Origin of the sequence: Flavobacterium polysaccharolyticum, assembly GCF_038739875.1 — a bacterium.
Taxonomy (GTDB): domain Bacteria; phylum Bacteroidota; class Bacteroidia; order Flavobacteriales; family Flavobacteriaceae; genus Flavobacterium; species Flavobacterium polysaccharolyticum.
The window spans coordinates 1-57,671 of sequence record NZ_JBCGDP010000011.1; the positions used below are offsets into that span (position 1 = coordinate 1).

A 57,671-nucleotide genomic window follows, 5' to 3' on the forward strand; every position below is an offset into this window, starting at 1 on the left:
AATATATTCTTCGCAAACCTTACGTTTGAATTCCTCCGAATAATTAGAATAACGTTTTGTAGTGTTTGTTCCTGCACGATTGATCATAAATTTACATTTTTATGTAAACTTATTTCAGGACAAGACAATGTCTTTAATTTTTTTTAATTCGTGCCAATTCGTGAAATTCGTGTTTAAAAAACTACACTATTTCCAAAGCATTTTCAACTACTTCATACACTTTTTGCAACTGTGCATCGGTAATTACGTAGGGCGGCAAAATGTAAACTATATTCCCAACTGGACGCAGAATTACTCCATTTTCAATAAAAAAATCGTAGAGCTTATTACGCAAAGAACCATAATAACTCGCTGCTCCATCGGTTTTGATTTCTAAAGCGAAAATTACCCCAAAAACTCTAGTAGTGGTTACTTTTGGATACATACCAATATGCTTTTGAAAGTCCAAATGGCGTTGATGAATGCGTTGAATGTTGGACTGCATCGTTTCGGTTTGCAACAATTCGATGCTGGCTAGAGCAGCAGCACAACCTGTTGGATTAGCCGTAAACGTATGGCCATGAAACAAGGCTTTATTGATATGATCATCATAAAAAGCATCGAAAATGTCCGTGGTAAAAGTCGTAATCGCCATAGGAATAGTTCCACCAGTCAAGGCTTTAGACAAACACATCATATCGGGCAACGTTTTCAAATAATCGCAAGCAAAGTTTTTTCCGGTTTTCCCAAAGCCAGTCATCACTTCATCGGCGATGGTCAATACTTGGTTTTCTTTGCAAATTTGAAGCAAGTTATCCAAGGCTTCGGGTGCATACATCACCATTCCAGCGGCACCTTGTATTAAAGGTTCAAAAATAAAAGCCGCACAATTTTTATCGGCAATTGCTTTTTGAAGAGCTGCCATACTTTCCGCTTCCTTTCCTTGCACTGGAACAGGAATCCGAACGACATCAATCATCATTCCTTGAAAAGCTTCAGTAAAAAACGAAATACCACTCGCCGCCATTGCCGCAAAAGTGTCGCCATGAAAAGCATCTTCAAAAGCAATAATTGTTGTTTTTGAAATCCCTTGGTTAAAGTTATACTGCAAAGCGACTTTTATCGCAATTTCGACAGCGGTAGAACCATTGTCCGAAAAAAAGAGTTTTTGCTGATTGCTAGGTAAAATTTCGACTAATTTCTCGGATAAAACAACAGCGGGTTCGTGCGTAAAACCTCCAAAAAGCACGTGCTCTAAAGTGGTGAGTTGTTTATAAATCGCATCCGCAATAAAGCGATTCGAGTGGCCATACGGATTGACCCACCACGATGCAATGGCATCAATATATTCTTTACCACTTTCGTCCCACAATAAGGCCGCTTCGCCACGGACAATTCCGACCGGTAAAGCCGCTGTTTTATGTTGAGTGTACGGATGCCAAAGATGTTTTTGGTCTCTTTCTGTAAGCTTCATTGTTTCAGAAGAAGGAATATTTGTTGTATTCATAATTACAAACTCAATAATTGCTCACGAAATAAATCGGCATATTCTGCGATGACATTCGTGTCAAAATAGGGTTCTTGTTCAATTCTCCCAATGTATTTTACTCCTGTTTTACTTAAAATAATAGATTCGGTTGCTTGATTTTCATCTCCAGAAAAAACGATTCCAGCGACAGCAATGTTTCGATTTTGTAATGCCTCAATAGTCAACAGTGTATGATTGATACTCCCCAAATAATGACGGGAAACCACAATCACTTTATAATCGGGTTGAATCAAATCGGCAATCGTATCCGTTGCATTTAAAGGAACTAAAATTCCACCTGCGCCTTCTATCACCAAATGGTTTTCGGTTACCGGTTCTTTAATCTGAGTGATATCAATGGTGATACCATCTATTTCGGCTGCATAATGAGGGCTTGCAGGCGTATGCAAAGCATAACTGTTGGGATGAAAAACAGTCTTTTGATTGGACACGTAGGCCTTTACTTTATGACTATCAGAATGATCCAAATCTCCAGCCTGAATAGGCTTCCAATAATCGGCTTCTAAAGCTTGAGTGATGATAGTGGCTGCAACGGTTTTACCCACATCGGTACCTATTCCTGTAATAAATAATTTCATATTCTAAATTGCCACGGATAAAACGGATGGAACGGATTATCGCTGATTTTTTAAATTAACTTTTCTATCGTTTGTATATATAATACGTTTAAATTCTGGTTCTTCGCCGAAGTTCAGCAACAATCCAACTTCTATTTCAGTTGCTTTTAAATAGTTCATTATTTGAGCCATATGAACATCCATCAACATTTCAGTTGCTTTTAATTCTACTATTACTTTATCTTCAACTAACAAATCTGAAAAATACTCTCCAACAAGTTGCTTTTTGAAATATACTTTAATTTGCTTTTGGGCTTCTACTTTAAAGCCTTTTTCTTTTAATTCAAAATACATAGCATTTTGATATACTTTTTCAAGGAATCCAGAGCCAAGTTCATTATAGACTTCATAATAAACTTTTAAAATTACTTCGGTAATACCTCTGTGTAATAATCACGCCATAAACTTAATTTACATCTGAAATTAATTGAATCGGTGACAAAAATAAACCACAAAACTTTATGTTTTTTATTTTTTTAAAATCATAATCCATTATCTCTTTCCATTAATGGTAAACTTACCTATACGCTATCAATGAATTCAGAAGTAATTTTCAGTAATAATCAGTAAAATCCGTTGAATCCGTGGCAAAAAAATTGTATTTAAAGTTCGCAAAGAATTTACAAAGCCTACTATGATTACAACACAAAAAAAGCAACCCGAAAGTTGCTTTACTATTTATTCTTCTTTTAACTCGTCTAAAACGGTTCGGATTTCTTTAGCGTATTTTCCATAATAATAGTGTACCCACCATTCTAAAGCTACCCCCATAAACAGCATACTAAACAAAACTGAAACAAACAGTACTATACTATTGGCACTATCGGTAAATAATGTTGCACCATTAGGCAATGTAAAATATAAAACCCCAACCAAAAACAAAATCATAAAGGGGGTTAAGGCAAAACCAAACGTCTTGTAAAGTTCCATATTCAAGCGAATATCAAAATAGGTTTCGTATAAATTGTCTTTGGTATTCAAAGCTGTTTTGTTTAATCGTTTATAAAAAAGAAACAACTTAATTAAATAATAAGCACTAACCGCCACAAACAAACTGAACAACAAATAAAAGGGTATGATGGCTTGCTCAGGAAATCTATTTAAATAAGGTGCAAATCCTATCAGAACAATTGATACTATTTGATAAATAAATTCATTTTTCAAATTTTTCTTAATCTTATCCAGCGGTGTATTGGCCTGTTGTACTTTCTCTAATTGAGTGGGAACAACCACATTGTTTGTGTTTTCGTTGTTCCATGCTGATTGTATATCGTTAAAATCCATATCCTTGATTTTTTATAATTTCTTTTAATTTTTCTTTTGCTCGATTCAATTTCACTCTGGCATTTCCCTCTGAAATCCCCAAGTTTTCTCCAATTTCCCGATGAGAGAAACCTTCTAATTGGTAAAAAATAATAGCTTTATCAATTTTATCCAATTTTTGAACAGCTCGATAAAAATGATCTAATTGACTTTCTTTTATATGAGAATCATCTTCATCTTCTTTTACATTTTCGGAAGCTATTTCGTACTTATCAACCTTTCTCTTTTCTTTCTTTAAAAATACTATTGCTGTATTAATAGCTACACGATACATCCAAGTAGAAAACTGACTCTCTCCTTTAAAACTATCATTAGCTTTCCATAACTGGCAAATGATTTCTTGAAACAAATCTTCTTGATCGTCTCGGTTATCCATATACATTTTGGAAACCTTATACAAGATACCTTTGTGCTTTTCAATCCGGGATAAAAATTCTTGCTCTTTATTTTTCAAAACTTTAATTTACAATTGGTTTTACAGTATAGCCTGCTTTTCTTAATAAATTAATAACACCTATTTCTCCACCTAAATGCGCTGCTCCTACGGCAAAGAAAACACTTTCTTTTTGCATCATAGCTGGCATATCTTTAACCCAATTACTATTGCGGTTGTCTAACATTATAGGTCTGCTTTTTTCATCCATAAATTTAGGATCATTAACCATTTCATAAATGGCCTTTAAATCTTCACTTTTATAGGTTTGAGTTAATAAATCGAAATGTTTTTTGTCATAATTTCCCAACTGCTCAACCATTTCATGAGGAGGATAAGCCGCCTCTAATGTAGCAATTTGAGCCGCAAATTTCTCTAAACCTACTACTTCCATCTTGCGTTTTTGAGCCATTTGAAAAAACTCTAATTCATATACTTTAGGAGGACAATTTAAAGATTTTATCATTAGTAAACTCATTAAAGAACTCAAACTAGTAGTCTCAAATTGACTAGCACCTACTCCCACTTTTTCTTTCAAAAGAACATCTAATTTTTTATAATCGTCAGGAGTCAAAAGAGTGCTCAAAGCTACTTTACTAACACTCATTTCTTGCATCGCTTTTAATTCTGATGGGTCGTCAAAATCTAACTCTAAGGCTAATTTAGTTGATTTATCAAATGCTTTTTTTACTTTTTCTTTGATGATAAAATCACTTTCACACATCATGTGTAAGGTTCCATATACATAAGAAGGACGTGCTAATCCGTTTCCTGAAATTTCCCATAATAAAGAATTTTCGTTTGCTTTTTTGGTTTGTGCTTGTGTTGAAAAACTAAAGCTTGCTACCGTTACTAAACCTAAAATAAGTGTTTTGATTGTTTTCATGATTGTTGATTTTTTTGATTGATTGATGATTGTGTTTTAGCCTTCTATTTATTCTTTGTTGAGGAATTACTGGCTAACAAACAGCATGCAGTGATTAGTAATAAACCGTTTTCTGGTTTATCAAATACAAACTCTTTTACTAGACTATAACCTAAGCTAATTCCAGCTAAAAAAAGTAATACATAAAAGATTTGGTTTTGGGATTGTGTTTTTACATTTTTCATGGGTTTTGATTTTTTTGGGTTAATGATTGATGATTAAAACAATATCTAATTATTTGATTACGACTCGTAAGTAATCAACAAATAAAAACGTTACAAACTTTTTTTATTTTTTTCAAAAAACCCAGAAAACACGAGACTTATGAAATGTAATTTTTTTAGAGAAGCAACGACAAACAATACAAAACTTCGGAAATTTGAGCTTCAGTATTGTAGCTGTGTAAACAAAAACGCAAGCGCTCTTGTCCGGCGGGAACCGTTGGGGAAAGTATCGGTTTTACATCAAATCCTTTGTCTTGAAGTTGTTTTGCAATGGCTTTTACATTAGCATTTCCTGGAATTATAGCCGACTGAATAGCCGATTTACTTCGAACGAAAAGCGGCTTCAAACTGAAGCGGCTTTTTTCTTGATTAAAAAAATTAATTCGCTCTTTCAATTCACCAATTGCTGCTGCTTTAGCATCCAACACCAGATAAGCATTAAGAATTGTTGCAACGGAATGTGGAGAAAGTCCTGTAGTGTATATAAAACTTCGGGCAAAATTGACCAAATAACTACTCAATGCCTCAGAACCTAGCACAACAGCACCATGACAACCTAAGCCTTTTCCAAAAGTAACAATCCGAGCAAAAAAATGCTCTTGTAAACCCAAAAACTGCACCAATCCTTCTCCTTTTTCACCAAAAACCCCCAACGCATGTGCTTCATCAATAACTAAATAACAATTATGTTTTGTGGTTACCTGAACCAGTTCTTCTAAATTTGGACAGTCTCCATCCATAGAAAAAACACTTTCCGTAACTACATAAATGGTATTGGAATGCTGATTTTCCAAAGACTGGAACTTCAAAATAAGTCGTTCCAAATCTTCAAAATCGTTATGCTTGAATTTATAGGCTTTGGCATTGGACAGCTGAATCCCATCCCTGATTGATGCATGACACAATTCATCATACAAAACAAAATCCCCTTTTTGAGGTACAGCACTAAAAAAACCAACATTGGCATCATAGCCTGAGTTAAAAAGTAAAGCAGATGGCACTTGATGAAAAGCAGCTACAAAAGTTTCTGTAGTAGAATACAAAGTATGATTCCCCGAAAGCAATCGCGAACCTGTTGCTCCGTTGATTATGCAATTATGATTAACTAAATAATGGTGTGTGGCTGTAAAAATAGCTTCCGATTTTGCAAAACCTAAATAATCATTTGATGCAAAATCGATTAATTGGTTGGCCAAAGGCAATTTTCTAAGCGCATTTTGCTCTTGTCTGGCGGCTAACTTTTGTTCAAGAGGCTGAGGAAGCTGTTTCATAGTCAACAAAAATAAGGACTTTTTTAAAAACACAATTCGCTTTGGTCATTTAATAAAAACAAGTGATTAGAAAAAAATTGGCGAAATATTCTTAATTTTTTAATAATAAAAATTTACTATCAATTTTTTTAATGTTAAAAAAAACTTAAAAAATACTAAGTAACACGAAATCAATCAATTTGTTTTTTACTTTCGGAGCATGACGAAACGCTTGGCATCGGTATTTCTAATTGCCTCCTTATTCTACAATGTAATAGGGTACTATCTTTTATTTCATCAAAAAGAAGAACACCAATGGGTCTCTAGTATGCAAGAAAAAGCAACTTCTGAATACCAAGTTCTTGAAGTAAACGCTTCCATTTATTCTTTTGTACAAGATACCGACTTTGAATACGTAAATCAAAACATAGAAATCAACAATACGTATTATCATGTTTTTAAAAAACGTATAAAAAACAACATCCTGTACTTATATTATTTGCCAAACACGCATCAGGACAAAATTAGCTCTGAACTCACAAACCTTGTAAATCAACAATTATTTGATGATTCTCCATCAAAAGAGTCGCCAGCAAAAAAGCTTCTAAAAACATTTATAACTGATTATTTGGTTACAAAACCTTTACTAATTAGCACACCTTCTACACCCCAAATAGCTAGAGCTTCTTTTCAAAAAACACAAATCGTTAAACCAGTTTGTGGCTATTTCAATTTACCCTATTCCCCTCCAGACTTAGTTTAATCGTTTTATTTTATTAGATTCAAAACAAACCAAGGCTCACAATAGTGGCCATATTCTCACTGGCAACAACTTATTCAGTGCTGTGTTTTGACATCAATAAATAAAAAAGAGCTCTTCAGTTCAAAACATTTCAAATTAAACTAATCCAATCTCTATTTTCAAAAAAGTAGAGCACAGAAAACGAGACTATTATGAAAATTGTTCTTTCAAGAATGATTGCATAAAAGTTATGTTTTGCTGTAAAATAAATCATTATGCCTATACTATTACGCAAATTATATATCTACTTACCCATAATCAGTTTATTGCTGATTTCTAAAGTCGCAGCACAAGGCTGTGTTGCAGTTAGACAAATGGGAGGACAAAATATGAATGCTACCAATACATACAACCTTGAAGAAGGAGAATTTCAAGTAGGCACGAACTACAGGTATTTTCATTCTTGGCGCCATTTTGTTGGAAAGGAAGAACAACTAGAGAGACAAACTACCGGTGGCGGACACGATGCAAACGGAAAAGAACTTGGAAACGCTGTAAACATATATTCGCACGCCATAGATTTGAATTTTTCTTACGGACTAACCAATAGAATACAATTAAACGCAACAATTCCTTACGTACACTACGAACGATCACAAGTTTTGAGACAAACCGCTCCAACCAAAGACACCCTAAGGTATAGTGTTTTTGCTGATGGTTTAGCCGATGTGCGTTTAAGTGCCAACTTTTGGGCATTCGACCCTACAAAAGTTACCAAAGGAAATGTAATGATTGGCGTAGGGATAAAACTTAACAATGGCAGTCACGATCGTAGAGACAATGCCCCTCAAACCAACGGAACTACTCAAAACGTAGTGATGGACCAAGCCATTCAACCAGGTGATGGTGGCGTAGGTTATACCTTTGAAATACAAGCATTCCGAAAATTATCAGGAAGACTTTATGGCTTTTTGAATGGCTATTACTTATTCAATCCTCAAGAATCAAACGGCTCGTTCAAATCTGCACCTAAAGCAGGACTCGAAGGCTATGAAATATACGCCTCACCCGATCAATATTTTGGTCGTTTAGGAGTAGTAGCGGCGGTAGATAAAAAAGAAAACCTATCCATTTCATTAGCAGGAAGGTTTGAAGGAATACCTGCCTATGATGTCTTTGGAGGTCAAGTAGCCTATAGAAGACCAGGTTATGTTATTGCCATAGAATACGGGATTTCCTATCGCATAGGAAAACATGGTTTTAGTCTATTTATCCCTTATAACATAGTTAAAAACCGCATTCAAAGCGCCGCAGACATCGCTAGTCAAAACTTACAAAATTCGGTAATCACGGATCCAAGTAAATATGTTCACGTGCAAGGAGATGCAGCATTTGCAGATTACTCCATTAACATTGGCTACTCGTACCGATTTAATTTGAACAAAAAATTTAGTGTTACACCCACTCCTCACTAATAATAAACAGTACTAACCATTTTGATTATTTAAATGAAAAAAATCATTTTAAGTTGTCTATTAATGACATTCTTACACACAAAAGCTCAAACCGAAATTGACGGGATAATGATGAGTAAAAATAACTTTTGCACAGGAGCAATATACCAATACAGCAGTTGGGATAACTACTGGGAAGGTAATTTCAAAAGAACCAATTTAAATCTTGGAACTGTAAGCACAAAATCATTAGCAGTTATGGGTAATTACGGAATTTCGGATAAATTGAATCTATTGTTTAGTTTGCCTTATGTAAAAACAAATGCTTCTGAAGGCACAATGAAAGGTCAAAAAGGAATACAAGACCTTTCCTTAACTTTAAAATACATGCCAATTGAAAAAACAATTGGAAAAAACACCTATTCCATTTATTTTATTGGGAGCTATTCTACTCCACTATCCAATTATGCTATCGATTACTTACCCCTTAGCTTGGGCCTTGGAAGCAATACAGGAACCTTACGAATTATGGGAGATTTTCAAAGAGGTAATTTTTTCAGTACGCTTTCTGGAGCTTATATAAAAAGAGCAAACGTTACAATTGAAAGAAATTCCTACTTAACCAACAACGAAATTCTATATACCAATAAAGTGAACATGCCTGATGCTATTTCGGTTAATTTTAGAATGGGCTATCGCTCTAATCGATTAATTGCTGAATTCATAATTGATAATTGGGTTACACAAAAAGGAGGTTTTGACATTACCAAAAATAATATGCCTTTCCCTAGCAATACTATGAACGCTATCAGATATGGATTGAATACAAAATACACACTCAAAAGCATCCCTGAATTATCAATAATTGGCGGGTATAATTATGTAGCTGAAGGTAAAAATGTTGGGCAATCCAAAACCGTTTATGGAGGCTTGTTTTATATTATCAATTTTGAAAAAAAATCTACCGAAAATGAAAACTAAACTATACCAATCACTTTTAAATAGCCTTATCATTGCACTGTCGTTATTTGTTTTTTCTTGTAGTGAAGAGGTTACAGAACGCAATGATAATTTTCAGGCTTTAAACCCAACCAATATCGATGCTAACGGCGGAACTTGGAAACCAATTTTACTAACAGCACCAGATGAATTTCCAATCGATGTTCCAGTAGCAACAAATACAGCAGCTTACACACGTGAAATTAACGAAATCAAAAGCTACCAAGCTGGCATAACAGAAGAACAAAAAAAAATCATTGCCTATTGGCGAGTAGGCGGCGTTCTTCGCTGGAACGAAATTATGCGAACCCTAGTCGCAAGACACAACCGTCCGCCTTATCAAAACGAAGACGGAACTTATCCTGCGCCTTCTGCCGCCAATCCATTTGGGTATCCGAAATTTCCCTTTTCAAATCCACCTTATGCAGCAAGAGCCTATGCGTATGTTAGCGCAGCACAATATGACGCATTAATTTCAGCTTGGCATTACAAAAAAATATACAATAGAGCCGCTCCCTACACTGTAGATGCAAACTTACAAGTATTAGTTCCTAAAAGTACTTTACCCGCCTATCCTTCTGAAGACGGTGTACTTTCTGGAGTAACCGTAGAATTACTAAAATTGCTTTTCCCTACAGAAATCGCTTACATTCAAGAAAAAGCGGATGAAGAAAAATTGTACCGAATCATTAGCGGAGCCAACGTTCGAAGTGATGTAGAAGCTGGAATTGCTCTAGGAAGAAAAATTGCTGCTAAATTCATAACAAGAGCCGCTGGCGATGGAGCAGGAGCCGCAATAGGAACACCAGCAATATGGGCTCAATTAGAATCCAATGCTATCGCAAAAGGAGAAACTCCGTGGATCTCACTTGATGCACCAAAACGCCCACCGATGCTACCATTGTTTGGAAATGTAAAATCATTTTTAATGACTCCTGCTGATGTTGTGGCAAGTCGACCTGTACCACCACCATCCACAAAATCTGAAGCTTTTGCAAAAGAACTGGCCGAGATAAAAAAATTTAGCACCAGTCTCACTAAAGAACAACAACGAATTGTAACTTTTTGGGCAGATGGTGTTGGCACTTATACACCTCCCGGACATTGGAATGCCATAGCAACTGAACATTTTGTACAACAGAATTACAGTGAAATCCGCTGGGCAAGAAATATGGCTTTACTTAACCTTGCTATGATGGATGCCGCCATTAGTTGTTGGGATGCCAAGTACTTCTATTTCAACCCAAGACCTTCACAAATGGACATATCAATAAAAACTACAACAGGAATACCTAATTTCCCTGCCTATGTTTCTGGCCATTCCAGCTTTAGCGCAGCTGCAGCAACAGTATTGTCACATCTCTTACCTGAATCAAAAGAAAAATTCAATGCCTTCGCCAAAGAGGCATCTAATTCAAGACTATATGGAGCCATTCACTATAGAAGCGATTGTGAAAAAGGATTACTACTAGGTGAAACAGTTGGTGAATTCGCAGTTTCAAGAGCCAAAACAGATGGCGCTGAATAAAGAACAAAAATAAAAAGTTGGTAATATAACAATTGGTTATTGCTTTTATTATCAATGTAACCTAACAGGATTGAGCCCCTGTTAGGTTTTAATTCAATTAAATACTATGGAAACACAACTCAAAACCTTTTATAGCCAATTCAGTAGAAAAATAGACGTTTACAGCGCAACACTACTGAGAGTATCATTAGCTATTGTTTACATATGGTTTGGCGCTTTAAAAGTCTTCGAAACAAGCCCTGCAGAAGAATTAGTTCAAGAAACCGTATATTGGCTTGAACCTTCCATTTTCATACCCTTACTAGGAGTAGCAGAAATGATGATTGGTTTTGGACTTTTGATAAAAAAATGGACGCCTATCGTGATACTGCTTTTGTTACTACATATGTTCGTAACCTTTTTCCCAATAGTTATCGTTCCTAGATTATGCTTTAACACAACGCTTTTTTATCCAACATTAATCGGGCAATACATTGTCAAGAATTTAGTGTTAATAGCGGCGGCCTTGACCATAATTGGGAAACATCACCAAAAACAATCAATGACATAAAACAAGAAAGCCCAACAATTGTTGGGCTTTCTTTTCTATTCTATATTCTCTTAGTCTGCTAAAAGAATCAATTTATTGTCTTTCATTTCAATTGTTCCAGACTCGATATCAAGTGTGTATAATTGATTAGAAACTTTTTTAAATTTAGTTTCTCCTTCGCTTATAAAATCAAAACTATTGGCTGCAATTTTTACAGTTCCTTGTTTTAGTAACGAAACAATTGGCGCGTGATTATTCAAGATTTGAAAACTTCCGTCTACACCTGGAAGGGTAATAGAAGTAATTTCACCATTAAATAATTTTGCTTCTGCTGATACAATTTCTAAAATCATATATTTTAAGTTAGAAGTTAGAAGTTAGAAGTTAGAAGTTTTACAACTACCAACTGAAAACTACCAACTGATTTTATGCTTCGGCTAACATTTTCTCTCCTGCTTCGATCGCTTGCTCGATAGTACCTTTAAGGTTGAAAGCAGATTCTGGCAAATGATCTAATTCTCCATCAATAATCATGTTAAATCCTTTGATGGTATCTTTAATATCAACCAAAACTCCAGGAATACCTGTAAATTGCTCTGCTACGTGGAATGGTTGAGACAAGAAACGTTGAACACGACGCGCTCTAGAAACCGCTAATTTATCATCTTCTGACAACTCTTCCATACCAAGGATAGCGATGATATCTTGTAATTGTTTGTATTTTTGAAGAATCTCTTTTACTCTTTGTGCACAGTCATAATGCTCATTTCCTAAGATATGAGGAGTCAAAATTCTTGAAGTAGAATCCAATGGATCTACCGCAGGATAAATACCTAACTCAGCAATTTTACGAGACAATACTGTTGTTGCATCTAAGTGAGCAAAAGTTGTTGCTGGCGCAGGGTCAGTTAAGTCATCCGCAGGAACGTAAACCGCTTGTACAGATGTAATAGATCCTTTGTTTGTAGAAGTAATACGCTCTTGCATCGCACCCATCTCAGTTGCCAATGTTGGTTGATAACCTACCGCAGATGGCATACGTCCTAAAAGTGCTGACACCTCAGAACCTGCTTGCGTAAAACGGAAGATGTTATCCACGAAGAACAATACATCTTTTCCTTGATCAGATCCAGCTCCATCACGGAAATACTCAGCGATAGACAATCCAGAAAGTGCCACACGTGCACGAGCTCCTGGAGGCTCATTCATTTGTCCGAAAACGAAAGTAGCTTTAGACTCTCTCATTCCTGGCATATCCACTTTAGATAAATCCCATCCTCCATTTTCCATAGAGTGCATGAAATCTTCACCATATTTAATAATTCCAGACTCTAACATCTCACGAAGCAAGTCATTTCCTTCACGCGTTCTTTCTCCTACTCCTGCGAATACAGAAAGACCACCGTGACCTTTTGCAATATTGTTAATCAACTCCTGAATCAATACGGTTTTACCAACACCAGCACCACCAAACAATCCAATTTTACCCCCTTTAGCGTAAGGCTCAATCAAATCGATTACTTTAATACCAGTAAATAAAACTTCAGAAGAAGTAGATAAATCTTCGAATTTCGGAGCTGGTCTGTGAATTGGCAATCCGTTTTCACCAGTTTTAGGCAATTCACCTAAACCATCAATAGCATCTCCAACCACATTAAACAAACGTCCGTAAACATCTGGACCAATTGGCATTTGAATTGGATTTCCTGTACCAACTACTTCATAACCTCTGCTTAAACCATCTGTAGAGTCCATCGAAATGGTACGAACGGTATTTTCACCAATGTGAGATTGCACTTCTAGTACTAATAAAGTACCATCTTTTCTAGTGACTTCTAATGAGTCATAAATTTTTGGAAGTTCAACATCCTTACCGTTGAAAACTACGTCCACTACTGGGCCAATGATTTGGGCAACTTTTCCTATTACTTTAGACATTACTTATGTATTTATTAAATAGCTATTTAGGTTTGTGAAATTCATCTTCAGAAATCAGGTCTTTCAGATGCTTTTTTCCGTGTGCAAAGATATATTTTTTAAAATACATAATCAATACCTTTTTTTTAAAAAAAATGATATTTTTTATCAAACTCACAAAAGCAGCCCTCTACTTTCATCAAATTCATTTTTCATTTCAATAAAAAACCACCTGCATTATACAGGTGGTTCATTTGGTTATTGTTTGTTTGGTCTTTCTATAGCGATGCTGGATATAATATACGATACAACCCTACGTTCACACTTTTAAAATTGGAACCATATTTAACATTAATTGCTTCTGTAAATAAATTAGCTATAATTGCATAACCTCTTGGGCTTGGATGCACACCATCTAATGAGAACATTCCACCAGTTACAAAGGTCGAAGTAGTATTATAACCGTTGTAAACAATTCCTCCACTCGCTAATTTATCGGTTACTCCTTTCAACTCTACAAAAGCCAAACCTTTAGCATCAGCAACCGACTTAATGGTTGCATTATAAGCATCTGTTGCAGTTTTCACTTCAAGTATTTCATCTTTTGTCAAAACATCTTTATCTTGTAAAGGATAAGTAATTCCAAACTTGTTTAAAGGAGCAGGAATTCCAGCTGGTGCCGTACCAATAACTGATTGCGTAGTCAAGACTACTAAATCATCTTTTGTTGCTTGTCTGGCTTGACCAAAGATTTGACCATAAAAAGCTGCTGTTGCAGCACCTAATGAAGGTGTAAATGCAGCTGTCAATTGAGCAGACAAATTAGCTAGCGACTCGTCTCTTATTAATAAAGGATTAGCAGTAGTAGTAGACATAAGATTAATTCTATCTCCTGCCCCAAAAGCCGTTAAAGCTTGTTTTAATGGGCCATACAATTGAGTATTTAAAGCATCTACTGTAGCTTGTCCAACAGCAACATTCCCTCCACCTAAAACAGCATTAGAAAGCGGATTAAATGGCACAGTAGTAAAATAAGGCAAAGCGGTTACATAAGGCAAATTGGCAACAACTCCTTTTGCTCCTTTTGCTGTCAAAGCATTAACTATTGTAGAATAGGCACTCGCAAAAACATTAGGATCTGTAATATCATTACTTGCATAAGTCGCTGGATTTAAATTACCCGTTTGATTTTTCCCCGAACCACCAGAAGTAGCATATCCTAAGATGTCATTTCCTCCAATCCACAACGAAAAGAAAGTAGGATCTTGAGCAACAGCATCAGCAACCACCGTTGTTGAAGCCGATGTTGCAAATCTTGCAAAGTAAGGATTAGCTAATCCTCCAGCAACACCCGCAACATTACCATAACCTGAGGCAACCAAATGATAACTTTTAGCCCCTGGCACCCCTAAATTATTAAATGGCCCTGTTAATTTAGTTGTAACTTCTGTAGAAGGTTTTCCCGTAACAGTTACAGGAGCCGATCCATTAAAATACAATCTTGGTCCAGCAATTACATTCCCACCCAATAATAATCCTCCAACATTATCTGCCATTAAAGGGGTTTTAAATTCCCCACCTCCTGCTAGAGCAAATTGTTTTGCAATTATATTCGCATAAGAACCTTCTTGTCCTAATGAAAAAAGTGCATTATCACTATACCCAGCAGCGTAAGAATCTCCTAAAGCAACATATTTAGTCACAACAGCTGAACCTACGGTTAATGGTTTTCCGTCTGATGAATTAGAATCTATTTTAACTTCATCCTCGTTATCACATGCTACAAAAGCCAAAGAAGCCAATAGTAACCATTTGAAATTTTTTATCATTTTTATGTTTTTTAAAATAATGAATAATTACGGATTAATTGTCCAAGAAGCGAAGTATTGTTGACCGATTAACCCTGCTCCTAATACTTGACCATACTCTTTTCCTCCAATGTTTGAAGCCCCTACTTTTAAAGTAGATTTTAAAGACGGAATATTATAGTTCAACTGAGCATCGATAACGGTAGCTGACTGAATAGTTCCATCGGCGAAAGTAGATTGCCACAGATACTCACTATTCCATCTTCCGCTAACATTAAATCCAAAATTAGGAAACAATTTCTCATTACCAATAGAAGCTTTCACACGGTGTTTTGGGGTATTAAAACCAGCTTCAAAACTTGGATCTTTAGATTGATCAAAATCAAACTGAGCATAGTTATAATTCACACCCACTTCAAAATCTTGATACACTTTTCTAGACAAGCCAACACCAAAACCAAGTGATTTAATTTTCAAATCAGTATTTGTATACAATTGGAACGCCCTGATATTTCCGTTTTGTAACGCATGTAGAGACTGTGTACCCAAATCAGTTGGACCTCCCGCTACATTAGGAGCATCTTGAGCCGTTCCATACAATGGAGCAACCACATTCAAATTACCAATGAAATTTTGGTACTCATTGTAATACCCATTAATATCTATTGAAGTATTATTAATAAAAGAACGATAACCTAATTCAAAAGCTTTTACCTCTTCTGGTTTTACAAAATCAACATTTGTTTTTCTCAACAATGCAGCATTACCAGTTGCACTAAAAGCTGCAATAGAAGAAGCAGTATATGAATTTTTATAAGCATTCAAACCATTAATTGTAACAGAAGTCCCACCTGCAAAAGCTTGTCCAACAGCAGTAGCAACTGGCAATGTTTCTGAGTAACGCGTTAAATTATCTGGAGCAGATCCTAACAGAATTGCACTGCCTACATTAAATCCAATATATTGATCTTGGGTTGATGGATTTCTAAAACCCGTTTGAAAGGAACCTCTAAAATTATGATTTTTATTTTGTCCTCCAGAATACACTAATGAAACTCTAGGCGAATAATTCCCTTTGAAGTTTTGAGACTTATCGTAACGGATAGATCCAGTAAATTTTAAACGATCATCCATAAATTTTTTCATCACTTGAGTATATGCACCATATTCATCGTAACGAATTGGTCCATCAGCATCAGTGTATATTCTTCCACCAGAGTTTAATTGATATTGTCTAAACGAACCTCCAACTTGAATTTCTGCAATAGAAATCAAATCTTTAAAGTTATAATTAGCATCAGAATGGTATATTCTTGAATTATCCACCAATTTCGATCCTGTCAAGACGTTTGGATCAGCAATTACTTCATTAAAAGCTTTATTAAAAGCTGCCGTACCCGGAACCAAACGACCAGTATCAGCAGTATTTCTTGCTGCTGCATGGGCTTGTTCAGGAGTTAATCCACCTAAAGTACCAGAAATATATGCTCCAGCATACTGACCAAACCATGTTCTGTCATCTTTCCATTTACGGTTTATATTTATCCCTGCAAACAACATATCATAAGATTGACCTCCATCCTCTGTAGTAGTATATCCTCTTACAAAGAAATTTTTCCCTTTGAACTCAATTTTATGTTGTTGCATAAAAAAGTTATTCAAATAATAACGATTAGCTCCTTGATACACCGTATTTCCAAATCCAAACTTACTTTGCCAGATTACTTCTAATTTTTCATCTCCGAAAGGCCTGTAGTGCAAAGAAAAATCAATTTTAGTATTCGAAACTTTATTATCTGTCAAATCAACTTCATTATAACCTGTTCTGCTCACATTGGTATTGGGCAACAAATTTACTGCCGAGGCAGGAATTAACCCTTGTGAAGCCAATGCTTGTCCTACACCTTTTATGTTTGTAGCAACTTCATCTCCATAAACATTGATACCATCATAATTTATGTTATTTCTATCAATACCCTCTCTAGTTTTATCATCATAATTTGTTGCATACCACTCTGTTCCACGCATGTATGTGAAATTCGCTTTTCCAGCCAACTTTGGACTAAAAACTGCCGCCATTCTTATACCATAATCAACATAATCATTAGTCCCAGCAGCTTTTTGAGTGGTTTGACCATATTTTGCATAAGCCGTAATTCCAGGACTTGAGAAAGGACTCTTGCTACTCATAAACAAAATACCATTGAATGCATTAGCACCGTATAAGGCAGAAGAGGCACCTGGTAACAACTCCACACTTTGCACATCAATTTCAGACACCCCAATTAAATTCCCTAAAACAAAGTTCAACAAAGGAGACGAATTATCCATTCCATCAACTAATTGCATAAAACGAGTATTAGCAACTGTAGCAAAACCACGAGTATTTATAGATTTAAATGACATACTTGACGTATTCATTTGTACCTCTTTTAAATTTTCTAATCCATCGTAAAAAGAAGGTGAAGCCGTTTTCTTAATTTCAGCTATACCCATTCTTTCAATAGTCACGGGAGATTCTAATACTCGTTCGGGAGTTCTGGAAGCAGAAACTACAATTTCATCCAATTTGGTTTCTTCGTCCAATAAAGTTACAGTGATTCTCTGGCTATAAGAGGTCACATTTAGAACTTGCGTTGTAAACCCCAAGCTAGAAATTTCAATCTTTGCAGGCAAAGATTTAACAGACTTCAAGACAAACTTTCCATCAAAATCCGAAGTAGAACTTGCATCTTGTCCGACAACTTTAATATTTACACCAGGAATTGGTTGTCCATTACGGTCAGAAACAGACCCTGAAATTGAATTTTGAGCAAAAGATAAGCTACAAAAAAACAATGACAAAAAAAGTAAATAAATTCTCATTAGGTTCGAGTTAATTGGTTTAGTTCGTAAATGTAAAAATATTTTTGATATTAATAAAAATAGGCATAAAAAACTGCCGAAATATCATTAAAAAAACACTATTTTTTACAACTTACTATTGCATTTTTTTTAATAAAAATAAACATTTAAAAGAATTGATTAAATAAAAAATTATGCATGCATAATAAATTATATATATCGTATTTTTTATGAGCTTTTGTTAAATATTTAATAAAAATTAATTTGTCAGCGAAATCGATTGATTAAATTCAAAAACAAACAAACAAAACAAACAAACAAAACAAACAAACAAAACATCAAAAAAAGACACAAAAAAACCCCAAATGAATATACATTTGGGGTTGATAGAAAAAGCAAAAAAGTTATTCTACCGTAACTGATTTAGCTAAATTTCTTGGTTGATCCACATTACACCCTCTTAAAACTGCTATATGGTAAGACAATAATTGTAATGGTATCGTTGTTATAAGCGGAGAAAGCGCATCAGAAGTCTCTGGAATTTCAATCACAAAGTCAGCCAAATCCCTTACTTGAGTATCACCTTTTGTAACTACTGCAATTATTCGACCACTTCTGGATTTAATTTCTTGGATATTACTTACAATTTTATCGTAATGTCCTTGCTTGGGCGCTATAACGATAACTGGCATTTGGTCGTCAATAAGCGCAATTGGCCCGTGTTTCATTTCGGCTGCAGGATAGCCTTCAGCATGGATATATGAAATCTCTTTTAGTTTCAACGCTCCTTCTAAGGCAACAGGAAAATTATATCCACGCCCTAAATACAAACAATTTGGAGCATCTTTAAATGTGGCTGCAATTACTTTTGATTGCTGGTTAGTCTCTAAAGCCTCCAAAACTTTGCTTGGAATAAACTCCAATTCTTGTAAATATGTATGATATTGAGACTGTGTTAAAGTACCTTTTGCCTTAGCTAATCTCAAAGCAATCATATTTAAAACTGTAATTTGAGTGGTAAACGCTTTAGTAGAAGCAACTCCAATTTCAGGTCCTGCATGTGTGTAAGCTCCAGCATGAGTCTCTCTAGAAATTGAAGAACCAACAACATTACAAACACCAAAAACAAAGGCACCATGTTCTTTTGCTAATTTAATAGCCGCCATCGTATCGGCAGTTTCTCCTGATTGAGAAATAGCAATCACAACATCTTTGCTTGTAATAATTGGATTACGGTATCTGAATTCGGACGCATACTCTACCTCTACGGGTATTCTTGTAAACTCTTCAAATACATATTCAGCAACTAAACCAGCATGCCAAGAAGTACCACAAGCTACGATAATGATACGATCAGCATTCAAAAATTTTTCTAAATTATCTTCAACACCCGCCATTTGAATAATACCATCATTAGCATGAAGTCTTCCTCTATAGGTATCTTTTATAACATTAGGTTGCTCATAAATTTCTTTAAGCATAAAATGCTCATAACCACCTTTTTCAATTTGCTCCAAATTCATTTGAAGCTCTTGAATATAAGGATCAACTAATGAATCATCCTTTATCTTACGAATTTTCATAGGCTTATGCAAACGAATGTTTGCCATCTCACCATCTTCTAAATATACTGCATTCGAAGTATATTCAATAAATGGCGAAGCATCAGAAGCCACAAAGAATTCTCCTTCACCAACACCAATGGCTAATGGACTTCCTAAACGAGCTGCGACAATTTCCTCTGGATTTTTTTTATCAAAAACAGCAATTGCATAAGCACCTACTACTTGATTTAAAGCCAACTGTACTGCTTTCCCAAGTTTGAATTTTTCTTTTTTCTGAACTTCCTCAATCAAATTAACCAAGACCTCAGTATCAGTATCTGAATGAAAAACATAGCCTCTTTTGATTAACTCTTGTTTCAAAGGAGCATAATTTTCAATAATTCCATTATGAATAATAGTTAAATCACCAGAGTTAGAAACATGGGGATGTGAATTTACATCATTAGGAACACCATGAGTAGCCCAACGCGTATGTCCCATGCCGATAGATCCATTAGTAGTGATGTCCGAAAGTGTCTTAGCCTCCAAATCAAAAACTTTTCCTTTTGTTTTGCAAAGCTTGACATCCTTTCCATCATATACCATGATTCCAGCACTATCATAACCTCTGTATTCTAGGCGTTTCAACCCTTTTATTACTATCGGGTACGCTTCTCTATAGCCTATATATCCAACAATTCCACACATATTTTTTACTAATTAGGTTTGGTATAAATAATTTCAAGTCGTAATCTTTTGTCTTCTGGTACTCCTGAATGACCACCAAAAAGTATTGTTCCTAGAGGATTTATTACAGAAGTAGTAGGAACTGAAGACAATATACTGTTTGGAGTTTTTAGTTTATTAAAGGTTGCAACGGCAATATCCTCAGCAACAACAACTCCTAACTTAACATTCGTTGAATCGGAATTTTTTATTAAATTCTTAATTTGATTAGTAATACGGACTTTATAACTCAATCCTCTTCCATTTGTAACGGCTTCTTTATTCAAAATACCACCAAAAATAAATTTATTGAACTTTGGACGATTAGCACTCGCAGTTGTATTATCTGTTAAATAATCCAATACAGCCGTTTTATTGGTCAAATTATAAACATAAATTCTATTAGGCTCAATAGAATTTTTCATTGCTGCTGCATCAATATGAAACACCAAATTAGCTTCATTTATTAACCAGCCATTCTTTCTTATTTTTTCAAGTTCATCTGCAACTCCATTATTATCATTGTCTGGCCCAAACAATTCTAATACAGCTAGCGATCCCACTCCTCCTTTTAAATAAAGTTTTGAATCCCCTATGGTAGGATTGAAATTAGTTACTGCATCACTATACTCAGAATTAAAATTGGATTGCTCTAAAAAATTAACCGTATTACCATCAATATTCAAATCGAGCGTTTTATTCACTCTTTTAACAGTAGTAACACCATTTGTAGTAGTAGACAAATCTTCTTTATAATATAGTCTTATAACATTTTGAACAGTTACAGCTTTTTTAAAATCAATAATAGCCATACTATCATCAGCTCCTGTTTTCTCTACTTTAAAATACAATCCTCTAAAATAGTTTTTGAAAGCTTCATTTGTAGTCAATTTTCCTGCTGGAGCATTTAAAACTTTTGCCGTAAAGAAAGAATTACTTAATTTTAAGCGCATAGCTGGCGTTGAACGCTTTGTACTTGACTTTTTAGTTTCTTCATCAATAGTTGTTTCAGCAATCTCTTTTGGATCAAAATAAAAAGCATCATTTTCTTTAACATCAGCAGCATCATTCAATCTGTTACCTATTTTTAAGCCATCAAAATCATTTTTTTGATTACTATAATAAGCTTGTCTTTCTTTGAAATTTGTTGCAGGATCTAAATCGCGCATAAAATAACCCGATTCATATACACTTAATTTAAACGGCGCTTTGGATGCGCCATAAATAGAATCCAATTCATATGTTCTAATCCCTGTAGTGCCATCTGTACTTTTAACAGTGCTAAAATAAGGAATCGTCATTACCACACTATCCATTACCGCATTGGCTCCAATGGTAGGATCAACCGAAGCTAACGTCAACTGAGTAGCAAAACTAGCCGAAGTAGTACCAAAAGCAGGATTTGTATAGGTACCTAAAGCATTTACTGCTAGATTATCTGATTGTACAGCCCCTGTAGCTTGATTGTATGCTTTTACAGGATAGTAATATTTTCCTAATTCAAAATTATTATCTCCTATTAAATCTTCTCCAATAACATTATAATCTTTATCACAAGAAAATAAAATAAAAAAACCACAAATAATAAATAACTTCTTAAAGAAAGTCGTATTGTACATAAAATAGTGTAAAGTTAAAATTAAAGCACCTGATTTGTATAAAAATTGGTATACGCCTCAGCGAAACCATCTTTCGGAGTGAAAGGTAAAAAAGGTTTATTGGAAGATTCTATAAATTTTGTTAAACTTGCTGTCAAATTATTAGAAGCCACAATAACAGCATCAGAATTCAAAACAGCTGTTTTTAAAATATTCTCGTAATTAGGCACTTCTAAGTCAGCTATTGCCTCATGCGGCACACCATCAAATTTGACTTTATTGATCATTTCTACATCCAAAGTTTCTGAAAAAGATTCGGAATATACAGAAGTAACAATTTTAGTCTCAGAAAATAACGCTTCGTTTTTATAGTAATGTTTCATGTAAACTGGCAACATTGAAGCCATCCAACCATGTACATGAATAATATCCGGTACCCAGTTAAGCTTTTTAACCGTTTCCACTACCCCTTTAGCAAAAAAGATAGCTCGCTCATCATTATCAGAGTACATCACGCCATCTTCATCAGCAAAAGTTGCTTTACGTTTGAAATATTCGTCATTGTCAATGAAATAGACTTGTATACGTTCTTTAGGAATAGATGCCACCTTTATTATTAAAGGCATATCCAAGTCATTTACCACTAAATTCATTCCAGAAAGACGGATTACCTCATGCAATTGATGTCTTCTTTCATTAATATTCCCATATCTTGGCATGAATATTCGTATCTGACCACCTTGATCGTTAATCATTTTTGGCACGTCATAAGACATTAAAGAGACCTCATTCTCAGCAAGATAAGGAACAACTTCAGATGACACATATAATATCCTCTTATCTTTCATAGTATTATTTACTTTATTTATTGGCAATAAAAACGTGGCAAAATTACAAAATTTTATGCAGTTATAGACTAAAATATTATGTTTGCACCTAATTTTAATAAAATGACCATGCAAGTCTTCAATAAAAACATCGAATTAAGAGAATTCTTAACTTCGATGAAGTCCAAAAATTCTACTGTTGGTTTCGTACCAACGATGGGCGCTTTGCATGAAGGTCACTTGGCATTAATGAGCCAATCCATTCAGGAAAACGAGTTTACGGTAGTTAGTATTTTTGTAAATCCGACCCAATTCAACAATCCCGAAGATTTAGCCAAATACCCCAGAACACTTGAGGCTGATATTGAAAAAATGACTACACTAAGTGACAAAATAATTGTTTTTGCACCTACCGTTGAGGACATTTATGAAGGAAAAACAACCGCAGAATCCTTCGATTATGACGGCTTAGAACATCAGATGGAAGGCAAGTTTAGACCTGGTCATTTTGATGGAGTGGGAACAATTGTAAAACGACTGTTCGAAATTATTACTCCAACAAAAGCTTATTTTGGAGAGAAAGATTTTCAGCAGCTTCAGATAGTAAAAAAATTAGTCGCTAAAAACCATATTCCAGTAGAAATCATTGGCTGCCCAATTCACAGAGAACCGAGTGGCTTAGCCATGAGCTCTCGTAACGAAAGATTAAGCAGTACAGAAAGAAAAGAAGCAGCTATAATTTACACCATTTTAAAAGAAGTCAAAGAAAAATTTCAAACACAAAACACTGATTTAGTGGAAGATTGGGTAAAAAATGAATTCAAAAAATACCCTTTATTTGAATTGGAATATTTCGTAATTGCTGACGAATCGACACTTTTACCTATCACTTTTAAAGAAAAATCCAAAAATTATCGCGCTTTTATAGCTGTTTTTGTTAACAACATTCGTTTGATCGACACTATTACATTAAATTAATTACCTTTGCCTCATGCAAATTCAAGTAGTAAAATCTAAAATTCATCGCGTAAAAGTAACTGGTGCTGATTTAAATTATATCGGCAGCATTACTATAGACGAAGCCTTGTTAGACGCCTCAAACATTATCGAAGGTGAGAAAGTTTCTATTGTAAATATCAATAACGGTGAACGTTTTGAAACTTACGCTATAAAAGGAGAAAGAAACTCTGGCATCATTACCCTAAATGGTCCAGCGGCAAGAAAAGTACAAAAAGACGATATTATTATTATCATTTCCTACGCTACTTTAGAATTTGAAGAAGCTAAAACTTTTAAACCTTGGATCGTTTTCCCTAACGAAAACGATAATTCTCTTACCTAGTATCATATTAGTCTAAAGGTTAACTGTTCCAGACGCTATTGTATTTGCTTTGATAACCTTAAAGCAACAAATCAATGCTGTTTATTTATAAAATAAATTAAAATAGTATCTTGCTCTGTTTTTAAACCAAACCTAATTTAGACTTCCCAATCATGAAAAAGGTCCTTTTTATGCTATTATTTTCGATAGCACTTTATGCTCAAAACAAAACCGAATCATTTGATTCAGAAAAGTTAGCCGAAAAACGAGAAATCACAATAAGTTTGCCGCCATCTTATGAAAAAAACACCACAAAAAAATACCCCTTTTTGGTATTACTAGATGGCGACTTTTTATTCGATCCCTTTTATGGCGCACTTTCTTATGGAAGTTATTGGGATGATTTTCCCGAAACAATAATCGTTGGGATTCATCAAAATCATAACGATGAGCGAGTTGACGATAGCGAATTTGAAAATGTACAAGGGATTCCTACCGCAAAAGGAGCTGCCTTTTATGAATTTATTGGCCAAGAATTACTGCCTTATATTGAAAAAAAATACCGCGTAGCCCCATTCCGAATGATTGCCGGACTAGATACTACGGCAGGATTTTTAAACTTTTTTCTGTACAAAGAGGATCCACTTTTCAATGCATACATCTGTTTAAACCCTGAGCTCGCTCCTGCAATGGAAAAAAGAATCGCAGAACAATTAAGTGCAACAAAAAGCCTCGTTTTTTATTATTTATCAACCAGTGAAGATGAGATAAAACAATTGGCAGAACCTATCAAAATGCTGAATGAAAACATCAAAAAAGACAACAATCCATTAGTCAATTATAAATTTGAGTCATTCAAAGGCGCTGGACATTATTCCCAAACCTTATATGCTATTCCGAGTGCTTTACATCAAATATTTGAAAGTTACAAACCCATTACTTCCTTAGAATTTAGCAATAAAATCGCTTTATTACCCTCTGGCTATGTTGATTATTTAGAAAAAAAATACAATGTTTTAAATGAAGGTTTACATCTAGATGTCCCCATTAGAATCAATGATTTCAAAGCTATTGAAGCCGCTATTTTAAAAAACAACGCTTATAGCGAATTGGATCAATTGGCAATTTTGGCCGATAAGCATTATCCAAAATCAATGCTTGCAGAGTATGAATTAGGCCTAATGTATGAAAAGCAAGAAGATTACAAAAAAGCGATGAAACGCTACCAAAATGCCTCACAAATGCAAGAAATTGGAGCACTAACCAAGACCATGATGTTAGAGAAATACGACTTAATGCTGAGCAAAATCGCACCTAAAAAATAATGGCCAAAGTAAAAACTACCTTTTTTTGTCAAAATTGCGGCACTCAATATGCCAAATGGCAAGGACAATGTAATTCCTGCAAAGAATGGAATACCATTGCAGAAGAAATTGTACAAAAACAAGAAAAAGTAGCTTGGAAAAGCGATTCAGTAGCGGTAGGCAAAGCGCCACGTCCATTGCGCATCAATGAAATTGATTCGACAGCAGAAATTAGACTTGACACCACTGATGCAGAATTGAACCGTGTTTTAGGAGGTGGAATTGTACCTGGTTCCTTAATTTTACTGGGTGGTGAACCTGGTATTGGAAAGAGTACACTTTTACTCCAAATTTCGTTAAAACTTCCTTACAAAACTTTGTATGTTTCTGGGGAAGAAAGTCAAAAGCAAATCAAGATGCGTGCAGAACGCATTACTCCCAATGGAGACAATTGCTATATTTTGACCGAAACCAAAACGCAAAACATCTTTAAACAAATTGAGGCGATGCAGCCTGAAATTGTAATTATCGATTCGATTCAAACGCTGCATACGGATTATATTGAATCGACTGCTGGAAGTATTTCTCAAATTAGAGAAACCACCGCAGAGTTGATTAAATTTGCCAAAGAAACCAACGTTCCTGTGATTCTTATTGGCCACATCACCAAAGATGGCACAATTGCCGGCCCAAAGATTCTGGAACATATGGTGGACACGGTTTTGCAATTTGAAGGCGACCGAAACCACGTTTACCGCATCCTTCGTTCACTTAAAAACCGTTTTGGCTCTACTGCTGAAATAGGGATTTATGAAATGTTGGGCAGCGGCTTACGCGAAGTTTCAAATCCGTCTGAAATATTGATTTCTCACAAAGACGAACAACTCTCTGGAACCGCAATTGCTACAACACTAGAAGGTATGCGTCCTTTAATGATAGAAATTCAGGCCTTGGTAAGCACCGCAGTGTACGGAACACCACAGCGAAGCACTACAGGTTACAATGCCAAACGTTTGAATATGATTTTGGCTGTTTTAGAAAAAAGAGCCGGTTTCCGATTGGGCGCTAAAGATGTCTTTTTGAACGTAACAGGTGGTCTCTCAGTGGATGACCCAGCGATTGATTTAGCTGTGGTTGCCGCCATCTTATCTTCAAACGAAGACATTCCTATCCATAAAGATTTTTGTTTTGCTGGCGAAGTAGGGCTTTCAGGAGAAATTCGTCCTGTGAATCGAGTTGACCAACGCATACAAGAAGCCGAAAAACTGGGTTTCTCTACCATATTCGTTTCTAAATACAACAAGATTGCGCTTAAAAATACCGGGATTCAAATTCGGTTAGTCACGAAAATAGAAGATGTAGCAGCCGAACTGTTTGGATAACTCAAACCCCTAGCCCTGATGGAAGCGGCATCCTTTTATACTAGAAACCCTTTCAGTTTTACTTACTGAAAGGGTTTCTAGTATAAAAGATATAGCGTACAGCAGGATAAAGCTCCTAAAAATTAGGCATCTCCTTTATGAAAGGCTTTTTTATTGAAAACAATTAAGATTCCTACTCCAGTTGAAATGGCTACATCGGCTACGTTGAAAATAGCATTGAAGAACGTAAAAGGTCTCCCTCCGATGAAAGGTACCCATTCTGGCATTGGAAAATCTTTGATGATAGGAAAGTAAAACATATCGACCACTTGCCCGTGAAACCAAGTTCCGTAAGGCTCTTCAGAGAACATAACGGCCAATTGCTGATAACTTTCGTTAAAGATAACACCGTAAAAAACAGAATCTATAATATTTCCTAATGCTCCCGCAAAAATCAAGGCAATCGCCACGATAAGATAATTAGAGCTTTTGTGATTACGCACGGAATCCCATAACCAATATCCAATTCCTGCAACTGCAAAAATGCGGAAAACGGTCAAAAACAACTTGCCGTATTCGCCAGGAAGTTTGGTTCCCCAAGCCATTCCTTCGTTTTCTATAAAATGAATTTTGAACCAATTGAAAACGGTTACTTCTTCGCCTAAAACAAAATTTGTTTTGACATATATTTTAGAAACTTGATCAACAAGCAACAGAATAAAAATAAGGAAATAAGCTTTGCGTAATGACATTATAGTATTTTTAGTGGGGCAAAAATAGACAAATTAGAAATATAAATTTCAAAAAGAAATTCCAAATTCCAAAAGATACCCTTGGAATTTGGAATTTGAAATTTAGTATTTTAAATAATTATCGTTGCAAATTCTTAGCTTCGATACTCATAGTTGCATGAGGAACGATTTTTAGTCTTTCTTTGCCAATTAATTTTCCTGTTACTCTACAAATACCATAAGTTTTGTTTTCAACACGGAAAAGAGCATTTTTTAAATCACGCAAGAACTTTTCTTGACGAATGGCCAATTGTGAATTGGCTTCTTTGGACATCGTTTCGCTTCCTTCTTCAAAAGCTTTGAAAGTAGGCGAAGTGTCATCAGTACCATTATTTAAATCATTCATATAGGCACTTTTTATCAAGTCAAGATCAGCTTGTGCTTTTTCAATCTTTTCTTTGATTATCTGTTTGAACTCTGCTAAATCAGCATCTGAGTATCGTGTCATTTCCTCGATCATAGCCTAAATTAATTTAATGGGTTGCTTAATTCTTTTTTTGGTTGGTTTATTTTGTTATAATTAATTTTGATTTAATATCGTCAAATTCAATTTCTGTGCCATTCTCTAAGTTTTCTGCAAATAGCAATTCTTCTGTCAATGTTTCTGATTTAATGTAGCTCTCATTGGCTAGAATTGCTTCTTGTAAAACAGCGTGATTTTGAACGTAAACCTTCACCTTATCAGTAACCTCGAAGCCAGAATCTTTACGGATATTCTGGATACGATTTACTATCTCCCTAGCAATTCCTTCTTTTCTTAACTCTTCAGAAATGGTGATGTCTAATGCTACTGTAACTCCGTTAGCATTTGCCACTAACCAACCTTCGATATCTTGAGAAGAAATTTCTACATCCTCTAATGATAAAATTACATCTTTTCCTGAAATTACAATACTTAAACTTCCTTCCTTATCTAATTGATTGATTTGTTCAGGCGCAAAAGACTGTATCTCTTTGGAAATCAAACCCATATCTTTTCCAAAACGTGGCCCAAGAGCCTTAAAATTAGGTTTAATTTGTTTTACCAATATGCCTGAAGCATCGTCTAACAGTTCGATTTCTTTGACGTTTACTTCCGCTTTTATGAGGTCGGCAACCGCTTCGATTTCAGCCTTCTGAACCGCATCAAGTACCGGAATCATTACCTTTTGCAGAGGTTGACGCACTTTGATCATTTCCTTTTTACGCAGTGACAAAACCAATGATGATATTGTTTGCGCCTTCTGCATTTTACTCTCTAACGATTTATCAACAAACTTTTCAACTGAAACGGGGAATTGTGCCAAGTGTACTGACTCGAAATTCTCTGTTCCTGTTGCGTGTGTCAAGTCTTTATACAACTTATCCATAAAGAAAGGAGCAATAGGTGCACTCAATTTTGCTATGCTCAACAAGCAAGTATAAAGCGTCTGATAAGCCGCAATTTTATCTTGAGCATACTCGCCTTTCCAGAAACGACGTCTACACAAACGCACATACCAGTTACTCAAATTTTCTTGAACAAAATCAGAAATAGCGCGAGCAGCACGGGTTGGTTCATATTCAGCATAAAACACATCAACGTCTTTAATTAACGTGTTCAATTCTGAAATGATCCATTGATCAATCTCTGGGCGTTCTTCTAAAGGCACCTCAGCTTCCGCGTAACTAAAGCCATCGATATTAGCATATAAAGCAAAGAATGAATAGGTATTGTACAACGTTCCAAAGAACTTACGACGCACCTCAGCAATTCCTTCAATATCGAACTTCAAGTTATCCCAAGGATTGGCATTCGAAATCATGTACCAACGCGTTGCATCAGGACCATACTCTTCTAATGTAGCAAAAGGATCAACGGCATTACCCAAACGCTTGGACATTTTTTGTCCATTTTTATCCAAAACCAAACCGTTGGACACTACGTTTTTGTAAGCTATACGATCAAAAACTAAAGTTCCAATTGCATGTAAAGTATAAAACCATCCACGAGTTTGATCGACACCTTCTGCAATAAAATCCGCTGGATAATCGGTATTTTGATCTATTTTTTCTTTATTTTCAAACGGATAATGCCATTGTGCATAAGGCATAGCACCTGAATCAAACCAAACGTCAATCAAATCTGATTCGCGTTTCATTGGTTTTCCTGATGCAGAAACTAAGGTGATTTGATCTACCACATTTTTGTGTAAATCAATCAAATCATAATTAGTTTCAGACATATTTCCAATTTCAAAACCTGCAAAAGGATTACTTGTTTGTACACCAGCAGCAATAGCTTTTTCTATCTCGTTGTATAATTCTTCAACAGAACCAATTAAAATTTCCTCTTGTTTGTCTTCAGTTCTCCAAATAGGCAAAGGAATTCCCCAATAACGAGAACGTGATAAGTTCCAATCATTGGCATTTTTCAACCAATTCCCAAAACGTCCTTCACCAGTAGCTTTTGGCTTCCAGTTGATGCTGTCGTTCAGGTCGAACATACGGTCTCTTACCTCGGTAATTTTGATAAACCAAGAGTCTAATGGATAATATAAAATTGGTTTATCAGTTCTCCAGCAGTGTGGGTAACTGTGCACGTATTTCTCTACTTTGAAGGCTTTGTTTTCTTCTTTTAAACGAATAGCGATTTCTACATCTACGGAACGCTCTGGTGCTTCTCCTTCGTTGTAATATTCGTTTTTAACGTATTTCCCTGAATAATCTCCAAGACCTTGAATGAATCTTCCTTGCAAATCTACCAAAGGAACTGGCGTACCATTTTCATCTAAAACCAACATTGGTGGCACTTCTGGAGTAGCTTCTTTGGCTACTTTAGCATCATCTGCACCAAATGTAGGCGCGGTATGTACAATACCCGTACCGTCCTCAGTAGTTACAAAATCACCAGCAATCACTCTAAACGCATTTTCTGGATTTTGATACGGAAGAACAAAAGGCAATAATTGCTCATAACGAATATCAACTAAATCTTGACCTTTACATTCGGCTACGATTTGATAGGGTATTTTTTTATCGCCAGCTTTAAAATTTTCAAAATCAGCTACATCTTCTGAGGCAAAAAATCCTTTAGTAAATTGTTTACCAACTAAATTCTTAGCTAAAACTACATTTACAGACTCAAATGTATACTGATTGAAGGTTTTTACTAAAACATAATCGATTTTTGGCCCAACTGTCAAAGCAGTGTTTGACGGAAGCGTCCAAGGAGTTGTCGTCCAGGCTAAAATGTGGACATCTCCAAAACCTTGTAAAAATGAAGGTAATGTTTCTGGTAATGCTTTGAATTGAGCTACAATAGTAGTATCAGTCACATCACGGTAACTTCCTGGCTGATTTACTTCGTGAGAAGACAAACCAGTACCAGCTTTTGGAGAATACGGCTGAATGGTGTAGCCTTTGTACATCAAATCTTTGTTATAGATTTGTTTTAGCAACCACCAAACGGATTCCATATACTTGGGTTTATAGGTCACATACGGATCTTCCATATCTACCCAATACCCCATTTTTTCAGTCAAATCATTCCAAACATCAGTATAACGCATTACGGTTCTTTTACACGCTTCGTTATAATCCTCAATGGAAATGGTTTTTCCGATATCTTCTTTAGTAATACCTAGTTCTTTTTCTGTTCCCAATTCTACTGGCAAACCATGCGTATCCCAACCCGCTTTACGCTTTACTTGGAAACCTTTTTGGGTTTTATATCTGCAAAAAATATCTTTAATCGCACGTGCCATCACGTGGTGAATTCCCGGCAATCCGTTGGCAGAAGGTGGCCCTTCAAAAAACACAAAAGGCGTGTTACCTTCGCGTGTAGTTACACTCTTTTCAAATATATTTTCGTTCTTCCAAAAATCAAGCACTTCGGATGCCGCTTTTGGCAAGTCAAGTCCTTTGTATTCAGTAAATTTTGTACTCATTGTATCCTTTTCTTAATCGAGGTGCGAAAGTAATAAATAGTTATGAATTATGAGTAAGTAGTACAGAGTTTTTAAAATCTCATGAGAAAATTTCTCTCAAAATTTCTAACGATTTTGGCTTTTTAAAACCGTCTAAATGAAAACTATAGTAATCAATTAGAATTTTGAGTAAAATCTGACGTTCTGCAACCTGAAAAACTTTTTGCTCTGAATCTAATTTCAAATCAATCAATTTTTTTAGCAGATCCGATTGATGTTCAGACAAAGAACTCATCGCCTGAAACAAGGAAAAAACGCCTTCGTTCATATCGAAAAAAGGTAAATTTTGATCGGTAGTATCTGGATAAAACCCTAAGAATTTAGTGATTTCGAGCATTAAAATCAGATGGAAATTACTGATTTCGCTGTGCGTATCGAGCCATTGCAAAGCAGCTTCGAGATACTGAAACAAATCGTCGTTTTTTTCTTCTTCATGAATGGCATGGTGCAAAATTTCGGAAAGAAACAACACCATAGTACTTTTCACAATATCCAAAGGAATGGTTTGAAACGGTATAGCTGTTTTGATTTCTTTAAAATGTTCTAAAGTCCCTTTGTTTTTATGCACTGCTTCAATTTCTAGAATCGATAACGACTGAAAATATGCGATTTTTTGATTGTTCTTCTTTCCAGAAAATGCGTCTCTGACAAAATAAGATTTTAGCCCATGAGATTGCGTAAAACATTTCACAATCAAGCTTTTTTCTTGGAATTTTAAAGTCGAAATAACGATGGCCTTAGTTTTTACCAACATGAGAATTGGGATTTGAGAATTAGGAATTCTGATTTACGATTTAAAAATTCAAATTTTATCTGACAATCATCACCTTCTTCACCTTGGTTTCGACTCCATCTTCGGCAGAAATGAAAATCATATACACACCTGAAGCAACTTTGTATTTTCCAAAAGCAGTAGTGTCCCACTCTATAGTTCCTCCTTCAGAAACTGCTTCATGTACTAAATTGCCTTCGATATCGGTTATTTTTACATTCGCTCGATCCAAAAGACCCGCTATTTTTACGGTTCCACTAAATTCAGGACGCACTGGATTGGGATAAACATAAACATTATTCAAAGAATCACTAGCTCCAGTAGCCACTCCTTTAAAAGAAATCATCCCTTTGGTTGTGGCAATAAAGACCTCGCCAGTAACTGAATTGATCCCAATATCATTTATAGTATTACTTGGTAATGGCGAATTATTGGTAGTAAAATGATAAATCGTTTTTTGCCCATTGGATGACAATAAAAAAACACCTGAATCTGCCGTTCCTACCCATTTGTTGTTGGCTCCATCTACCACAATTGCATTTATAAATTGTTCAAAGAGTAACTCCTGAGCTACTTCATCCTCCAGAATAATAATGGGTTTGGTAGTGAGTGCGGTTGTATTTTGAAAATTATTCACATTGGACAACACACGAAGTCCTTTGGTGGTACCTATCCAAAGCTGATTATTAGTATCTATAGCCAAAGCTCTAACATCTGTTGTAGGCAGGTTTCCTTTATCAGCTCCAAAAGTAATTTTCTTAAAAGTGGGTGTACCCGATTCGTTAAAAGCAATTACACCATCAGTATTAGAGGCAATCCATTTGGTACTGTTTTTATCGATAAGCATGCTTCCCATACTCACATCGATACTTTTTTCGGCAATGGTATTCAAAGAATAACTTTGCCATTGCCCATTACTTCTTAACACCTTTAATCCATTTTCGATTCGTGAATTGGTCACCCAAAGATTTCCAGATTTATCAAAAGCTGTTCCGTTGATACGAACATCGATATAAGTTGGCCCTAAAAAAGCAATCGATTCTAAACCTGAATTGGTTTGATTGTACAAGAAATTTGGCACTTCATTTTCTATGCGCAATAAGCCCGAAAAGAAAGAGCTCGCATATACTTTGGCAGCATCGTTTGGATCAATTATTATTCTCGAAATAGATTTGGCTCCCAAAACATCATCTGCAGGAATAGATAACCAACCCTGTGAATTAAATCGACTAATCCCATATAAGTTAGGCCCACTGCTGTTGTAAGAATAAGGATTATAGTCACCTGTATAGCCTCCATATACCGCCCAAAGTTCAGTTGGAGTAACTTGAAAAGAAAAAATTGCATTTCTGAGTGGTCCTAGAGGTGTACTATCGACTATTGGTGCGCCAACAGAAAGTGTCGTTGCTAGCAAACCATTTTCTTTGGTACCCAAAAACAAATTAGCATTTACGATGGTAGCACAAGTAAAAATAGGATTTTTATCCAAAATCTGAGTACTATTTATTTGTTTTATCAAAAACAATCCGGACCCAAAGATCGAAATTTGACTGGGAGTAGTTACTATTAAATTGTTTGCATCAGAACGCAAATCGACTATAGTATCGCCAAAACTTTGAACAATGGAAAATGAATTGAGTCCATATTTATAAATCGCACCGTTTGTAGTTGAAGCATACAAATCTGACCCAAAAGCTGTAATTCCAGACCAATTATCAGTCAAAAGTATTGTCCACTGCTGATAATCGATTAAGTTTGAATTTGTAATAGCTGCTCTTCGAATTCCATTTTCTGTGGCAGCATAAAGATTCCCTTCAAAAACAGCGGTTTGCTTCACAGAAATCTCCTTTCCTAAATCACCAATAAAGTACGTATCTCCAAAAAGTTGCGTATTCAAATTGAATTGTACAATACCAAAATCACAAGAAACATATAGAATTCCTTGATACTCCATAAAGTGATTGATTTTTTTGATATTAGCAGGCAATTGTTTGTTGATAATATCGACCACTTTCAGCATGGAACCGTTGTTTTCATTAATCACAATTAAAAGACCATTTTCATAACCTACAATCGTTTTGTTGAAAGTGGCACTATGATACAAAGCTGATATTGTCAAACCCGAAAGACCATCGATAGTCGTGGTAGTTTTTAACGTGTTTGAAAGCGTGTTTTTTGAAAACAAAGCATTCTCTGAAGCAGCAAAAAGAACAGAAGTTGCATTTGCTACATCTTTGATTTCGTTATAAGAAAAATAACCCTGCCATGATAATTGATTTTGTGAAAAACCAACATTAAGGGCTAATAAAAAACAAAAAAATACGACTATTCTTCTCATGAATTTTTCAAATGAATTACAAATATAGTACAAACGAAAGTTTTTGAATTTTGTTCTCAAGGAATAAAAAAAGCCTCCTTCTGTTTCCAGAAGAAGGCTTTGAATAATTAACTTACTAGTACTATACTACTCCTTGTGCCAACATAGCATCGGCTACTTTCACAAATCCAGCAATATTAGCTCCTTTAACATAATCAACATATCCTGTTTCATCAGTACCATATTGTACGCATGAATCATGAATATTCAACATGATGTTGTATAATTTTTCATCTACTTCTTCAGCAGTCCAGCTTAAACGTAAAGAGTTTTGAGACATTTCTAAACCTGAGGTAGCTACACCACCAGCGTTTGACGCTTTTCCTGGTGAAAATAAAATTTTGGCATGGTGGAAAGCTGCAATAGCTTCTGGTGTAGAAGGCATATTAGCTCCTTCCGCCACAGCAATACAACCATTAACTAATAAAAGAGCCGCTTCTTCTCCGTTCAACTCATTTTGAGTAGCACAAGGCAATGCGATATCACATTTTACTTCCCATGGACGTTTTCCTGCTACAAATTTAGCATTTGGATATTTCGCTACATATTCACTAATTCTTCCACGTAATTCGTTTTTCAATTCCATTACGAAAGCTAATTTTTCAGCATCAATTCCGTCAGCATCATAAATATAGCCTGCAGAATCAGATAAAGTAACCACTTTACCACCTAATTGAGTCGCTTTTTGAGTTGCATATTGTGCCACGTTTCCAGAACCAGAAATAACAACCGTTTTTCCTTCAAAGGAATCTCCTTTTGTTTTTAACATACTTTGTGCAAAGTATACTGTTCCGTAACCAGTAGCCTCAGGACGAATTAATGATCCTCCAAAAGAAATTCCTTTACCAGTTAACACACCTGTAAATTCATTTCTTAATCTTTTGTATTGACCAAACAAAAAGCCTACTTCTCTTCCTCCAACACCAATATCTCCTGCAGGAACGTCAGTATCAGCACCAATATGTTTCGCCAATTCGATCATAAAACTTTGACAGAATCTCATTATTTCATTGTCTGATTTTCCTTTTGGATCAAAATCAGAACCTCCTTTACCTCCACCCATTGGCAAAGTAGTTAAACTATTTTTGAAGGTTTGCTCAAAAGCTAAGAATTTCAAAATACTTAAGTTTACTGAAGGATGAAAACGCAACCCGCCTTTGTATGGACCAATGGCTGAATTCATCTGGATGCGGTATCCACGATTTACTTGTGTTTGACCTTGATCGTCAATCCAGGTAACTCTAAACATGATTACGCGCTCTGGTTCAACCATGCGCTCTAAAAGCATTTTGTTTTGGTATTTTTTATTTTGTTCGATGAAAGGAATTACCGTTTCGGCAACTTCTAGTACTGCTTGCAAAAACTCTGTTTCGTTCGGATTTTTTTTAGTTACCGAGTCGATAAAATTAGTAATACTTTGTGACATGATCCTAATGATTATAAAAACGTTAAAAACGTACTGTTAATGATTACAAATATACGTCTTAAACGTAAATTTGACCTGTTATTTTATGAAAAAAAGAAAAATTATCTTTTATTTAACCATTTTCAAAGAAATATAAAAATCAGAAGGCGATTTTTACGAAAACGTTATAGTATGTGTAATGAAAATGAATTTTAGTTAATAATAATTGGTTTAACTTTTATACATTATTTTATGTGATTTGTTTTTATATATTTGCGCGCAATAAATAGGCTATCAAATGTTTAAAAAAATACCACACCTCATATTACTTTTAATAAGTATACATTACAATTTGCAAGCGCAATTTAATTTAGCACATGAAATAGGAGTTACCTTTGGCCCAGTAGCGTTTCAATCTGATTATGGTGAACGCCATGATATTGAAACCAATGCGGGTAATACAGGATTTGCACTTGGATTGGTTCACTACATTAACTTCTCATCAAGAGCAAATAATAGCACCTATTTCAATGAACATTTTAAAGTTCGCTCTGAGTTATCCTATAGCACAACCAGCTTTAGACATTTTGGACAATGGGTTGACCAAGGTGGTAATTCATTAGGTAAAGAACAACTCCGAGCCATGAGAGGCGCTTCTAAACTTATGAATCTAGGTATACAAGGAGAATTTCATTTTGTAAAAATTCATGATTTTGAGAACACAATTGGAGCATTTGGTCCCTATGCAAGTTTAGGGCTTGCATATAGTTTTTATGATACCGAAGCAACTTCTACGCTAGGTCCTTTGGGAACTTCGATGACTACAATTCCAAAATACTTAGCTCCTTCAGACGGAAGACCTAATGGATTCTCTACGGAGAGCAAAACAGTTTTATCTGTCATTGCAGGTATTGGTACTAGATATAAACTGACGAGAATGAGTGACTTAATGGTAGACATGCGTTTTCAAAACTTTACCTCAGACTGGGTAGATGGTTTAAATCCCAACAAAAAGATATATAAAGAAAACAAAGCCAATGATTGGATGGTTTGGTTCAACATTGGATATATTCAATATTTAGAATTTTAATACAAAGTACAACGCATAAAAAAGGCTCAATTGTTTACAATTGAGCCTTTTTTATACTCTTATAATTAATTAGGACAAAGCTTGTTCTAAGTCGGCGATCAAATCGACAGCGTCTTCTACCCCAACACTCAATCGGACCAAATCATCGGTAATTCCCACTTCTTTACGTTTATCTTCAGGAATAGAAGCATGCGTCATCAAAGCAGGATGATTGGCTAATGATTCTACACCACCTAACGATTCTGCCAAAGTGAAAACTTTTAATTTTTCTAAAAAAGCAATCGCATCTTCTTTTTTACCAGAAGTAAAAGTAAAAGAAACCATTCCACCAAAACCACTCATTTGCTTTTTGGCAATATCATGAAACGGATGCTCTGGTAATCCTGGATAGTATACTTTTTTAATTTTAGGATGAGTATTTAAAAATGCCACTACTTTCTCTCCGTTTTCGCAGTGTCTTTGTACTCTCAGGTGCAATGTTTTTATTCCACGTAAAACCAAAAAACTATCCATTGGACCTAAAGTAGCACCGGTAGCAAATTGCTGAAAATGCAATTGATTACCCAAAGCTTCATCTTTTACAATCAAAGCTCCAGCTATAACATCAGAATGTCCTCCTAAATACTTGGTAGCCGAGTGCATTACAATATCGGCACCTAAATCTAATGGTTTTTGTAAATAAGGTGTGGCAAAAGTATTGTCTACAGCAAAAAGGATATTGTTTCCTTTTGTAATTTGAGCAATAGCAGCAATATCTGCCAATTTCATTAAGGGATTCGTAGGCGTTTCAACCCAAACCAACTTCGTGTTTTTGTTGATTAATGACTTAAATTTATCCAAATCATTCATGTCGACAAAATGAAACTTAATTCCTGAATCTTTATAAATTCTTGTAAACATTCGATAAGTACCTCCGTACAAATCATCCATTGCAATAATTTCATCACCCGCTTTGAATGATCGTAAAATACAATCTGTCGCAGCTAATCCGGAAGAAAAAGCCAAACCTCTTGTTCCGTTTTCAATACTTGCCAAGGCATTTTCTAGTGCAGATCTAGTAGGATTTGCAGCTCGGCTGTATTCATAATCAGGATGTAAAGGTTGTCCAGGACTCGTTTGCACAAATGTAGATGTTTGATAAACAGGTGGCATTACCGCTCCAGTACTAGCGTCAAGGTGTTGTCCTCCGTGAATTACTTTTGTATTGAATTTCATTGATTTAAATTTTAAAATGACTGTTGCTTACAAATGCAAATTTACCGTTAAATATTGACAAAGCAACAGCACTCTAGGCTACCTTTGTATACAATTAACATATTTTAGTTATGAAACGATACGTACAAAGCCTACTATTACTCGTTGTATTGAATAGTTGTTCGAATGAATTAAGCTTTGAAAATAAAGAGTTCAAACAAAAAAGCACTTTACTTTGTAAAAAAAATTGTCCCGAAATAAAAATAACGATTCCGTTTGCCACGAATAATAGTAGTGTAGCTGATAGTCTGAACCAAAAAATATTTTCTGTTCTAAAAGATTTGGTTTATCTCGAAGACCAACCGTTGAAAAATGAAGCCTACGAGGCATTGCTTTCTTCTTTTATCAACTCTTATGAATCTACGAAACAAGAAGCTCCAGATGCCACCTTCGGTTGGGAAGCCAACATTGAGGCATCCATAAAATACAAATCCGAAAATGTTATCAATATAGAAATTGATCACTATACCTTTACAGGAGGCGCTCACGGATATGAAGGGCTACAATCTTTGCTCTTTGATCCAAAAACTGGAAAAACAATTCCCAACGATGCTTTATTTCAAAACCTGCCTGAACTAAAGAAAACGGTTGAAAAGAAATTTCGCATCAAATATCAAATTCCACTAAAAGGCAACATCAATCAAACGGGGTATTTCTTTGAAGATGATACTTTTCAATTACCCAAGAACATTTTTTTCACCACTGATGGCCTTTTGTTCCATTACAATCCATACGAAGCAGCTGCTTATGTAGAAGGACCTAAAACCCTATTTATTCCATATTCTTCCCTGAAAAAACACCTTATTTTGAAATAAGAAATGCTTTCAAATCAAAACTAATTTGAAAGCATTTCTAACTATTTTGCATTGAGTTTTTAAACCAACTTGCGAATACTCATTAAGATTCCAATATGTAAACCTTCATGAAAAGCATTGAATTGCATAGCTTCTTCAACAGAATGTAAAGTAAAACCTGTAGAGGTTGGGTATTCCGTAAAATTTTGAAACAAATTAGCATTGTAATCACTTTTCATTTGTTCAACTGTTGTAAAAAGTAAACTTTTAATCAAATCCACTTCTTCTTGTGTAGCGTTTTGCTCAGGTTTGGCTCCCTTCCGGTATTTTTCTACCAACTCATCTGAAACTAGCATGGGTAAACCCGATAATTTATAGATCAATAGTTGCTGAGTCACGACGATATGAGCAATATTCCAAAACATATTATTCGAAAAACCTTCAGGAATTGTATTCAATTGTTGTAGAGTATATTTTTCAAGATAAGGAGCCACCATTTTTCGGCTTGTTGTAGTCAATTCAAATATTTCATTCATTTTTTTATTTTTTGGATAAAAATACTCATTTTCCATGTAAATGAATTTTCTTTGCAGCAATAAAAAGCAACTCTAATGAACAAAATATACTATTTAGCTTCTTGCGATACTTGTAGAAAAATTATAAAATCCTTGCCAGAGAACCATAATTTAGCTTTTCACGACATCAAGCAAAACCCAATAACCGCAGAAGAATTAGAAGAAATGCGTCGTTTGTCAGGAAGTTACGAAGCTTTATTTAGTAAAAAAGCACAATTGTACAAATCGATGAATTTAAAGAATCAAACACTTATCGAAGATGATTTTAAAAAATACATTTTGGAACATTACACGTTTTTAAGCCGACCGGTTTTTATTATTAATGACAAAATTTATATCGGAAATAGCCAGCAAAACATTCATCAAGTTCATTTAGCATTAACTCATGTCTAAAAGAAATCTTGCCTTATTGGGCGCTACTATCGTTTCGATTATCTACGGTGTTACTTTTACCATTGCCAAAGACGTCATGCCTGCTTATATTGATGCTTTTGGGTTTATCTTACTTCGAGTGGGCGGTTCAGTGCTGCTCTTTTGGCTAACATGGCTTTTTATGCCCAAAGAGAAAATTGCCTTGGGTGATTTTCCTAGAATTATTGCTGCTGCTTTTTTTGGAGTCGCTTTTAATATGCTCACTTTTTTTAAAGGATTAAGTCTTACATCACCTATTTCGGCTGCAGTAATCATGGTTTCAACTCCAATGATTGTGCTAGTTTTATCAGCCCTTTTGATGAAAGAACGCATGAAAAAAAGGATGGTTTTAGGAATTATATTAGGGCTATTAGGAACCACTTTCTTAATTCTTTATGGTAAATCTATAGGCAATGCTTCTAATGCAGGATTGGGTAATTTCTTAGTTTTGGTCAATGCCATTTCGTATGGTTTTTACTTAATTATCGTTAAAAAACTAATGCATACTTACCATGCCTTTACGTTTGTAAAATGGATTTATCTTTTTGGTTTCTTAATGGTACTTCCTTTTGGATGGAGCGAATTTAATGCTGTAAATTGGTCATTAATCCCTGTTGGTATTTTCTGGAAAATAAGTTTTGTAGTAGTTGTTTCGACTTTCTTAACTTATTTATTAAATTTACTTTCTATGAAAGAATTAAAACCTACTACAGTAGCTGTTTTTATTTATTTACAACCACTCTTTGCTACGATTTTCGCTATTGGATTAGGAAAAGACGAGTTGAATTGGGTCAAAATAGGAGCGGCCATATTAATTTTTGCTGGTGTTTACTTAGTCACCCAAAAAAGAACCAAAGAGCATTCGTAATTTGCAACTATTGTCAATCGAAGCATTTACTTAAGTACTAATTACTTTCCTTATATTTACAGACATTTAGAACATATTATGATACAATCTATGACCGGTTTCGGTAAAGCAACGCTGCAATTACCAGCCAAAAAGATAACAATAGAAGTAAAATCCCTAAATAGTAAGGGTTTAGATTTAAACGTTAGAATGCCCTCTTTGTACCGCGAAATGGAGTTGGGATTACGCAATCAAATTGCCTCCAAGTTGGAAAGAGGAAAAATTGATTTCTCTATCTACATCGAAAGTACAGCAGAACAAACTTCAACACGCGTAAATGTTCCGATTATAAAAGCCTACATCAATCAATTACGTGAAGTCTATACCGATGCTGATGAAACTGAATTAATGAAAATGGCCGTTCGTATGCCGGATACTATGAAAGTAGAACGCGAAGAAATTGACGAAAGTGAATGGGCTACTATCCAAAATGTAATCGAAGAAGCACTTCAAAACATTTTGAATTTCCGCAAAGACGAAGGCGAGTCTCTCGAAAAAGAATTCCAATTGCGCATCGGAAATATTCGTCAATTCATGAACGAAGCTTTGGCCTTAGACCCTGAGCGTGTTCAAGCAATTAAAGAACGCTTGCAAACCGCTATTGCTGAATTACAAGTCAATGTAGATGAAAATCGTTTTGAACAAGAGCTCATTTACTATTTAGAAAAACTAGATATCACCGAAGAAAAAGTGCGATTGACTAACCATTTGGATTATTTTCTTGACACCATCAAAGGAACCGAAGCCAATGGTCGAAAATTGGGCTTTATCACTCAAGAGATGGGAAGAGAAATCAACACCATGGGTTCTAAATCCAATCATGCTCAAATGCAGAAATTAGTCGTTCAAATGAAAGATGAATTGGAGAAAATTAAAGAGCAAGTGTTGAATGTTTTATAGCTTAATTTTTTTGAAATGAAGAAAGTTATTTTACTGTTTTTTCTAATAACATTAACTTGTTTTTCACAACAAAAAAACATTTCAATTGAAAACTTCAGGACTAATGATAGAATTTTTTACGGTTCAATTGATGATAAGTATGACATTACTATTTATTTAAAAGTTGAAAATTATTCAGAAGATCATTTATATGTATATTCAGTTAAAGGCTGGTACTATTATAATAAAGTTAAAAAAAACATTCCTTTAGTTGGTACTTATAATCCAATGAAAGGGTTGACATTGTTTAATACTAGTGATAAAGTCTTCGAGAAAAAGATATTGGATTTTGATTTTTCAGGAGTTGTTTGGGATAAATTAGAAGAGATCGAAAATTTCAAAAATTATAATGAAAAATTTTTTATTTCAAAAGATCCTAAAGAGAATAATACGTGGTCAAACAACATCAAAAATCTAAAAATAACCATTAATAATGAATTAGAAGATATCTATGTTTTCGAAGACTTTAAATTTTTAAAAATAGGCAATTCTATAATTAATCTTTCAAATTATCACATAGATTATAAAAACTTAGAAATTATTTCAAAGAAATTATCTACTTCAGAAACACGGTTATTATTAAAATATGAACAATCTGGAAATCCAAACGTTCAAGGTATGTGTGGAGGAGCGACCGATTTCGGTTATATAATTCTAGCCATCAATAATAAAAATGAGTTAATTGAATTTGAAGAAATAGAAATAGAAAATTGTAGAGGATTTATTAATTCAAAAAATTTACAAGAAAACAATAAAAAATTACTCCAATATAAAATCACAGATTCAAGTGACGATAAAGAAGTTAATAAAATCATCACAATTGATATTGAATCAATAAGACTTATAAAATAGTGCAATACAATGAAAAAAGGAAAATTAATCGTATTCTCGGCACCGTCAGGTTCAGGAAAAACTACCATAGTTAAACATTTATTAGGAAAAGAAGATTTAAATTTAGAATTTTCAATTTCAGCAGCTACCCGTTTACCTCGTGGCGAAGAAGTAGATGGTAAAGACTATTATTTTATGTCTTTAGAACAATTCAAAAAGCATATAAAAGCAGAAGAATTTGTAGAATGGGAAGAAGTCTATAGAGATAATTTCTATGGCACACTAAAAAGCGAAGTGGAACGCATTTGGGCCATGGGGAAAAATGTGATTTTTGATATTGATGTGGCTGGCGGATTACGCATTAAACACAAATTTCCAGAAGAAACCTTGGCTGTTTTTGTGAAACCTCCAAGCGTTGATGAATTGAAAAGAAGACTCAAAGAACGCTCAACCGAAAGCGAAGACAAAATTAACATGCGCATTGCCAAAGCCTCAGTAGAATTGGCTACCGCTCCACAATTTGATGTGATTATCAAAAATTACGATTTGCCTGTTGCACTTGAAGAAGCGTATCAATTGGTGAAAAATTTTGTAAACACAGATTCCACAAATTAACACAGATTTTTTAATTTGTGGAAATCTGTGAAATCTGTGTTATTTCAAATAATTAGTGTCTATGAAAATCGGACTTTATTTCGGAACTTATAACCCCATTCATGTAGGGCATCTTATCATTGCCAATCATATGGCAGAGCATACTGATTTGGATCAAATTTGGATGGTCGTAACGCCACACAATCCACTAAAAAAGAAAAGTACGCTACTCGATGATTATCATCGGTTACACATGGTTCATTTGGCTACGGCTTCCTATCCCAAAATCAAACCTTCGGACATCGAATTTAAGTTGGCACAACCCAATTATACGATTAACACATTGGTACATTTGCAAGAAAAACATCCGGAACACGAGTTTGCTTTGATCATGGGTGAAGACAACTTAAAATCCCTGCATAAATGGAAGAACTATGAAGCCATTTTAGAACATTATTCTATTTATGTTTATCCTAGAATCGAAGCCAAAGAAAACAATCAAAAATCAATTGATACTGGAGCAGAAAACACGTCTTTTGCCAACCATCCCAAAATCAGTATTATTGACGCGCCTGTAGTTGAAATATCAGCTACTTTTATTCGTGATAACATTAAAACTGGCAAAAATATTCGTCCTCTTTTGCCACATGATGTCTGGGAATATTTGGATCACAATAATTTTTACAAGAAATAATAGTATTACATAAAGTACTATAAATGAAAAAGCCTAAATGAAAATTTACATTTAGGCTTTGTTTTTTACTAGCTCAATTGTAACTCATTTTTGACTAGATTTCGAATTTCAAATAAACTTTGGTCAATTAAGAGTTTTCCGTCTCTAAAAACTTCTTTCAATTCCCCTTTTTGTTCTTCTTCCCAAGACACTTCATCTGTTAAAGTATATTGACCCTCAGCCCATTCTATTTTCATTAAACCTTTGGCTGATTTTTTGGTACCATCATCCGTAATCGGGTCTTTAAAAATAGCTCTTCCTTCTCCAAGTACTTCTCCATAAGTTGCTTTCATTGCAAAGCCAAAAGTATCTCTTGTATTGTATTGATAGGTAAATGAACCAATTCCAAGAACCACATTAGTAGAAGCAAACCCTTTAGCTTTTAATCGTTCGCAAATGGCCGTTGCTCTAGTTACGGTAATACTGTCTCCATAAATAGCTCCTATTTGAGGAACTAATTCCTTGAATCCTTTTGCGTTTACAGTACCTCCAAAAACATCCCAAAGCAATTCGATTACTCCTTTCTTTTCTTGTTCAGTTTTACCATTTGGATTACCGCAAATAATGTCAACTGGATCTCCACTGTCTGGACGCACCACTACTTTTCCTTCTCTTGAAACAATTTCATCTTTCAATCGAGGTAAATAATCTGTTAATACTTTCCATAAGTCCCAAGTATCTGAAACGATAGAAACAATTCCTTTTGGATAGACCTCACAAATTAATCTTTTGAAAGTTTCGTATTCTCCTTCGGTAGTACCCATACACATTACAGAATGCTCAGTTGCGGCAACAGAACCAGCTATTAATTCGGTGTCAGAATTGGCATTGTAATACTCTTCAAAAAAATCAATGGCAGGAATCGTATCCGAACCTGTAAAACTCAATAAATGTCCTGCTGCAGATGTTACCGCCGCTTCTATACCGCCCATTCCTCTCATTGAAAAATCGTGCCCTTGCCAATCGACAAACCCCGGCATTGATGATGTTTCCTCGGCATACTTGTCTAGTACTTTTCTGTACTGCTTTGCTATTGTAGCCGAATTACAAGGCAGCCAAATTACCGCAGAAAGCAATGTCTCAAAATAATTGGTCAGCCAAAAGAATTCTGGAATCGTATTGTACATCGTGAACATAGGCACGCGAATAGGCACGCTGGCTCCTTCTGGCAGGGCTTTGAAAACCATCGGGATATATCCTAAATCGTGCAGATCTTCAATATGTTTGGTACCCACTTGGTTTTCGCCCAAATAATTGTTGATTCTGCGGGCATATTTTTTTACCACTTCCTCTTTTGACTGTTTGAAAAAATGCAAATCAAAATCTTGAATGATGTATTTTTTTAGGAAATATTGCAATCCAAAAAACACAACTTCATCAATTCCTTCTATTCTTGATTTTCTTGGAGTCCAATTAGAATATACTAATGTTGTTCCGTCAGGGTATTGTCTTTTGTGGTCAACTTTGTAACCGTCTGTTAATAATAGTGGGTTCATTTTTTTATTGTTTTATCAAATTTTGTAATAACTCTTCTAAACTTTTATACTGTTGGATATTATATTTTTCACATACAACATCAATATTACCTTTTCTCCAAAAATCCTCTTCCACTACCACTTTCATCTTATTTGATTTAGCATAAAGTCCAAACTCTAATAGTGATATTGGGGATTTTGTATTATTCGCAAAAAACATAATAATGATATCTGCTTTTTCTAATGCATTTAATTCCCAATCTACTTGTTCCTTAAATTTTGCATTTGTTATAGATTGTTCCCAATCTGAATTCCATTCGTTTCTTCTTGGATTAAATATAATGTACTTGGCACTCAACATTTCTTCACATTTTTTTTGCCAATCAACAGCTTTATCCATTTCTATAGATCCAGCTAAAAAAACAGATGGAATATCTTGATTAATAATATCAATTGAATCTGGAGCTCTATATATTTTTTTCACTTTAATACTGTTTCAATTCATCCCTAACTCCAATCATTGCAGGATCTAATAAACCAGATTTAATTTTGTTATCCATTATTCTATTTTTTAAATCAATCTTTCTGTTTATTTCTTCCTTTTTCTTTTGGATATAATGACTGCACAACATCGCTTTGCCAGAATATTTTAGTTTCCATATCAAGACATGTCAGTTTTCCATAAAAACCAGCTCCTGTGTCGATATTCCAGACATTACATCCTTGCATTGGTACCTCCATATTATAATTTAGTGTAGGTGTATGTCCAATATAAATTTCATTATAAATCAATAACCTTTTTGGATAGGAAAGAGAATCTTTTTTAATTCTTTTATCCATTGTCAAAGCCATTTCCCAGAGCGTCCTATCCCAAGTATAATTAGTAGTATAATGCTCTTTTTCTGGCCCATGCATGGATGAAAAACCCGCATGAATAAATAAATTATTATTTTCATCAACATAATAATCTTTCATGTTTGCAAAAAAATCAAGGTGCTTCTTTTTGATTACAAGATCAATGTCTTGATAACTATCAATAGTTGATTTTCCGCCATGTGAAAACCAAATATCATTTATTTCTTGATTAATCAACCAATCTTGACACCAAACATCGTGATTCCCTTTAATAAAAACACATAGATATTTTTGAGAAAGTTCTATTAAAAAATTGATCAATTGAGCAGATTCGGACCATCCGTCTACGTAGTCACCAAGAAAAATCAATTGATCATTTTGATTAATTCTAGCTCTATCAAGCAATTGTACTAATGCTTTTAAGCCACCGTGGATATCGCCAAAAACGAGTGTTCTTTTTTTCATTTTAATAATCCCAAATTAATCCTTTTTCATTTAATCTATATTGAAATTTTTGAGTGTCTCCAAATGTCTTATAATCTTTATAGTTTCCGTTAATTATTTCATCGTAAGCTAAAAACATTTGATTTGAAGCAATATGAAATGGCATTCTTCCACAACCTGTTGCTAATCCAGGAATAGCGACCGTTTTTATTGTTTCATTATTTTTACAAGCTATCAATATAGCTTTCATCGCTAAATAGGCGTTGACAGATGTTGCTATATTGAAACTCATAGGAACTCGCATAGTTGGGGCAGAAATTAGGTATGGAATTTTTTCATTTCCTGTTGCCAAAGTAATGGACTTCCCTATTAATAATTCTTTTTCGTCTAAGTTTGCAATTTTTGCTTGCAATTCGTCTTGTAAATGCCAGCCAAATTTCTCTGAAATATGTAAATCCAAACCGCCATCCATAAATCCAAAAGAATTCGCAGGACTAACAATAGCATCACATTCTGTTTCTAAAATATTGCCATTTAAAATTGTTACGTTGGGACAATCTGCAAAATCATTAATCCATGCATTTCCAAGCTCTTCTTCTAAATAAACTAATTTTATTTGTAGCATTTATATTTTAATTTAATTCGATATACTTAGTTGGTACTTCATCAATTAACCAAACATTGTTTTCGGAGAGATAGAATTTATATCCATCTAAAAACATTTTTGGAGCATTAATTTTTAAAACAATTGGCTTTCCTCTTCTGCTTCCTACTTTTATTGCGGTCTCTTTATCTTTACTTAAATGAACATACTGTCTACTCATTTTTTGTAAACCTTCTTTTTTTATGGAATCAATAAATTTTTCGACTGTCCCGTGGTACAAGAAATCTTTAGGTTCTGACTCTTTTAAGTTCAGTTCAACGTCAATCGAATGTCCCTGACTTGCACGGATTTTTGTTTTATTTTCATTAAAAACAAAACGTTTTTTATCATTGTTTTCTACCACGTAATCTAAAAGTTCTTCAGTCATTTGATTTTGATTTCCTTTCTTATTGCATTTTAGAATCAATTCTTCTACATCTGCCCAGCCATTTTCGTCTAATTTTAGTTCGATTGTTTCCGGTGAATGTCTAAGAACCAAGCTCAGGAACTTACTTACACATTTTGCTGTTTTTTCGTTCATATTATCTTATCCATTTAATATTATTATCATCGGATATACTGATTTCTGATTCAATTTTTTCAACTTCAACATATTTTTTATCTCCCATTCTCAGCATTTTGATTCGCTGAGCTGCATAAAACTTCATTTTTTCATCAACTACATCTGTTCTTAAAGCAAAATTAAATCCCTCTTTTGTATATTTTGTACTTGGATACAAAATACCATCGGCCTTATCTAATGAAAATACATAATTAGCAAAAGCTGAAGTAATCTTATAGTGATTTGAATTCTCTTTGATAGATGTAGAAAACTCTTTAGAGAAAAATTGAAGCAAACTTCTAACTACAAAAGCATTCTCGTCATTTTGAGAATCAATGATACTTTCAAAACTTTCAGTTGATTTATCAAATTCTGAATGTTGCCCTTTTATATTTTCATTAGTCAATAAATTAACCACAAATATATCTTCAGTTAAAATCCAAATTCCACTAGTAATATATTCAAAATCCTTTTCGTCATCCTCTCTCACAATGGAACTACTTTCTGCATATGAAATTATTTCATTATTTGAGCAATAAAATATTGATTGCCCTGGCTCATTAGCTCTACCAAAACTTTTTATATTTTGAATATCCCGACGATAAGAAAGTTGATCAACAGTTTCAAAAAAATCCTCATTTTCTTTATGTACTCTGCTTCTAACAAGTTTTGTTCCTTTCCTATAAATTGTAAATGGAACAGGAAACACTATAGAATCTAATATATTTTTAATATAAATATAGCTTTCAATGGATTCTTCATCTTTGGCTATTGATAATGAATTCAAAAAACGATCTAATTCTTTTTGGTCAAAATTCTTTTCCATAATTTAATTATCTCAATTCATCCCTAACTTCCATCAAAGCAAAACCCAATAAGTTCAATCCTTTCCATTGTTTGGGATTTTCTGCCTTTTCATTGTCACTAGAAAGTCCTATCCCCCAAATTCTATCAACAGGACTGGCTTCTACTAAAATTCTTTCTTTAGTATTCACAAGAAACGTTTTTAAATCCTTGTTCTGTTTAAACTTTTCTAAATTTCCTTGAATAACAATTTGTTCTCTTTTTTCCAGCCAAATTTTCTCGTCAAATCCTCTAACCTCTCTACCAATCGCTTTAGCTTCTGCGGGTGATTTTGCAACAATAATTTTAGAGTAATTTTCATTATCATTAAACAATAGTGCTTTTTGTGCCATCATCCAATGTTCGGCAGTAGGGTACTTTATATCGTTGATTACAAATGGAGAAGTCCACCATTGACTAAAACAAGAAGAAGTGATTTCTCCATTCTTGCTTTTTTGATGTCCCCAAAAAAACAAATATTTATATCTGCTTCCTTTTTCAAAGTCTTTTATTAGTTTTTCTAAATTATATTTCATAATTCTCGCTTAATTTATCACATAATTTTGTGATGTCATTTTTTCTTGCCAATACGTTGATCCATTCTTTTGGAATATTTTCGTAACCGTATAATATCCCTGCTAATCCTCCTGCAATTGCTCCTGTTGTGTCTGTGTCTTCTCCCAAGTTTACAGCTTTTAAAACTGTTTCTTCAAAAGAGTTTGAAGTCAATAGACACCAAATACTTGCCTCTAAACTACTTAGCACATAACCATTTGAACTTATTTCTTCTTCTTTTAATTCCGTAAATTTTTTCGGTTCTTGGTCTCCAATTTGATTTTCTAATACTCTATGAAATTTATCTATTTCTGATTGTGAGCAAATAGGATTATTTGTTAAAAAATCATTTACTATTTCTTTCATCTCTTCAAAAGCTTCCTCTTTACCTTTTCCTTTTAAAAGCAATAAAGCACATTCTATATAAATGAAACATGCAATTACTGACCTTATATGAGCGTGAGTAATGGATGAAACCTCTTTAACTGTGTCAAATCTTTTGGTGATACTGAAATTTTTCACATAAAAGGCTAAGGGTAGAATTCGCATTAGCGAACCATTTCCGTTATCTTCTTCAGATTTTCCACCCACTAATAATGGATTTGCTCCTCTTTCTATAGATTGAATAGCAAAGTTTGTGGCAATTCCGATGTCAAAAACACGACCGTGCGGTGTCCAAAGTTTTTCTTTTCTCCAAAGCACAAAATTGTTTGCAATATCTTTTATATTATAACCCTTGCATAAACTTTCTGCCAAACAAAATGTTAGGGAACTATCATCACTCCAAGTCCCCCTTGGTTGTGCGTGTGAGCCATTTTCTCGCATATTGGTTACCGGGAATCTAGCCAATAATTCTCTATCTTGAAATTCTACCGGAACTCCTAGTGCATCCCCAACAGCTACGCCAAATAATACGCTATGTATGATTTTTGTTTTCATTTTATATTAAAATTTTCAACATCTTATTTAACTCCATATCATCAAAAATTAAAGGTTTTTCTAGCGGAATTATTAGATTATCCAATTGATTATTGATAACATTGTGATGTTGTTGAGATACAAAATCACTAATGTCTTGTATCAATATAATATCATCTTTTGAAAATTTTTTTATAAATTCATTTCGAAGGCCTATTTGAATAGCTCTCCTTTCTAACTTCATACCATAAGGATCGTGGTCAGGATCCCATTGCAATCTAACATTAGATGTTTTAACTTGTTCTTGCCATTCTTCTTGATTAATACCAGTTGTTTGGTTAAAAGAAGAATAAACTGCGTTTCTGAGATAGTTTTCAAAAGCTTCTTTTCTCAAATGGATTGCTAAAACCGACTCTTGACCTTCTTTTGTTCCCCAACCATTTCTATACATCATCCAAAGAAAATTTGGTTTTATCCAAGTCATTCTTTCCATGCTAAATTCTCCACCGAAAAATTGATTTTTGACTGCGAAATCTCCAATCTCTTTTTTGTAGGATTGATAAACAAGAATCTTTTCATCATCGTATTGTGCCATAATATGGTAACCCGATTTTGGCCAATTCACTATCTGTTCGTTATATTTTTTTAATTCTATGTTCATTAAATGCGTTTTCAAAAATTTTGTAATTTATTTTCTTTTCCGAACTATCATAGATTGCAAATACGATTTTTTTAAATGCATTTCTGTATTTTGAATTGATGACTTCTTGAAAATATTTAGCAACATCAGTAGGTTCGTTTCTAAAAACACCGCAACCCCAAGCTCCAAGTATTAAACATTCTATCCTTTGTTGGTTTGCAATTGCTAAAACGTTATCAATTCTATCTTTAAAAACTATATTGATGTTTTTTAATTCTTCCGTTCTATTGTGTTGTAACATAGCTCCTTTATTTGGTGCTGGAGAAGTTATAATATCTGCGACTAGTATTTTATTCAAAAAATGGCCTTCATCATCAAACCAAAAAACAACTTCTGGACTATAAATCATATAATCTGAATATAAAAAAGAAAGCTCATTTTTATGATATTCATACATTGCTTTGTCTTTGGACAAAGATTTATATAAGCTTGATGACCTAGCGAGGCTTTCTTCTTGTGCCGATGCTCCGCCTAAAAAACCTCCCCCTGGATTCTTTGCTGATGCAAAATTTAAAACTCCAATTTTTAGATTCTCTTCTTCTGTAATCGCTTGTATTGTAGAACAATTTTTAATGACTATGTCAACTTCAAAATCATTCTTTATAATGTTTTTATTTTTTATTTCAGAAAATTCGCTTGGATGTACAGTAAAAGTTTTAGCTAATGATTCTTCTATTTTGTCTTTTAAATTTATTTCGGTATTCCCTATTGTATAAGTTCCAGTTTCTAGAATATCTAGTGTCCTATTTGCTATATTTTGTCTGTTATTCTTATTCATTTTATGTAATATTCTGTAATTTTAATCCTATCACTTCAACACGCTCACCTTCAAAATCTTTAAATGAATTGGTGGTAAATATTTTCTCAAAACAATCCAAAACAGCAAATCCTTTATTAAAAATCCCGTGGCTAACCGCCAAATATAACTTACCGGCATTCTTGTTTTTCAGCTCTTCAGCAAGACCTACAAAAGTTCCGCCACCGTCACAAATATCATCCACAATCAAACAATCGGCTCCCTGTAAATCATCATTATAGACTTTAAAACCAGATAATCTTCCTGTTTTTACATCACGGCTTTTACTGCATTCCACTACTTCAACTCCGCCTAGAAATTCTGAAACTTTATAAATTTTCTTCAAAGCACCTCCATCTGGAGAAATTAATTTGACTTCGTTTCCAATTGCTTTTACAACCGTTTCAATAAAAGTATGATTCGGAATCACTTCGCAATTATTTACTAATGCTGGAGTGACTTCAGAATGTGCATCAAATACAAACACTTTATCGAATTGCATTCCATTAATAATATCGGCATACACTTTTACCGATAATGGCTCACCTTTAATCATCACTCTATCCTGTCTTGCTGCGGGAAAATAGGGAATAAAAAGCTCCATGTTTTTCACATCCATTCTACGTAAAGCATCAACTGCAATGCACAATAATCCTAAATCGTTGAAAGAATTTAATCGATGTGTAAGGGTTACTTTTTGAGTAGTATCAAAATCAGGATTAATCTTAATATGAGGTTCTCCTCCTGAAAAAGTAAAATTTTGGAAAATGATTTCAGGCTGAGCGGTAAATGGTCTGAAATTTGGGTCTAAATTCAGTATCATAGTTTATTAATTTGCGTTAATTTTACGCAAATATAAATAGTATATTTTAATAAACAATTTATTTTGTGTAAAAATTACGCAAACTTTATTTCGAAGTGAAAGCCTTTATCCAATAAAGCATTGTATTTCTGTTTGTTAAACTTGAATAATTTTGCAGGTCTCCCACTTTTTAAAGGAGAAAAATGATCAGTTTCTTCAACAATTTCAAAGCTTAGTATTTTTTTTCTAAAGTTTCTGCGATCAATTTCTTTTTCCAGAATGGTACAGTATAAATTTTCAAGCTCTGAGAATAAGAATACTTTAGGCAACAAATCAAATCCTATAGGTTCATAAGTGAGTTTTGCTTTTAATCGCTCCATTGCCTTACCTAAAATAATGGTATGATCAAAAGCTAAAGCTGGCACTTCATCAATTTTAAACCATTGTGCATTTTCAGCATCCGAATCAGCTTTTACATTTAGTTTTGAGGAATCCACTAAGGCAAAATAAGCGACTGAAATGACACGATTTCTGGGGTCACGAAACACATCGTCCCCGAAAGTAAACAACTGTTCAAAATAATTAACGCTAATGTTCGTTTCTTCTTTCAGCTCTCTTTTCACAGCATCTTCCAAGGATTCATCGTTTTGTACTAAACCTCCAGGCAATGCCCAATAAGAATCTTTTGTTCCAAATTTTTGCTGAATTAACAATACATAAAGCTGATTGTTTTGGTAACCAAAAACTATTGCATCAACAGCAACTTTTATATTTTGATTTTCACTCATATTCTAAATGCGTAAGATTTAAACAAATATAGCAATAGTTTTATACTTCTAATTTTATTAATTATCTGCTTAAGTTTTTAAATTATACAAGAACTATTTATGCTAATTCCTCTTTCAAAACCGAAGCCATTTCTTGAGTAATTGTAGTTAACTGATCATTTTTACCCGATAACAAAAAAACAGTCGTTTCCGGCATTTTGGGGCTATCCCAAACCAATTGTAATTCTTTATTTTGAATTTTAGTTTTGGCATTGCAATCCCAAACCACACTTACCCCCGTGTTTTGGGCCAATATGTCTAGCATTTCGTTTTCGGATGGTATAATATAATTAGCTACTATAGCTGGTCGCTTTTTATTGAACACGTGCAACCAAAACAACTTAATATGTGGTATCCCTGAATCATGACTGTACCAACGTTGATCGTTCAACCAATTCTCAACAGCTGTCCAATCTTCAGCGTGTATTTTAGTAGTTAGTTCTAGAATTTGGATATCTGGTGTAGCCACAATCACTTGCTTAATAGCACCAACTTGCTGCTGAAGGGTATCAAAAGTGTCATACTGTTTGGTTACTATGGCAAAATCTATTTTTTTGGAATTTACTAAATCAAATAAAACATCATTGGTGCCAAAAGTGAAATCAATAAAATCAAATTTTGCGACCAATGAAGCACCAAAACAACTCATCAAATGTTTTGAAACCCCAATCGAAACTAATCGATTTGCATTAAAGGCTTTAGCTCGAAAACCATTTTCTACATTTTCTAAACGATCCAAAGCATCAATGATCAAGTTATTGAGTAACTTTGCGTATTCCGTAGGCTCTACCCCTTTTGATTTACGGTTGAAAAGCGTATACCCTACATGCGCCTCTAACATAGCAATTTGCTGACTAACTGCGGGCTGACTAATAAACAACTCCTTGGCCGCCAAAGAAAAATTTCCGTTTTTATACACCGATTTAAAGGTGCGATACCATTCTAAGTTAACCATGATATAAATATATTTATCACAAACATAATTTAAATTATTTTTACTAATAACATATTCGCTATAAATTTGTACTCCCAAAATAAAACAAGCGATGAAAAAAACTGCCTTATTAACGATTTTAGTAATAACCTTGAGTTGCTTTATTGCAACTGCACAAAAACAAAATAAAAAGATGAAAAAAGTATTATTTGTAGTTACCAGTCATGATCAATTAGGTAACACAGGAGAAAAAACAGGATTTTGGACGGAGGAGTTTGCTGCTCCTTATTATGCATTGGCCGACAAAGGAATTCAAATTGACATAGCTACTCCACTTGGCGGACAACCTCCAATCGATCCTAAAAGTGCTGATCCAGCATCAGCTACTGAGGACACCAAACGTTTTGATACCGATACCGCATTGTTAGCAAAACTTAAAAACACTAAAAAATTATCAGAAGTTTCTCCATCGGATTATGATGCTGTTTTTTATCCTGGAGGACACGGTCCATTATGGGATTTGGCTGAGGATTCAACTTCTTCAGACTTAATTGCTACTTTTTACACACAAAACAAACCTATAGCATTTGTATGTCATGCACCAGCGGCCTTAAAAAACGTAAAAGTAAATGGAGATTTCTTGGTAAAAGGTAAAAAAGTGACTGGCTTTACGAACTCCGAAGAAGCAGCTGTGGGATTGACCAATATCGTACCATTTTTGGTGGAAGATATGTTGCAAAAAAATGGTGGTTCTTATAGTAAAGCTGGCGATTGGCAATCCTACGCCGTAGAAGATGGTTTATTGATTACAGGACAAAATCCTGCTTCATCAAAATTAGTTGCCGAAAAATTATTGGCTCAATTGAATGCAAAAAAATAAGAGAAAGTCTCTAATACGCTGAGAAACTAAGTTACTAAGCTTTAAATGTATTTTAAAAACTCAGAATCTTAGTAACTTAGTAACTCTTTAAAAAAAAACATCATGTTAAACTTCGAATTATACAATCCTACGAATTTAATTTTCGGAAAGGGACAAATAGAAAAAATAGCGACCTTGATTCCTGCAGAAGCAAAAATCTTGATTGCTTACGGTGGGGGAAGTATCTTCAAAAACGGTATTTATGATCAAGTAAAAGCAGCGCTTCCTGATCGAAATATCGTTGAATTTGGCGGTATTGAACCCAATCCTCATTACGAAACGCTAATGAAAGCGGTAACGGTAATCAAAGAACAAAACATCGATTTCATTTTGGCTGTGGGTGGCGGAAGCGTAATTGATGGGGTAAAATTCATATCAGCTGCTGTTCATTTTGAAGGTAACCCGATGGATATTCTACAAAAAAGATTACTCATCAAAGACCTTAGCAAAGTAGTTCCTTTTGGAACGGTATTAACCATTCCAGCAACAGGATCAGAAATGAATTCAGGTTCTGTTGTAACGATTGAAGCTACACAAGAAAAATTGGCTTTTGGCGGAAGCGCTTTGTTTCCAAAATTTTCTATTTGTGATCCAACAGTTATTGTTTCATTACCAAAGCGTCAATTACAAAATGGCGTTGTAGACGCCTACACACACGTATTAGAACAATACTTGACCTATCCGCATGAAGGTTTTTTACAAGATCGAATCTCCGAAAGTATTTTGCAAACACTAATCGAAATTGGTCCCAAAGTAGTAGAGGATCCAACAAATTATGCTTTGGCCTCTAACTTTATGTGGAGCTGTACTATGGCGCTCAACGGACTGATCCAAAAAGGGGTTCCTAGCGACTGGGCTACGCACATGATTGGTCACGAGCTTACCGCTTTGTATGGTATTGATCATGCAAGAACATTAGCCATCATTGGGCCTAACTTATATAAGGTTATGTTCGAAACCAAAAAAGGGAAACTTGCGCAATATGGTAAACGTATATTTAATTTAACTGGAACTGAAGACGAAATTGCTCAAGAGGCCATCAATAAAACAGTAGCCTTTTTTCACACGATGGGAATGCAAACCCAATTGTCTGAATACACCAAAGAGTTTGACACTACAGCCGATTTTATTGCCAATCGTTTTGAAGAAAGAGGATGGAAAGGTTTGGGAGAAAAACAAAATATCACTCCAGAAAAAGTTAGAGAGATAGTAACGGCAAGTTATTAAGGCAATAAAAAAAGGCGTTTTACCAAAAGTAAAGCGCCTTTTTCAATTACTAAAAACAAAACTAACTAAACCAAACATAATTTTTAATCAATAAAAATCTAATTACTAATAACTTACAACGTAAAGCTCCACTATTTATTGTGCAAAAAAAATATTTTTTTTGCACTAATTAAAAAATTGCCAAAATCAATACTCGAAGCTTTAAAAACAACCTCAAGAATCGAAATTAATTTGTATAATTACTAGTATTTTGAGTACTTTTGATGAAATTTAATAAAAAAATGGCCGATAAATTAAAATTTGCAGTAATTGGTGGTGGAAGCTGGGCAACTGCTATTGCTAAAATGTTATGTGTGAACCAAAAAGAAATTTGCTGGTACATGCGAAACGAAGTCGCTATCGATCACATTAAAACCTACAAACACAACCCTAATTACTTGAGTTCGGTTGAATTTGACACTAACAAACTTATTCTTACTTCGGATATTAATGAAGCAGTAGCGTATGCAGATTACTTAATTTTTGCAATCCCTTCGGCTTTTTTAGAGGCAGAATTAGCTAAAATAACAGTTCCATTAAAAGATAAAATCATTTTCTCAGCCATCAAAGGGATTGTTCCAGAAACCAGTTTGATTGTTGGCGAACATTTTCACATTCAATACGATATTCCTTACTACAACATTGGCGTAATTACTGGGCCATGCCACGCGGAAGAAGTTGCCTTAGAACGACTTTCTTATCTTACAATTGCCTGTGGTGATCCCGACAAAGCTAAGTTAGTTGCCTTAAATTTATCTAGTAATTACATCAAAGCAAAAATATCAGACGACATCATAGGGACAGAATATGCGGCCATGTTAAAAAATATCTACTCTATTGCTGCGGGAATTGCACATGGTTTAGGTTATGGCGATAACTTTCAATCGGTAATCATGAGTAATGCGATTCG

Annotated in this window: 55 protein-coding genes (1 of these 55 running past the window's edge); 20 read left to right on the plus strand and 35 right to left on the minus strand. The window is 34.5% G+C overall.

All coding sequences use genetic code 11. The annotated features are described in order from the left end of the window. Positions 1–181: 181 nt before the first annotated feature. The 7 genes from bioA to WFZ86_RS11810 all read right to left on the minus strand — a co-directional run bounded on the left by bioA (position 182) and on the right by WFZ86_RS11810 (position 6,321). The gene (bioA, locus tag WFZ86_RS11780) at positions 182–1,453 is read right to left on the minus strand and encodes an adenosylmethionine--8-amino-7-oxononanoate transaminase (protein WP_342692219.1); all 1,272 of its coding nucleotides are present in this window, start codon (positions 1,451–1,453) and stop codon (positions 182–184) included. Between the two features lie 35 nt (positions 1,454–1,488). Beyond that, positions 1,489–2,106, minus strand: coding sequence for a dethiobiotin synthase (bioD, locus tag WFZ86_RS11785; RefSeq protein ID WP_342692099.1), 618 nt, complete (start codon positions 2,104–2,106; stop codon positions 1,489–1,491). 36 nt (positions 2,107–2,142) lie between these two features. Next, positions 2,143–2,523 carry a GxxExxY protein gene (locus WFZ86_RS11790; protein WP_342692220.1) on the minus strand — a complete coding sequence of 127 codons (381 nt, stop codon included), beginning with the start codon at positions 2,521–2,523 and terminating at the stop codon, positions 2,143–2,145. Positions 2,524–2,823: 300 nt separating this feature from the next. After that, complete coding sequence (locus WFZ86_RS11795; RefSeq protein WP_342692100.1) at positions 2,824–3,429, minus strand: hypothetical protein; 606 nt, start codon at positions 3,427–3,429, stop codon at positions 2,824–2,826. Next, positions 3,419–3,922: an RNA polymerase sigma factor gene (locus WFZ86_RS11800; protein WP_342692101.1), complete on the minus strand. Its 504-nt coding sequence runs from the start codon at positions 3,920–3,922 to the stop codon at positions 3,419–3,421. Before WFZ86_RS11800 ends, WFZ86_RS11795 begins: the two co-directional genes overlap by 11 nt. 4 nt (positions 3,923–3,926) lie before the next feature. Then, entirely contained in the window at positions 3,927–4,787 is an 861-nt protein-coding gene (locus tag WFZ86_RS11805; RefSeq protein WP_342692102.1) for a TraB/GumN family protein, read from the minus strand. Positions 4,788–5,166: 379 nt separating this feature from the next. Next, positions 5,167–6,321, minus strand: coding sequence for an aminotransferase class I/II-fold pyridoxal phosphate-dependent enzyme (locus WFZ86_RS11810; protein WP_342692103.1), 1,155 nt, complete (start codon positions 6,319–6,321; stop codon positions 5,167–5,169). Positions 6,322–6,520: 199 nt separating this feature from the next. On the opposite strand from WFZ86_RS11810, the gene WFZ86_RS11815 reads away from it, so the two are divergent. The 5 genes from WFZ86_RS11815 to WFZ86_RS11835 all read left to right on the plus strand — a co-directional run bounded on the left by WFZ86_RS11815 (position 6,521) and on the right by WFZ86_RS11835 (position 11,573). Continuing rightward, positions 6,521–7,063 (plus strand): hypothetical protein, encoded by a 543-nt coding sequence (locus WFZ86_RS11815; RefSeq protein WP_342692104.1) that lies wholly within the window; start codon positions 6,521–6,523, stop codon positions 7,061–7,063. 254 nt (positions 7,064–7,317) lie between these two features. Continuing rightward, the gene (locus WFZ86_RS11820) at positions 7,318–8,517 is read left to right on the plus strand and encodes a hypothetical protein (RefSeq protein WP_342692105.1); all 1,200 of its coding nucleotides are present in this window, start codon (positions 7,318–7,320) and stop codon (positions 8,515–8,517) included. Positions 8,518–8,580: 63 nt separating this feature from the next. Further along, the gene (locus WFZ86_RS11825) at positions 8,581–9,477 is read left to right on the plus strand and encodes a hypothetical protein (protein WP_342692106.1); all 897 of its coding nucleotides are present in this window, start codon (positions 8,581–8,583) and stop codon (positions 9,475–9,477) included. After that, positions 9,467–11,023 carry a vanadium-dependent haloperoxidase gene (locus WFZ86_RS11830; RefSeq protein WP_342692107.1) on the plus strand — a complete coding sequence of 519 codons (1,557 nt, stop codon included), beginning with the start codon at positions 9,467–9,469 and terminating at the stop codon, positions 11,021–11,023. The genes WFZ86_RS11825 and WFZ86_RS11830 overlap by 11 nt, the downstream gene beginning before the upstream one ends. A gap of 106 nt (positions 11,024–11,129) precedes the next feature. Continuing rightward, the gene (locus WFZ86_RS11835; protein ID WP_342692108.1) at positions 11,130–11,573 is read left to right on the plus strand and encodes a DoxX family membrane protein; all 444 of its coding nucleotides are present in this window, start codon (positions 11,130–11,132) and stop codon (positions 11,571–11,573) included. A 50-nt stretch (positions 11,574–11,623) separates the two neighbouring features. Here WFZ86_RS11835 and WFZ86_RS11840 read toward each other — a convergent pair whose 3' ends face one another. The 7 genes from WFZ86_RS11840 to WFZ86_RS11870 form a co-directional block, all read right to left on the minus strand. Then, on the minus strand, positions 11,624–11,905 hold the full coding sequence (locus WFZ86_RS11840) for a F0F1 ATP synthase subunit delta/epsilon (protein WP_024979835.1): 282 nt from the start codon (positions 11,903–11,905) through the stop codon (positions 11,624–11,626). Positions 11,906–11,978: 73 nt separating this feature from the next. Next, positions 11,979–13,490, minus strand: coding sequence for a F0F1 ATP synthase subunit beta (atpD, locus tag WFZ86_RS11845; protein ID WP_064716067.1), 1,512 nt, complete (start codon positions 13,488–13,490; stop codon positions 11,979–11,981). A 257-nt stretch (positions 13,491–13,747) separates the two neighbouring features. Next, complete coding sequence (locus WFZ86_RS11850) at positions 13,748–15,298, minus strand: G-D-S-L family lipolytic protein (RefSeq protein WP_342692109.1); 1,551 nt, start codon at positions 15,296–15,298, stop codon at positions 13,748–13,750. Between the two features lie 27 nt (positions 15,299–15,325). After that, positions 15,326–18,142 (minus strand): TonB-dependent receptor domain-containing protein, encoded by a 2,817-nt coding sequence (locus WFZ86_RS11855; RefSeq protein WP_342692110.1) that lies wholly within the window; start codon positions 18,140–18,142, stop codon positions 15,326–15,328. Positions 18,143–18,525: 383 nt separating this feature from the next. After that, positions 18,526–20,373 (minus strand): glutamine--fructose-6-phosphate transaminase (isomerizing), encoded by a 1,848-nt coding sequence (gene glmS, locus WFZ86_RS11860; protein WP_342692111.1) that lies wholly within the window; start codon positions 20,371–20,373, stop codon positions 18,526–18,528. A gap of 8 nt (positions 20,374–20,381) precedes the next feature. Further along, on the minus strand, positions 20,382–22,010 hold the full coding sequence (gene bamH, locus WFZ86_RS11865; protein ID WP_342692112.1) for a BamH family beta-barrel-assembly machinery protein: 1,629 nt from the start codon (positions 22,008–22,010) through the stop codon (positions 20,382–20,384). A gap of 20 nt (positions 22,011–22,030) precedes the next feature. After that, on the minus strand, positions 22,031–22,837 hold the full coding sequence (locus WFZ86_RS11870; protein WP_342692113.1) for a glycogen/starch synthase: 807 nt from the start codon (positions 22,835–22,837) through the stop codon (positions 22,031–22,033). Positions 22,838–22,915: 78 nt separating this feature from the next. Here WFZ86_RS11870 and panC point away from each other — a divergent pair, with 78 nt between their 5' ends. The 4 genes from panC (at position 22,916) to radA (ending at position 26,823) form a co-directional block, all read left to right on the plus strand. Further along, positions 22,916–23,794, plus strand: coding sequence for a pantoate--beta-alanine ligase (gene panC, locus WFZ86_RS11875; RefSeq protein WP_342692114.1), 879 nt, complete (start codon positions 22,916–22,918; stop codon positions 23,792–23,794). Between the two features lie 13 nt (positions 23,795–23,807). Continuing rightward, positions 23,808–24,158, plus strand: coding sequence for an aspartate 1-decarboxylase (panD, locus tag WFZ86_RS11880; RefSeq protein WP_342692115.1), 351 nt, complete (start codon positions 23,808–23,810; stop codon positions 24,156–24,158). Positions 24,159–24,310: 152 nt separating this feature from the next. Then, on the plus strand, positions 24,311–25,462 hold the full coding sequence (locus tag WFZ86_RS11885) for an alpha/beta hydrolase (RefSeq protein ID WP_342692116.1): 1,152 nt from the start codon (positions 24,311–24,313) through the stop codon (positions 25,460–25,462). Then, positions 25,462–26,823 carry a DNA repair protein RadA gene (gene radA, locus WFZ86_RS11890; RefSeq protein WP_342692117.1) on the plus strand — a complete coding sequence of 454 codons (1,362 nt, stop codon included), beginning with the start codon at positions 25,462–25,464 and terminating at the stop codon, positions 26,821–26,823. Before WFZ86_RS11885 ends, radA begins: the two co-directional genes overlap by 1 nt. A 122-nt stretch (positions 26,824–26,945) precedes the next feature. Here radA and WFZ86_RS11895 read toward each other — a convergent pair whose 3' ends face one another. The 6 genes from WFZ86_RS11895 to gdhA all read right to left on the minus strand — a co-directional run bounded on the left by WFZ86_RS11895 (position 26,946) and on the right by gdhA (position 36,115). Beyond that, positions 26,946–27,554, minus strand: a complete 609-nt coding sequence (locus WFZ86_RS11895; RefSeq protein WP_342692118.1) for a lipoprotein signal peptidase — start codon at positions 27,552–27,554, stop codon at positions 26,946–26,948. Positions 27,555–27,672: 118 nt separating this feature from the next. Then, complete coding sequence (locus WFZ86_RS11900; RefSeq protein ID WP_159689452.1) at positions 27,673–28,053, minus strand: TraR/DksA family transcriptional regulator; 381 nt, start codon at positions 28,051–28,053, stop codon at positions 27,673–27,675. A gap of 46 nt (positions 28,054–28,099) precedes the next feature. Then, the gene (ileS, locus tag WFZ86_RS11905; protein ID WP_342692119.1) at positions 28,100–31,501 is read right to left on the minus strand and encodes an isoleucine--tRNA ligase; all 3,402 of its coding nucleotides are present in this window, start codon (positions 31,499–31,501) and stop codon (positions 28,100–28,102) included. A gap of 79 nt (positions 31,502–31,580) precedes the next feature. Then, positions 31,581–32,294 (minus strand): DNA repair protein RecO, encoded by a 714-nt coding sequence (gene recO, locus WFZ86_RS11910; RefSeq protein WP_342692120.1) that lies wholly within the window; start codon positions 32,292–32,294, stop codon positions 31,581–31,583. A 55-nt stretch (positions 32,295–32,349) separates the two neighbouring features. Next, on the minus strand, positions 32,350–34,650 hold the full coding sequence (gene porZ / locus WFZ86_RS11915) for a type IX secretion system anionic LPS delivery protein PorZ (RefSeq protein WP_342692121.1): 2,301 nt from the start codon (positions 34,648–34,650) through the stop codon (positions 32,350–32,352). Between the two features lie 121 nt (positions 34,651–34,771). Further along, positions 34,772–36,115, minus strand: a complete 1,344-nt coding sequence (gene gdhA, locus WFZ86_RS11920) for an NADP-specific glutamate dehydrogenase (protein WP_342692122.1) — start codon at positions 36,113–36,115, stop codon at positions 34,772–34,774. A 277-nt stretch (positions 36,116–36,392) separates the two neighbouring features. Here gdhA and WFZ86_RS11925 point away from each other — a divergent pair, with 277 nt between their 5' ends. Further along, positions 36,393–37,184 (plus strand): THC0290_0291 family protein, encoded by a 792-nt coding sequence (locus tag WFZ86_RS11925; RefSeq protein WP_342692123.1) that lies wholly within the window; start codon positions 36,393–36,395, stop codon positions 37,182–37,184. 69 nt (positions 37,185–37,253) lie between these two features. Here WFZ86_RS11925 and WFZ86_RS11930 read toward each other — a convergent pair whose 3' ends face one another. After that, on the minus strand, positions 37,254–38,399 hold the full coding sequence (locus tag WFZ86_RS11930; RefSeq protein WP_342692124.1) for a cystathionine gamma-synthase: 1,146 nt from the start codon (positions 38,397–38,399) through the stop codon (positions 37,254–37,256). Between the two features lie 110 nt (positions 38,400–38,509). Here WFZ86_RS11930 and WFZ86_RS11935 point away from each other — a divergent pair, with 110 nt between their 5' ends. Continuing rightward, positions 38,510–39,253, plus strand: a complete 744-nt coding sequence (locus WFZ86_RS11935; protein WP_342692125.1) for a DUF3298 and DUF4163 domain-containing protein — start codon at positions 38,510–38,512, stop codon at positions 39,251–39,253. 59 nt (positions 39,254–39,312) lie between these two features. Here WFZ86_RS11935 and WFZ86_RS11940 read toward each other — a convergent pair whose 3' ends face one another. Continuing rightward, positions 39,313–39,768 carry a DinB family protein gene (locus WFZ86_RS11940; RefSeq protein WP_342692126.1) on the minus strand — a complete coding sequence of 152 codons (456 nt, stop codon included), beginning with the start codon at positions 39,766–39,768 and terminating at the stop codon, positions 39,313–39,315. A 75-nt stretch (positions 39,769–39,843) separates the two neighbouring features. Between WFZ86_RS11940 and WFZ86_RS11945 the strand changes: the two genes are divergently transcribed. From WFZ86_RS11945 to nadD, 6 genes are all read left to right on the plus strand, one after another. Then, entirely contained in the window at positions 39,844–40,200 is a 357-nt protein-coding gene (locus WFZ86_RS11945) for an arsenate reductase family protein (RefSeq protein ID WP_342692127.1), read from the plus strand. After that, positions 40,193–41,086 carry a DMT family transporter gene (locus tag WFZ86_RS11950; protein WP_342692128.1) on the plus strand — a complete coding sequence of 298 codons (894 nt, stop codon included), beginning with the start codon at positions 40,193–40,195 and terminating at the stop codon, positions 41,084–41,086. The genes WFZ86_RS11945 and WFZ86_RS11950 overlap by 8 nt, the downstream gene beginning before the upstream one ends. A 78-nt stretch (positions 41,087–41,164) precedes the next feature. After that, positions 41,165–42,025 carry a YicC/YloC family endoribonuclease gene (locus WFZ86_RS11955; protein ID WP_342692129.1) on the plus strand — a complete coding sequence of 287 codons (861 nt, stop codon included), beginning with the start codon at positions 41,165–41,167 and terminating at the stop codon, positions 42,023–42,025. A gap of 15 nt (positions 42,026–42,040) precedes the next feature. Continuing rightward, positions 42,041–42,916: a hypothetical protein gene (locus WFZ86_RS11960; protein ID WP_342692130.1), complete on the plus strand. Its 876-nt coding sequence runs from the start codon at positions 42,041–42,043 to the stop codon at positions 42,914–42,916. 9 nt (positions 42,917–42,925) lie between these two features. Further along, positions 42,926–43,510, plus strand: coding sequence for a guanylate kinase (gene gmk, locus WFZ86_RS11965; protein WP_342692131.1), 585 nt, complete (start codon positions 42,926–42,928; stop codon positions 43,508–43,510). A 61-nt stretch (positions 43,511–43,571) separates the two neighbouring features. Then, positions 43,572–44,183, plus strand: coding sequence for a nicotinate (nicotinamide) nucleotide adenylyltransferase (gene nadD, locus WFZ86_RS11970; RefSeq protein WP_342692132.1), 612 nt, complete (start codon positions 43,572–43,574; stop codon positions 44,181–44,183). A gap of 68 nt (positions 44,184–44,251) precedes the next feature. On the opposite strand, the gene WFZ86_RS11975 is transcribed toward nadD, so the two are convergent. From WFZ86_RS11975 to WFZ86_RS12035, 13 genes are all read right to left on the minus strand, one after another. Beyond that, on the minus strand, positions 44,252–45,718 hold the full coding sequence (locus tag WFZ86_RS11975) for a nicotinate phosphoribosyltransferase (protein ID WP_342692133.1): 1,467 nt from the start codon (positions 45,716–45,718) through the stop codon (positions 44,252–44,254). A 4-nt stretch (positions 45,719–45,722) separates the two neighbouring features. Beyond that, positions 45,723–46,181: a nucleoside 2-deoxyribosyltransferase domain-containing protein gene (locus WFZ86_RS11980; protein ID WP_342692134.1), complete on the minus strand. Its 459-nt coding sequence runs from the start codon at positions 46,179–46,181 to the stop codon at positions 45,723–45,725. Positions 46,182–46,273: 92 nt separating this feature from the next. Then, on the minus strand, positions 46,274–47,017 hold the full coding sequence (locus tag WFZ86_RS11985) for a metallophosphoesterase family protein (protein WP_342692135.1): 744 nt from the start codon (positions 47,015–47,017) through the stop codon (positions 46,274–46,276). Position 47,018: 1 nt separating this feature from the next. Then, positions 47,019–47,621: a macro domain-containing protein gene (locus tag WFZ86_RS11990; protein WP_342692136.1), complete on the minus strand. Its 603-nt coding sequence runs from the start codon at positions 47,619–47,621 to the stop codon at positions 47,019–47,021. A gap of 7 nt (positions 47,622–47,628) precedes the next feature. Then, the gene (locus WFZ86_RS11995) at positions 47,629–48,180 is read right to left on the minus strand and encodes an RNA 2'-phosphotransferase (protein ID WP_342692137.1); all 552 of its coding nucleotides are present in this window, start codon (positions 48,178–48,180) and stop codon (positions 47,629–47,631) included. Between the two features lies 1 nt (position 48,181). Then, positions 48,182–49,027 carry a hypothetical protein gene (locus WFZ86_RS12000; protein WP_342692138.1) on the minus strand — a complete coding sequence of 282 codons (846 nt, stop codon included), beginning with the start codon at positions 49,025–49,027 and terminating at the stop codon, positions 48,182–48,184. Positions 49,028–49,034: 7 nt separating this feature from the next. Further along, the gene (locus WFZ86_RS12005; protein WP_342692139.1) at positions 49,035–49,580 is read right to left on the minus strand and encodes a riboflavin biosynthesis intermediates N-glycosidase; all 546 of its coding nucleotides are present in this window, start codon (positions 49,578–49,580) and stop codon (positions 49,035–49,037) included. Then, positions 49,570–50,538: an ADP-ribosylglycohydrolase family protein gene (locus WFZ86_RS12010; RefSeq protein WP_342692140.1), complete on the minus strand. Its 969-nt coding sequence runs from the start codon at positions 50,536–50,538 to the stop codon at positions 49,570–49,572. Before WFZ86_RS12010 ends, WFZ86_RS12005 begins: the two co-directional genes overlap by 11 nt. Position 50,539: 1 nt before the next feature. After that, complete coding sequence (locus WFZ86_RS12015) at positions 50,540–51,178, minus strand: DUF4291 domain-containing protein (protein WP_342692141.1); 639 nt, start codon at positions 51,176–51,178, stop codon at positions 50,540–50,542. Further along, positions 51,153–51,995 carry a TIGR02452 family protein gene (locus tag WFZ86_RS12020; RefSeq protein WP_342692142.1) on the minus strand — a complete coding sequence of 281 codons (843 nt, stop codon included), beginning with the start codon at positions 51,993–51,995 and terminating at the stop codon, positions 51,153–51,155. The genes WFZ86_RS12015 and WFZ86_RS12020 overlap by 26 nt, the downstream gene beginning before the upstream one ends. Position 51,996: 1 nt before the next feature. Then, the gene (gene prs / locus WFZ86_RS12025) at positions 51,997–52,836 is read right to left on the minus strand and encodes a ribose-phosphate diphosphokinase (protein ID WP_342692143.1); all 840 of its coding nucleotides are present in this window, start codon (positions 52,834–52,836) and stop codon (positions 51,997–51,999) included. 74 nt (positions 52,837–52,910) lie between these two features. Next, entirely contained in the window at positions 52,911–53,603 is a 693-nt protein-coding gene (locus WFZ86_RS12030) for an NUDIX hydrolase (RefSeq protein ID WP_342692144.1), read from the minus strand. A 97-nt stretch (positions 53,604–53,700) separates the two neighbouring features. Then, complete coding sequence (locus WFZ86_RS12035) at positions 53,701–54,597, minus strand: LysR family transcriptional regulator (RefSeq protein ID WP_342692145.1); 897 nt, start codon at positions 54,595–54,597, stop codon at positions 53,701–53,703. Positions 54,598–54,688: 91 nt separating this feature from the next. Here WFZ86_RS12035 and WFZ86_RS12040 point away from each other — a divergent pair, with 91 nt between their 5' ends. From WFZ86_RS12040 to WFZ86_RS12050, 3 genes are all read left to right on the plus strand, one after another. After that, positions 54,689–55,456 carry a type 1 glutamine amidotransferase domain-containing protein gene (locus tag WFZ86_RS12040; RefSeq protein ID WP_342692146.1) on the plus strand — a complete coding sequence of 256 codons (768 nt, stop codon included), beginning with the start codon at positions 54,689–54,691 and terminating at the stop codon, positions 55,454–55,456. Between the two features lie 102 nt (positions 55,457–55,558). Continuing rightward, the gene (locus tag WFZ86_RS12045; protein WP_342692147.1) at positions 55,559–56,722 is read left to right on the plus strand and encodes an iron-containing alcohol dehydrogenase; all 1,164 of its coding nucleotides are present in this window, start codon (positions 55,559–55,561) and stop codon (positions 56,720–56,722) included. Positions 56,723–57,003: 281 nt separating this feature from the next. Next, positions 57,004–57,671: the 5' portion of an NAD(P)H-dependent glycerol-3-phosphate dehydrogenase gene (locus WFZ86_RS12050; RefSeq protein ID WP_342692148.1), read on the plus strand. Its footprint extends 328 nt past the window's final position; 668 of the gene's 996 nt are visible here — the first part of the coding sequence; its start codon is at positions 57,004–57,006; the stop codon falls past the right edge of the window.

Coding starts and splice junctions, on each gene's coding strand:
- WFZ86_RS12015 (WP_342692141.1), bottom strand. CDS start 51,178: ATGAACATAGAATTAAAAAAATATAACGAACAGATAGTGAATTGGCCA.
- WFZ86_RS11885 (WP_342692116.1), top strand. CDS start 24,311: ATGAAAAAGGTCCTTTTTATGCTATTATTTTCGATAGCACTTTATGCT.
- WFZ86_RS11815 (WP_342692104.1), top strand. CDS start 6,521: ATGACGAAACGCTTGGCATCGGTATTTCTAATTGCCTCCTTATTCTAC.
- WFZ86_RS11925 (WP_342692123.1), top strand. CDS start 36,393: ATGTTTAAAAAAATACCACACCTCATATTACTTTTAATAAGTATACAT.
- prs (WP_342692143.1), bottom strand. CDS start 52,836: ATGATACTGAATTTAGACCCAAATTTCAGACCATTTACCGCTCAGCCT.
- WFZ86_RS12005 (WP_342692139.1), bottom strand. CDS start 49,580: ATGAAATATAATTTAGAAAAACTAATAAAAGACTTTGAAAAAGGAAGC.
- WFZ86_RS11950 (WP_342692128.1), top strand. CDS start 40,193: ATGTCTAAAAGAAATCTTGCCTTATTGGGCGCTACTATCGTTTCGATT.
- WFZ86_RS11840 (WP_024979835.1), bottom strand. CDS start 11,905: ATGATTTTAGAAATTGTATCAGCAGAAGCAAAATTATTTAATGGTGAA.
- WFZ86_RS11955 (WP_342692129.1), top strand. CDS start 41,165: ATGATACAATCTATGACCGGTTTCGGTAAAGCAACGCTGCAATTACCA.
- WFZ86_RS11990 (WP_342692136.1), bottom strand. CDS start 47,621: ATGCTACAAATAAAATTAGTTTATTTAGAAGAAGAGCTTGGAAATGCA.
- radA (WP_342692117.1), top strand. CDS start 25,462: ATGGCCAAAGTAAAAACTACCTTTTTTTGTCAAAATTGCGGCACTCAA.
- gdhA (WP_342692122.1), bottom strand. CDS start 36,115: ATGTCACAAAGTATTACTAATTTTATCGACTCGGTAACTAAAAAAAAT.
- WFZ86_RS11820 (WP_342692105.1), top strand. CDS start 7,318: ATGCCTATACTATTACGCAAATTATATATCTACTTACCCATAATCAGT.
- WFZ86_RS11960 (WP_342692130.1), top strand. CDS start 42,041: ATGAAGAAAGTTATTTTACTGTTTTTTCTAATAACATTAACTTGTTTT.
- WFZ86_RS12045 (WP_342692147.1), top strand. CDS start 55,559: ATGTTAAACTTCGAATTATACAATCCTACGAATTTAATTTTCGGAAAG.
- WFZ86_RS12000 (WP_342692138.1), bottom strand. CDS start 49,027: ATGGAAAAGAATTTTGACCAAAAAGAATTAGATCGTTTTTTGAATTCA.
- porZ (WP_342692121.1), bottom strand. CDS start 34,650: ATGAGAAGAATAGTCGTATTTTTTTGTTTTTTATTAGCCCTTAATGTT.
- WFZ86_RS11900 (WP_159689452.1), bottom strand. CDS start 28,053: ATGATCGAGGAAATGACACGATACTCAGATGCTGATTTAGCAGAGTTC.
- WFZ86_RS12010 (WP_342692140.1), bottom strand. CDS start 50,538: ATGAAAACAAAAATCATACATAGCGTATTATTTGGCGTAGCTGTTGGG.
- WFZ86_RS11870 (WP_342692113.1), bottom strand. CDS start 22,837: ATGAAAGATAAGAGGATATTATATGTGTCATCTGAAGTTGTTCCTTAT.
- WFZ86_RS12030 (WP_342692144.1), bottom strand. CDS start 53,603: ATGAGTGAAAATCAAAATATAAAAGTTGCTGTTGATGCAATAGTTTTT.
- bioD (WP_342692099.1), bottom strand. CDS start 2,106: ATGAAATTATTTATTACAGGAATAGGTACCGATGTGGGTAAAACCGTT.
- WFZ86_RS11855 (WP_342692110.1), bottom strand. CDS start 18,142: ATGAGAATTTATTTACTTTTTTTGTCATTGTTTTTTTGTAGCTTATCT.
- WFZ86_RS11795 (WP_342692100.1), bottom strand. CDS start 3,429: ATGGATTTTAACGATATACAATCAGCATGGAACAACGAAAACACAAAC.
- nadD (WP_342692132.1), top strand. CDS start 43,572: ATGAAAATCGGACTTTATTTCGGAACTTATAACCCCATTCATGTAGGG.
- panD (WP_342692115.1), top strand. CDS start 23,808: ATGCAAATTCAAGTAGTAAAATCTAAAATTCATCGCGTAAAAGTAACT.
- WFZ86_RS11995 (WP_342692137.1), bottom strand. CDS start 48,180: ATGAACGAAAAAACAGCAAAATGTGTAAGTAAGTTCCTGAGCTTGGTT.
- WFZ86_RS11985 (WP_342692135.1), bottom strand. CDS start 47,017: ATGAAAAAAAGAACACTCGTTTTTGGCGATATCCACGGTGGCTTAAAA.
- WFZ86_RS12020 (WP_342692142.1), bottom strand. CDS start 51,995: ATGAATAAGAATAACAGACAAAATATAGCAAATAGGACACTAGATATT.
- WFZ86_RS11940 (WP_342692126.1), bottom strand. CDS start 39,768: ATGAATGAAATATTTGAATTGACTACAACAAGCCGAAAAATGGTGGCT.
- WFZ86_RS12040 (WP_342692146.1), top strand. CDS start 54,689: ATGAAAAAAACTGCCTTATTAACGATTTTAGTAATAACCTTGAGTTGC.
- gmk (WP_342692131.1), top strand. CDS start 42,926: ATGAAAAAAGGAAAATTAATCGTATTCTCGGCACCGTCAGGTTCAGGA.
- atpD (WP_064716067.1), bottom strand. CDS start 13,490: ATGTCTAAAGTAATAGGAAAAGTTGCCCAAATCATTGGCCCAGTAGTG.
- ileS (WP_342692119.1), bottom strand. CDS start 31,501: ATGAGTACAAAATTTACTGAATACAAAGGACTTGACTTGCCAAAAGCG.
- WFZ86_RS11805 (WP_342692102.1), bottom strand. CDS start 4,787: ATGAAAACAATCAAAACACTTATTTTAGGTTTAGTAACGGTAGCAAGC.
- recO (WP_342692120.1), bottom strand. CDS start 32,294: ATGTTGGTAAAAACTAAGGCCATCGTTATTTCGACTTTAAAATTCCAA.
- WFZ86_RS11825 (WP_342692106.1), top strand. CDS start 8,581: ATGACATTCTTACACACAAAAGCTCAAACCGAAATTGACGGGATAATG.
- WFZ86_RS11935 (WP_342692125.1), top strand. CDS start 38,510: ATGAAACGATACGTACAAAGCCTACTATTACTCGTTGTATTGAATAGT.
- WFZ86_RS11810 (WP_342692103.1), bottom strand. CDS start 6,321: ATGAAACAGCTTCCTCAGCCTCTTGAACAAAAGTTAGCCGCCAGACAA.
- WFZ86_RS11895 (WP_342692118.1), bottom strand. CDS start 27,554: ATGTCATTACGCAAAGCTTATTTCCTTATTTTTATTCTGTTGCTTGTT.
- WFZ86_RS12035 (WP_342692145.1), bottom strand. CDS start 54,597: ATGGTTAACTTAGAATGGTATCGCACCTTTAAATCGGTGTATAAAAAC.
- panC (WP_342692114.1), top strand. CDS start 22,916: ATGTTTGCACCTAATTTTAATAAAATGACCATGCAAGTCTTCAATAAA.
- glmS (WP_342692111.1), bottom strand. CDS start 20,373: ATGTGTGGAATTGTTGGATATATAGGCTATAGAGAAGCGTACCCGATA.
- WFZ86_RS11830 (WP_342692107.1), top strand. CDS start 9,467: ATGAAAACTAAACTATACCAATCACTTTTAAATAGCCTTATCATTGCA.
- bioA (WP_342692219.1), bottom strand. CDS start 1,453: ATGAAGCTTACAGAAAGAGACCAAAAACATCTTTGGCATCCGTACACT.
- WFZ86_RS11835 (WP_342692108.1), top strand. CDS start 11,130: ATGGAAACACAACTCAAAACCTTTTATAGCCAATTCAGTAGAAAAATA.
- WFZ86_RS11930 (WP_342692124.1), bottom strand. CDS start 38,399: ATGAAATTCAATACAAAAGTAATTCACGGAGGACAACACCTTGACGCT.
- WFZ86_RS11975 (WP_342692133.1), bottom strand. CDS start 45,718: ATGAACCCACTATTATTAACAGACGGTTACAAAGTTGACCACAAAAGA.
- bamH (WP_342692112.1), bottom strand. CDS start 22,010: ATGTACAATACGACTTTCTTTAAGAAGTTATTTATTATTTGTGGTTTT.
- WFZ86_RS11945 (WP_342692127.1), top strand. CDS start 39,844: ATGAACAAAATATACTATTTAGCTTCTTGCGATACTTGTAGAAAAATT.
- WFZ86_RS11850 (WP_342692109.1), bottom strand. CDS start 15,298: ATGATAAAAAATTTCAAATGGTTACTATTGGCTTCTTTGGCTTTTGTA.